Genomic DNA, 52,481 nt, shown 5'->3' on the forward strand with positions numbered 1-52,481 from the left:
GGACGGCGCCTTGCGTGGCGACATTGAACTCTTTATAAGTATTGTGAGATATCCCCATATCATTTGGCGTAGCAATATTGACCACCGGGACATTGCCCTGATTTTGGACCTGTGTTTGGGGGCTATCCGGTGTTATTCCCGCGGCAATCGCCGGGTGTAGTGGCTGGATTGCCGTCAGGTAAATTAAAAGATAACTCGTGGTTCTGACCACAGCGTCGTGGCGTTTACTCATTGCGTATCCCTTTCCTAATGTAAGTGTTACAAAGTGAGTGAAGCTGACCCATTAAATGCCCCGTTATCTGCGGTCAGGTTGCGGTGATAAAGGCGTCATTTTTCATAAATAATCTGAATAGCTTAATAGTGACGTCATTAAACTATTCTAATGGGTAATTAATTGACTGTCAGAATGGGTAGAGCAAAATGTGATCAGCAATCGTTTTTTAACCCTGACAATGGGGAATGAGATATATTAAATGCTGAAAAGTGGCGATAAGATTAGAGATACCATCTAAAGTCTTTACAACAACATCAACTCTTTTAGTTTCTGCGTAATGGTATTACGTCACCAACCAAGCAGATGTGTGGCATCCTGTTTATTTCCTTTTATACCCTTCATCCTTCAAGTTGCTGCTTTGTTGGCTGCTTTCACTTACCCCAGTCTCATCGTTATCTATGCTCTGGGGATGCATTCATTTGCCGCAGCGCTGTATTCACGATTTTAAAAGGTTATGCCAGATTCAATAAAGGTAAAATAAATGGAGGATAAATTATCGATAAAAAGAAACTTGTTTTATAAACCTAATGCTTTTTTCCTTTTCCTGTATTTGATTGAACCGTGATAATCAAGACGCCAAAAGCCCGCAATCTGAACCGGAGTCAAACTCCGGTTCTTGAGCAAAAACAAGTTATATGCTTTGTGAAAGCAAGGAGAAAACCTGCCGAGCATTCTTGCATTTAACTAAAAGTTGAGGCGTCAGAATAACACCAAATTTTTCAGTGAGACGCCGAGCGATTTCTTTGAGATGAGAAGGTCTTAATCCTAGCGCTAAAAACTCAGAATCTTCATTCAAACCAGATAACGGCTGCGCACCAATGGTATGCAAATAAATGCCGAGGATCGATTGGTAATATCCATCCTCTGCGCTGTTATTGACTCTTTGGCTCTCTGATACAACGGACTTCTTATCAACCAAATTATCCGACTTCAATTGCGTAAAGAACGCCCTAATTTGATGGCGATCTATTTTACCGTTTGCAGACAAAGGAAATGCCTGGATATGAGTAAAACGTGTTGGTATATGAGAGACAGGTAAAAGCTCATGAGAAAAATCCCGTAATTCGGAAGCAGGAATTTCCCGGTTATTTAGCGTCGTATACATAGCGCCTAACGTTGCATCACCATTTTGCTCATTTGGATAATCAACGACCACAATATTATTGATTTGTGGGTGCTTACATAGCTCACTTTCAATATCAGGCAGGGACACTCTAATCCCCCGAATTTTGACATAACCATTTACTCTGCTGGCAAAGATAATTGTGCCATCTTTTCGGTAATAACCCTGATCTCCTGTTCTAAATGCTCTTAACTGTTCACCCTTAGGCGAAGTGATAGTGACAAAATCCTTTTGCACAACAATACCATCTTCAAGATAGCCTAAGGCAAGATTGACGCCTGTCGTATAAATCCGACCCGTCACAAACGCCGGGCAATGTTCATTGATATCATTACAGATAAAATATTGAGTCGCAGGCAGTGGTTTACCATAGGGAATAAGGCTAACATCCTCTGAGGTAATTTCATGCCATATACTCCAAATTGTCGTTTCAGTTGGCCCTCCCAAAGAAAACAACCGGATATCAGGATAAGTTGTTCGAATTTCCGCAATGATCATAGGCTTAATATAATCACCGCCCTGCGCTATCAATCTAAGGGAAGAGAGAGAATCTCCGTTTTGGCATGCAATTAACATTTCTAAAATCGCCGGCACTGAACACCAAATAGAAACTTTGTGTTTCGACACCAGCCGATTCCAACGGATAGCATCTTTCTCTTCATGGGATTCAGGGATAACCAATGTCGCACCAATAGTTAGTGATGCAAAAAGGTCAAAAACAGACATATCATGATGTAATGGCGTGACGGAAATAAACACATCATTTTGTTTAACCTCCCATTTATTCATGGTTTGCCCGATAACATGAGATGTTGCTTTGTTATTGAGCACCACACATTTAGGCTTACCCGTTGTTCCAGAGGTATACAGATAATAAGCGGGTTCAATGCTATGACTCAGTGATGATAACGTTTCTAAGGGGAGTGAGACGTTTTCAGAAACCGAGATGAGTAGTGTCTCCAATGTGATGGCTTTATCACTATTCAACTGTTCGGCAGTGACAATAAGATCAGGATGGCAATTCGTTAGCAAATAATCCAGTCGTTCAGAGGGAGAATTAACATCAATAGGCACCCAGATAATCCCCAAAAGCGCACATGCGATTGTTACCATCACATGCTCAGGACTACGAGGTAAACAAATCGCGACAACACTCCCTTTGCGCAACCCATAATGATTCAGATTATTTACTATCTTTTGAACATCTTCCCCCAACTCAGAATAAGTAATTTGCCGATCCCCACAGATGATGGCAGATTTTTTTAATTTTGCCGTCAATAGGTTATCCGCGATACGCGTCAGGAAATTTGAACAAATAAAATCACTGTCATCACCGTTATCTTTGTAATGGTGATATTCAATCGCCTGAGAAAAATCCACCGCGAGGTTTCCCTGACGACAAATAAGCGTTATTGCCTGAGTGATTGTTTGTAAAATATCTTGCACGATATTTTTTTCCAGGGCTTTTTCTGCATAATCAATGGATAACACCAAGTTTTTATCCTGATCCAGGGAAAAACGAATATCCATTGCAACTTGTGGTGTCTGAGTTAATCCATCATAAAAAGAGACATCTCCAGATGCAGAGAGTGTTTTCCATGACAAGCCATTCGTTAATACAACCGGTAACGCTAAACCTATCTGGTATTGATTAAATATCAGCTTATTAATATCAACACCGGAAAAATCCAGATGTTCCAGAGACGCAAAAATATCATTTTGAAAAGCACTCGCTCTTTCCAAAAATGGCACCTGGTCTCTCTTAAAATAAGCCGCAATAAATGAAGACTCATTACTAAACTGCATTTTCTGACCGGGAATAGCAACCGGAACACCGATACATAACGTACTATCTTGTGTCCAAAATGACATTATCTCCAGAATAATCGTGGATAAAATCGTATTTTGAAACAGGCCATAAGATGAAGCTATTTTAGACAAATGATTCAACGTCGCGCTGGGAACAGTGACCTTCTCTCTTCTGTAACGAGAAGATTTAATCGATTCGGGTGGTTTCTTCCAAGGCAAAGTCGGGGGGCCAGGATATTCTTTCAGCTTTTCTGACCAATATTGAGCATCACTTTGCTTTTTCAAGCCAGAAGGCTGAGGAAGCAGGTGAGCGATATTTCTCGTTTGTATATCGCCTTTCTGGTCATTCTCATCCCCCTCAAACAATTTAAACAATATTAGAGAGATAGCTCTACCATCTAAAATCAGTGCATCAAAACTCACAAACACTATTGTCGCAAAATGGTCATTACTCTCATCTTCTGGCTCTGCCAATTTAATAACCCAAATATGCCAAGGAGAACGAGAAAGATCGTGGATTTTATGAGAATACGCCTGCCTCATCTCATCTATCCTTTGATAAGCCACTGAACGAGGAATACCCGTGAAATCAATTTCATCAAGATTCAGGGTAATGGCATCGGAAACATGTTGAACCAATGAATTTTCATCTATATGGGTACGTAACGCATCGTATTGCTGCACTAATCTGGTTAGCCGAGTCTTAATGACAGAAAACTCGATGTTACCTCTGAATTCCCTGAAATCATGCATGGCAACACCACCCAATGGTAACAGTTCACTCCGGCCTAGTAGGTATGCACATTGTAATGGTGTCAGTGCGGTATCCATGATATTTCCTCGATTTTTGATGATGAGAAAGAACAAAACCTACGTTAACGAACTTAAACATTTAGCATCCTTCAAAAAGAAAGATTACTTCGGCTTGCTAAGGATTTTCAGTAGTGCCTCAGCCGTCTTTTCAGCCGCTCCCTGCGATCTCACTGTCATCGTCTGCGCCAGTGCACTTAATGTTCGATGAGTCTTAATATCGTCAATGATCAGCCCTGCCTGTGGGATATATTTGTTAATAAATCCCGTTAATTCTTCCGCGATATCAGCGTCAATATCTAATGCAGAAAGAGAAGTATTAACGTTAATATTTTCTTCATTCGTAAGCCGAGACAGCAGAAGAATGAGCATTTTCTCAACACAAGAGGAAGTTACCTTTTCAGTCCCCACATCCTGATACAAAGCAGAATGAGATGAGAAAAAATAGTCCAAAGATTGGTTTATCAATTCAGGCGAACGAATGATCATTCGAATCAAAGAGAGATATATACCAAACATTCTGCGGATATACGGTTCAGGGAAAACATCCAGACGAACATCCCAATTAACTAAAATTCCTTCATAAGCAGGCACAACCTGAACATCCAAAGCAACCTGTGGGCCTTGCGAAATAACAAAAGTCATGTCACCGAAAGCACGGGTGACATTTTCGGAAAATAAATTATCGCCACTGATACCAAAACCGGATGTAAAAACGATGGGCGAAATTTGCATATTACCGTGGTATCTGGAGAGATCTCGCATAACACTGACTCCCGGATAAGTACAGTGAGAGAGGAGTAAAGCGATTTGATCAGCCAAACGACGGCATAATGTAATCATCGGTTCATAACGCTGTAATTCAACACTTAAAATAAATAAATCTGAAAAATCACCAACAATTTGCTCCACATCACTGAGGTAACGTTCTCGCTGGAACGTAGGCACATTTAATCTAAATTTGTCAGATTGTGTGCAAATCCCCACCGTACAAGCGAAAAGAGATAGAAATAATGTTGATAGCGTAATCTGATATTTTTTAGCTGTTGCCTTTAACGATTGCTTTTCTTCTTTAGTCAGTTGCACAGCTAATCGCTCACTACAATATTCGTCCTTTGGAAAATGGCTATGAATATGAGATAACTTAGGGGCTGGTGGAATTTGCGCAATACGCGTACTCCACCACTTTTTATCACGTTCACGTAGAGTCAATAAAAGTTTATCTGCCTGCATTCGCTCTAAATAGTGAAAATAAGTGCTTCCTCCATTTTTCAGTTGATGGTCAGGCTGGTGATAAAATCGGGCCAAATCTTCCATAAGGAGACGAAAACTTTGCGCATCACCGGCGATCATGTCCAGATCAACATGCAAACGAAAATCTCCATCCTTTAAAAGAGTGACACTCAAATCGATAGGCTGACCATGTTCAAGATTCAGTCTCTGGTGGGTTTTGCTTTTTCGTTTACTTTCCAGAAAATCAGCAATGCCTTTTTCGTCATATATGCTGACATCATCAATGTGCAATTTATTATTGGAAGACAGACTTTCTATAGTTTGCATGCCATCCGGTGTAACGCGTAGTCGTAACATCGGATGAATATCAAAGAGGTACTGTACAGCAATTTTCAGCCGCTCAAGATCAAGCCCAGTACCATCAAACTCGGCATACAAATGTGCGGTAACACCACCCAACGTCTGTTCATATTGCCGGCCAACCCAATAAGCGGCCTGCATGGTCGTTAGCTCTCTCATTTGGTTTCCATAAAGTTTATACCCGTCATCTTTCAAGTTGCCTCTTTGTTGGCTGCACTCACTCACCCCGGTCACATCGTTCTCTATAACATAGTTATCTATGCTCCCGGGGATTCGCTCCCTTGCCGCCGCGCTGCAATTTGAAATCTATTGGGTATAGATGATTAACTACAACAAAAATGCGATTACATGAGAATGATAATAAAAATTATTATTATCTGATAAATAAAGCAACATGAATATGAATTATCATGATGTTAATAATTAAAACCATATAAAAATATCTATACTTATTAAATAGATAAAACAACACAACGGATGAAAAACCTTATTCAATAGAACCATAACGGGGAACACACTATCAAAATTAGATATAAAAATTAATATATCCAATAAATCTGCGGTATTATTCCACCTGAATGTGAATTGAGAGCAAAGCAAGCTTTTAGTATTAGGGAGACGATGGATAGCAAACAGCCCAAAGGGGAGTCATTTTTCGAGGCGTTCCTGTTTTTCTATGCCTTCTTTTAGCATTTCTAACGATGCGCCGCCTGCGGTTATCAGGCAATACGCACGGAACGGGTGAGGATATCAATAACCCTTGCACAAGCAGCATGGATTGCAAGCTCGGTAGGAAAAATAGTTAACGATGTCAATAATGATGTGGCTAAAAAGCATATTGAAAAAAGTGAAATGACACATAACGCAAGAACTGATTTATTAACTCGAATTAAACAAATTAACAAAGAGAACAGGTAAAGAATAATATTTGGCAAAAATGAATATACCCGTCATCTTTCAAGTTGCTTCTTTGTTGGCTGCACCCACTCACCCCGGTCACATCGTTCTCTATAACATAGTTATCTCTGCTCCCGGGGATTCGCTCCCTTGCCGCCGCGATGCATCTTGAAATCCATAGGGTATAGTTCATATGAATCGCCATTCATAATTCATACGACGAAAATAAATACTCGGCTAATGCCTAGTCAGTTAAATAACCGGCTGGCCGTTTCAGAAATAGCATTCTGTCGCACAATAGAATTTCCTCAAAATAACCGATGCGTGTTGCAAAAAGCCCCCGCTATAATCGCGGCGGGAGCAAAAGTCACTCACAATACATCAACGGCATTTAATTCCTTGAAAGCCTGTTCCAGACGGGTAGTCATAGAAACCTGGCTTGCACGCAGCCATACGCGTGGATCATAGAATTTCTTATTTGGCTTGTCTGCGCCTTCTGGGTTACCCAACTGGCCCTGCAAGTAGCCTTCATTCTTTTTGTAGTAGCTCAGAATACCTTCCCAGGTTGCCCATTGAGTGTCAGTATCGATATTCATTTTAACAACACCGTAGCTAACCGCTTCTCGGATCTCTTCTGCTGTAGAGCCAGAACCGCCGTGAAAAACGAAATCCAAGCTATTGTGTGGCAAATTGAATTTCTCAGAGACATAGTCCTGAGAGTTACGCAGAATTTTTGGCGTCAGTTTAACGTTACCTGGCTTATAAACACCATGAACATTACCGAAAGAAGCAGCAATGGTGAAACGTGGGCTGATGGCGTTTAACTTCTCATAAGCGTAAGCAACGTCTTCTGGTTGAGTATATAGGGCAGAGCTGTCCATATGGCTGTTATCAACACCATCTTCCTCACCACCAGTACAACCCAATTCAATTTCCAGTGTCATATCAATTTTCGCCATGCGAGCCAGATACTTACTGCAAATCTCAATATTTTCTTCCAAGGATTCTTCTGACAAATCGATCATATGAGAAGAGAACAACGGCTTACCGGTCGCTGCATAATGTTTCTCACCCGCATCCAACAGACCATCAATCCATGGCAACAGTTTACGCGCACAGTGGTCAGTATGCAGGATCACAGGAACACCATAATGCTCAGCCATCTGATGAACATGGTGAGCCCCAGAAATTGAACCCAGAATAGCCGCTTGTTGACCTTCAGCTTTCAACCCTTTACCAGCGATAAAAGCAGCACCACCGTTAGAAAACTGAATAATAATTGGAGAACGAACTTTTGCGGCAGTTTCCAAAACTGCGTTGATTGAATCAGTACCTACACAGTTTACCGCTGGCAACGCAAAGTTGTTTTCTTTGGCTATTGCGAACACTTTTTGAACATCATCACCAGTGATGACACCCGGTTTTACGAAATCAAAAATTTTAGACATGTTACGTGGGTCCTGTTTAGAGCGGGCAGATAAAACTGCCCGTCATGACTTAATTACTGTTTTGCACGTTCTTCCAGCATCACAACCGCGGGCAGTTTTTTTCCTTCTACAAACTCAAGGAAAGCCCCACCACCGGTAGAGATGTAAGAAATTTTGTCAGCAATACCGAACAGATCGATCGCTGCCAGAGTATCGCCACCCCCTGCGATAGAGAATGCATCACTATCAGCAATTGCACGGGCTACAATTTCAGTTCCTTTACGGAAATTAGGGAATTCAAATACACCAACCGGGCCATTCCACAGAATAGTTTTGGCGTTTTTCAAGATTTCCGCCAGACGTTGAGCAGATTCATCCCCCAAGTCAAGGATTTGCTCATCATCTTTAATATCACTGGTAGATTTCAGGGTTGCTTCTGCGGTTTCAGAAAATTCGGTTGCTACACGAACATCAGTTGGCACCGGGATATCACAGCTTGTCAGCAGTTTTTTCGCTTCTGGGATCAGATCATCTTCATATAGGGAACGACCAACATTATGACCTTCAGCGGCAACAAAAGTATTAGCAATACCACCACCGACAATTAGTTGATCAGCAATTTTTGACAACGAGTCCAGAACAGTCAATTTGGTTGAAACTTTAGAGCCACCGACGATAGCAACCATTGGACGGGCTGGCTTATCCAGCGCTTTACCCAAGGCGTCAAGTTCTGCGAACAACAAAGGACCCGCACAGGCAACAGGAGCAAACTTAGCCACACCATGAGTAGAAGCCTGAGCACGATGAGCCGTACCGAATGCATCCATGACATAAATATCACATAAGGAAGCGTATTTTTTAGCCAGCACTTCGTCGTCTTTCTTCTCACCTTTATTAAAGCGAACGTTCTCCAGAACAACCAATTCCCCTTCTGCCATATCCACACCTTCCAGATACTCTTTTTCCAGACGAACTGGAGAAGACAGTTTCTCTTTCAGGTAGTCTACTACTGGTTTCAGCGAGAATTCTTCATTATATTCGCCTTCAGTAGGTCGTCCAAGGTGAGAAGTCACCATGACTTTGGCGCCCCGTTTTAATGCTGCTTCGATGGTCGGTAAGGAAGCACGGATACGCGCATCAGAGGTGACTTTGCCATCCTTTACCGGAACGTTCAGGTCAGCACGGATCAAAACTCGCTTACCCGCTAGCTCTAAATCGGTCATCTTAATTACAGACATGGTGAATCCTCTCATTGATTCTCTAAATTATTTAATCTTATGCCGTGTGAAAATCTATTATGCACTGTCTGTCAGCAACAGATCATTTGAAACCTGTAGCAGCCATCGCTAACGCTGTATCCAGCATTCGGTTAGCAAAGCCCCATTCATTATCACACCAGACTAATGTTTTAATCAGATGTTGCCCACTTACCCGCGTTTGTGTGCCATCAACAATCGCGCTGTGGGGGTCATGGTTAAAATCCGTTGAGACTAACGGCAATTCTGTATAATCAACTATACCACGAAATGAAGTCGCTGCTGACTCTTGCATTAGTTCATTGATTATTTTGACATTTACCGGAGATTTTACCGTAACGCTCAAATCGATAGCAGTAACGTTAATCGTTGGTACACGTACTGAAATAGCTTCAAAACGGTCACAGAATTTTGGAAAAATCCGGGTTATTCCCACCGCCAGTTTGGTATCCACCGGAATAATAGACTGGCTTGCCGCCCGGGTACGCCGTAAATCTTTATGATAAGCATCAATCACAGGCTGATCATTCATTGAGGCATGAATTGTTGTCACTGTGCCAGACTCAATCTCAAATGCATCATCCAACAATTTAATGATGGGAATAATACAGTTAGTGGTACAAGAGGCATTGGATACAATGCGATCTGCGGCTGTCAATAAGTGCTGATTCACACCATAAACCACCGTCGCGTCTAAATCATTTCCACCCGGATGAGAAAACAGCACTTTTTTTGCCCCACTGGCAAGGTGTGCCTCCCCATCAGCCTTACTGCCATAAATCCCACTACAATCAAGAACAATATCAATACCCAATTCCTGCCAAGGTAGCGCCGATACATCTGGTTGATGAAACAAGCGAATATTGTCATCACCAACCTGCAACAAATCATTGTTCAGACGCACATCCCAGGCAAAGCGACCATGACTGGAGTCATATTTCAGCAAGTGAGCAATCCCTTCAGCATCTGCCAACTCGTTAACAGCAATAACAGCGATCTCAGCCCGGCGACCCGATTCATAAAGAGCACGTAAAACACTGCGCCCTATCCTGCCAAAACCGTTTATTGCTACCTTGATTGTCATGTTACTCCCGAATAATAGTAATTATCACGCAACCGCTTAGAATAACCGACTCAATCATTAATGTACCGACTGTTTATCACAAAATTGTTAAAACAATGGCACCGAAAACGCCGTCAGACAACAAAACGAAACGATTCAGCTACTAGTAAGGAGATTACGGGAAAAGGAAATTGATCGCAATAGCAAAAAGTGATCAACTCACAAGTTGATAAAACTTACTACGGTAAGGTTATCTATACCCTTGTTTCATTGATATATAATTCAAGATAAATATGGGCGCTAATATTGAAATAATGAATCGCCAATGCGACATAGATCACCAAATATATCCAGATAATCTATTTTCAAATCAATTTTGTTAAATTTTCCAGAATCAACCTTCAATAATTGTATCGCTCAAAATAAGGAGCACATCCGCCCAAAATTTGATTCGGATGCGCTCGCTAACAAATTTACTAATTATTTCAGCAGAGCTTTAGCCTTAGCGACCACATTCTCTACAGTGAAACCAAACGCTTTAAACAGTTGATCAGCCGGCGCTGACTCACCAAATGTATTCATACCAATGATAGCGCCATTCATACCGACATATTTAAACCAGTAATCAGCAATACCCGCTTCGATCGCAACACGCGCAGAAACCATAGCAGGCAGAACGGCCTCACGGTACGCCGCATCCTGTTTATCAAAAGCATCAGTAGATGGCATAGAAACTACGCGCACCTTACGACCTTCCTGAGTCAGTTGATTGTAAGCCGCCACAGCCAGTTCAATTTCTGAACCCGTTGCGATCAGAATCAGCTCTGGCTGACCTTCACAATCTTTCAGAATGTAAGCGCCTTTCTCAATATTAGCCAATTGCTCAGCAGTACGCTCTTGCTGAGCCAAATTCTGGCGAGAGAAAATAAGTGCTGATGGACCCGTTTTACGTTCGATAGCGTATTTCCACGCCACCGCAGATTCAACCTGATCACACGGGCGCCATGTACTCAGATTTGGCGTTACACGCAAACTTGCAATTTGTTCTACTGGCTGGTGAGTTGGACCATCTTCACCTAAACCGATTGAGTCATGGGTATAAACAAAGATGCTGCGAATTTTCATCAGTGCTGCCATACGCACCGCGTTACGAGCATATTCAACGAACATCAGGAACGTGGCACCGTAAGGTACAAAGCCACCATGCAGAGCAATACCGTTCATAATGGCTGACATGCCAAATTCACGCACCCCATAATGGATATAGTTACCTGCCTGATCTTCGTTCAACGGCTTAGAACCTGACCACATCGTCAGGTTACTTGGTGCCAAATCAGCAGACCCCCCCATAAACTCAGGCAGCACTTTACCGAATGCCTCCAAAGCATTCTGAGATGCTTTACGGCTGGCAATATTGGCCGGATTATTTTGCAACTGTTCGATAAATGCTTTTGATTCGGCTTCCCAATTTGCAGGCAATTCACCACAGGTACGGCGTTTAAATTCAGCCGCTAATTCAGGGTACGCTTTTTCATAAGCAGCGAATTTTTCATTCCAGATTGTTTGTTTTGCTTTACCCGCTTCTTTTGCATCCCACTCTGAATAGATTTCCACCGGAATTTCAAATGCTGGATGATGCCAACCCAATGCTTCGCGAGTTGCTGCTATCTCTGCATCACCCAATGGAGCACCATGGGAATCGTGAGTACCTGCTTTGGTTGGTGCGCCAAAACCGATCACCGTTTTACACATCAACAGTGAAGGTTTATCAGAAACTTTACGGGCTTCTTCAATCGCTGCTTTGACCGAGTCTGCATTATGACCATCAACGCCGCGAACCACATGCCAGCCATAAGCCTCAAAACGGCTTGCTGTATCATCTGTAAACCAGCCTTCGACATGACCATCAATGGAAATACCATTGTCATCATAGAAAGCAACCAGTTTGCCCAGTTTTAACGTTCCCGCCAAAGAACACACTTCATGAGAAATGCCTTCCATCATGCAGCCGTCACCCATAAATACATAAGTGTTATGGCCAACAATATCATGACCGGGACGGTTAAATTGCTCAGCCAAGGTACGTTCAGCAATCGCGAAGCCTACCGCGTTGGCAATCCCCTGCCCTAAAGGACCCGTCGTAGTTTCTACGCCTGGAGCATAACCATACTCAGGATGGCCTGGGGTTTTGGAATGTAACTGACGGAAATTTTTCAAATCTTCAACTGAAACATCATAACCGGTGAGATGCAACAGGCTATAAATCAACATAGAACCATGACCGTTAGACAATACAAAGCGATCACGATCGGCCCAATGTGGGTCAGTTGGGTTATGATTCAAATAATCACGCCATAAAACTTCAGCGATATCAGCCATTCCCATAGGCGCACCAGGGTGCCCTGATTTTGCTTTCTGCACTGCATCCATACTCAGGAAGCGAATAGCATTGGCAAGGGTTTTACGAGTGGTCATTTTCTACTCCAAGTGGGATAAAAGCGTTTAGGGGGTAATTTTCTCAGCACAGCGTACAAACCGCAATCTTTAAAGCCCAAAAGGGAAACTATCTTAATTTCACCTGAACGGCAATTCTTTGATTTAGGTCGCTGATTTACATAAATTTCAGTGCTATCAGAGCAATAAATAAACGAACTATACCCTATGGATTTCAAGATGCATCGCGGCGGCAAGGGAGCGAATCCCTGGGAGCATAGATAACTCTGTGACCGGGGTGAGTAAGTGCAGCCAACAAAGAAGCAACTTGAAAGATGACAGGTATAATTGAGTAATACTAAAGAGATGAGTGAGTTAATTAAACATAACCATGAGCCGCAAATCAAGACATAAGATGGTAAAGCATAAAATACCCAATTAAATGAAAATACATCTTTAATTCATGGAAATTTACAAGCATCACATTAATTGTTTATATTGATCATATATACATATTAATGTCCTATCGGCATTGTGATTTACAATCATTACCGGAACATCAATAAACGAATCAAATAGTGCAAAATAAAATAATAATCATGGTTATATTTTCTTACATAATGAAATTTTTACACAAAATAATAAGCAATTTAATTAACAAATATAGAAAAAATAAAAAAATACTATTTTTTAACGAATTAATTATTGCAATCCATTATATGATCGAGTTATTTTAAATATAATAATTAAAATAACCACGCAGATAACTACTTAGAGCCTATCTCAATAGGCGTAATTGTTGCAGGCAGTTTGAACACGGACAGCGCGGAAAAACCGGAGCGTACACGTAGTACGTGAGGATTTTGAACACTGCCCAGGTTCAAAATGACAAATAAAATAGCCCTATTGGGATAGGCAGTTAATTAGTCATTAGGCGATTCTTATGTCATATATGAAAAACAGACCAAATAATATCACTCCGCAATTACTTCATATGTGGGAAAAAAGTGATGAGCCATGGGGAGCCAAAGATTGCCAGTCAAGATTTATATATGCAAATTCAGCTTTTTACCAGTTACTTAACCTGTCTGAAGATTTCGACATTGCAGGGCTTTCAGTAGGTGAATTACCCTCAACCATTGCAGAATATGAAGAAGAATTCAACCATCAAGATCAAAAAGTCATTCAAACTATGCAAAAAGTAACTTCATTTAAAACCCATTTGTTTGGGAACAATAAAGTTAAACAAACCTACCTCTGTGATAAATATCCACTTTGTGATGAACATGGTAACTGTATCGGTATCACTTTTCATCTACATGAAATGCAAGATTTTTCTGTTTCTTACTATTATGAAAGAACATCGCCAAAAGCGCTGAAATTCACACCGCCTAATGACACACTAACTCAAATTGAGTGGGAAGTTCTTTTTTTGGCCCTTCGCTCATTAGATGAAGAAAGCATCAGCGAAAAATTAATGATTAGTACAGAAGATACAATTAATCATATTCAGTCAATTTACCGAAAATTTAATCTACCGCTGCATATAGAACTAGAAGATTTTTGCAAAGAAAATAATTTTGACCTTTACATTCCTGAAAGGTTTGCCGCTATAAGCAGCAGAGATTTATAAAATTTCATTAACAACATGACTCAAATACGGCCAGAATTAAAACCAAAAATCGGATGTTTTTTGATAAAATAGGAATTACATTGTGCATTACAAAAAATTAGCGGTATCTCCTCAAATTATTAATATGATGGAAACCAGTGATGAACCATGGGGAATTAAAGATAGAGGTTCCCACTTTGTTTATGAAAACAGAGCGATGGCTATGCTGCGAGATCTTCCTCCTGGTTATAATGTCGAAGGGCGTCTTGACAATGATTTACCATGGGCAGGAGCAGAATTTGCCGAACAATTCCAGATACATGACAGAGCAGTCATGCAATCAGAACAAAGAATATGTTCATTAGAAACACATTTATATGGCAAAGAAAAATTACTTTCCTCGTATTTCTTCGAAAAGTTCCCATTGTATAATGAAAATAATGAATGTGTTGGTACCATTTTTCATGCCTGGAAAGCTGAAGTCTTTTCTGTGACCCGCTTTTTTTATGGTAAGCTCCCCGCTTCTATCATGTTTCAGCCCCCCTCTGAATTATTTACTCAACGGGAATGGGATGTCATTTTCCTATTTTTACAGAAACACACCAGTAAACAAATCGGACGAATATTGAATATTTCTTATCGCACAGTAGAAACGCATATATTTAGAATATATAAGAAAATCGGTATCAACTCTGGTCAACAATTGGAAGAGTATTGTCGCCTTAATGATTTCGATCTGTATGTTCCTGAAAGATTTTTAAAACCAGGAAGTAAAATGTTTATATAATATTAAAAGTAAAAAATATGAAAACTAAAAACAATATATCGGCACAGATAATAAACACAATGGAAAATAGTTATGATCCTTGGGGAATTAAGGATATAAATACTTGTTTTATTTACGAAAATAAAGCAATGGCTATGTTACAAAATATTCCTGTTGATTTTAATGTTGAGGGGCGTTTTGATAGTGAATTACCCTGGGCAGGTGCTACCTTTGAAGAACAATTTCAACGACATGATAGAACAGTAATGCATTTGGAAAAAAGTGTATATTCATTAGAAACACATATATTTGGTAAAGAAAGACTTATTTCCTCATATTTATTCGAGAAATTCCCTTTTTATAACGAAAATAATGAATGTATTGGCATAATTTTCCACGGGCAGAAAACAAAATCCTTTTCTTTAAAACAATTTTTTAATGGAAAACTGCCACCTTCCATTATGTTTTGCTCTCCATCAAAACAGCTTTCACCGCAAGAATGGGAAGTTATTTTTCTTTTCCTAAAGAAACACAGCAAGAGGAAAATTAGTCAAATACTTAACATTCCTTATCTATCTATAGAAAATCATATGGAAAGAGTATATAAGAAACTAGAAATTAATTCTTATTCTCAACTAGATGAATATTGCCGATTAAATAATTTTAATTTTTATATACCGGAAAGATTTTTATTTCCTTACATATAAATATTATCTTTATTATAAGTTACATCACATTATCAAGGTAAAATATCAATCCGTCAGAGAAGATAAAGAATTTCACTTTAATTACATTAATATAACTTTTATTAAAATCAATAAATTTTCTAAAAATTTTATTATTACGTTATATACCCAATAGATTTCAAGTTGCAGTGCGGCGGCAAGTGAACGCATCCCCAGGAGCATAGATAACTATGTGACTGGGGTAAGTGAACGCAGCCAACAAAGCAGCAGCTTGAAAGATGAAGGGTATATAGAGGTAATTAAATTAATCGCCTGTATCTATTATAATTTAGACAATTAACAACATGTCATTACAAAAAAAGCGGGTAATAATCTTTTACTCTGCCATAATATCAGCAATAGATTTATCACTAGTAAAACTAAAATTTCATATCATGTTGTAGAAAAATAGGATTAAAGTACCCATGTGAAACTATAAATCAATGCAGCTATTAAATTAATAATATTTCGCAAGAATAATGAATTTGACTTTTACATTCATAAAGAACACCATAAATATACAGACAATATCTTTATAAACAATCGGTTTCATTATTAAGTATTCTTTTCTATAGCCTGCTCAATTCACCCTAATTGATAATCTGTGCTTAATTACTATTAAACAGTAAAAATATCGATGATTTATTTGTTATCAATATTTCCTTATAATTAAAATCAGGAGATTATTCATGTATATCCAAGATTGGCATCCGGCAGATATTATTGCAGCTCTACGAAAACAAGGAACAAATCTTTCAGCGGTTTCCCGAAAAGCAGGTCTGGCGTCATCTACACTGAGTAATGCCTTACATCGTCCGTGGCCAAAAGGAGAAGCCTTGATCGCCATCGAATTAGGTTTACATCCATCCGATATTTGGCCATCACGTTATAAACCTGGCAAAGAAAATAAGTTCCTGATAAGCAGCATAGAGTGCTGGTAGCATTTCGATGCCTTATTTTAATGTCATTTCACGACTGTCCATAAAGAGATTATTACGCAGATGTAACGGAAACGAAAAAGCCCCGGGAGATTACCCAGGGCTTCGGAATTTTGGCGGTGCGGACGGGACTCGAACCCGCGACCCCCGGCGTGACAGGCCGGTATTCTAACCGACTGAACTACCGCACCGCGCAGCGTTCTGGTTGAGAACGTGGTGAATATTACGAACCCAAATTCATTCCGTCAATGTTTTTTATAACAAAAAGGCACACCTGATCAACTTTTCACCCCAAAAGGTAATTTATCTGAAATTTTATTTTAACTCTGTCCAGAATTCATACGCCACAGACAGCTTCCACCTTTCTTCTCAACTAAATCCAATCTGGATTCATGAGCCGCAAGTTCTTCATCTGTTGCGTAAATAACTTTTAACTCAGTTTTAGGACGGGTAATACGGTGCACTTCAGAAACATTAGCACCGCCAGATACTTCTCCTTCCATCGAAAACGCAAGAGCAGTCTGCCCGCCTGTCATTATCAGGTAGACATCAGCCAATATCTCCGCATCAAGTAATGCTCCGTGTAAGGTTCTCTTAGAGTTGTCTATATCATAACGATCACACAACGCATCAAGGTTGTTTCTTTTCCCCGGAAATAATGCTCTTGCAAGTTGTAAGCTATCAGTAATCTTACAGAAATCAGCCGTTGGCGGGATATCACGATTCAGTTTCCCAAACTCATAATCCATAAAGCCGATATCAAAGGGGGCGTTATGGATGATCAACTCAGCGCCACGAATAAATTCAATAAATTCATCGGCAATATCAGCAAACAGCGGCTTATCCTGCAAAAATTCATCACTTATTCCATGAACTTCGAATGCTTCAGGATCGACCAATCTGTCTGGTTTAATATAGATATGAAAATGGCGCCCAGTCAGACGGCGGTTAATAACCTCCACAGCCCCAATTTCAATAATTTTGTGCCCTTCATAGTGAACACCGAGTTTATTCATACCGGTGGTTTCGGTATCAAGGACAATTTGTCGTGTAATTGCAGTGCTCATAATGCCTTTTTATGTCAGACTAAGATTTTGGATTGAATAGGATGAGTCTACCAGAGATGAGCAAACAGGTAGAAATTTTCACCGATGGATCTTGTCTGGGCAATCCGGGGCCAGGTGGATACGGTGTTTTATTGCGCTATCAACAACACGAAAGAACCCTTAGTGAAGGTTTTCATCACACAACTAACAACAGAATGGAGCTGATGGCTGCTATTATTGGCCTGGAAACGCTAACACGCCCTTGCAAAATCATACTCACCACCGATAGCCAATATGTGCGTCAAGGTATCACCCAATGGATTCATAACTGGAAAAAACGCGGCTGGCGTAAAGCAGATAAATCCCCTGTCAGCAATGTAGATTTGTGGCAACGCCTTGACCAAGCAATTGCCCGCCATGATATTGACTGGAAATGGGTCAAAGGCCACGCAGGGCATAGTGAAAATGAACGCTGTGATGAGTTGGCTCGGACTGCGGCAAACTCACCGACAGAAACCGACACTGGATATATCGAAAATACAGATTAATTACGCTTTCGATAACATTTTGTTGCGCCAACTGCACCGCTTAATTTAGGCTTTAACAACGTTACTTTCATCTGGTTTAGAGTTAATGGTATTGTCCGTTTACGGGCAATAATCAGACTTATACAACCAAATACAGGCAAGTGCCGATTAAAAAAACCAGTTTCATTTCGCCAGGGTAATACTTGAAAATTCCCGCGATACAGCACTTCATAATTAAGCAGACTTAACCAATCAAGTTGGCGCATCAGGGAAAACATATGACTGCAATAGGGCTGACAGCGCCATAATCCGGGCACTAATTTTCCTAAGCCAAGCAAACTCAATGAATTGAAGCCACTAATAATAATCCAACCATCATCAATTATCACTCGGTCAACTTCCCGTAACAAACGATGAGGATCTTCACTGTAAGCCAGCATATGACTCAACAAACAAGCATCAACCGATTTTTCTTCAAACGGCAGATGGTAAGGATCGGTAATCACCTGCATATTCTGCCCTTCCTTACCAACATTAATCTGGTTGAAAATCGGGCACGCCTTGCTATCAATTTCGGCACTCAAATTACCGATTTTCAACAGATGGAAACCAAATATTTTCTGCCACCAGGGTTGTAATTGACGTTCCAAAGCGGCACGGTAATATTCCCCCCAAGGTAAATCAGCCCAAGAAGCCGGGGGGTTCATGTTCTGTATTGTACGTGCAGATTTCACGGCTTCTTTTCCTTAATAAACTGCTGTTAATAAGAGGTATACAATGAAGCTTATCAGCATTCCGGCCCTTTCAGATAATTACATTTGGTTACTCTGTGACGAAAATAGACACTCTGTCATCGTCGATCCGGCGGAATCACAACCTGTTCTTGATACCTTAAAATCGCATGGCTGGATACCCAATGCGATTCTACTTACCCATCACCATCACGATCATGTTGGTGGCGTTCCAGGCATTCTTGATCAATACCCCGAGCTACCAGTATACGGCCCAAAGGAAACACAGAGCAAAGGTGCCACAATGATAGTACGTGGCGGGAATAGCATCAATTTCGGTCATTTTTCTTTCCAAGTTATAGATGTTCCTGGTCATACTCTGGGACATATTGCTTTTTATCAGGCACCTTACCTCTTTTGTGGGGATACATTATTCTCCGGTGGCTGCGGGCGCCTCTTTGAAGGCACCGCTGAGCAAATGTATACATCTATAGGGAAAATAGCCGCGCTACCTGATGACACACTCATCTGTTGCGCTCATGAATACACCGTTTCTAATATGAAATTTGCGCATGCGATTCTACCTAATCAGGCCATCAGTGAATATCAGCAAAAAGTAACCCAAATGAGGGAAAACAATCAACCAACAGTACCAACCACGTTACAAATTGAGAAAAAAATTAACCTTTTCTTAAAGTGTGATGATGTTGATTTGCAAAGAAATATTGGAATTGAACCCAATACTCAACCGCTTTCCGTCGTTTTCCGTCAACTCAGAATGAATAAAGACCAATTCTGATTAAGATAGTTGCCATATCAAGATAAGATAAGTATTATTGCTCGTCTTTTAAGCAACTATAAAAATTAATCATGAAGACAAAAGCGATTCTGTTCGCATCTGTCTTGCTGGTTGGCTGTCAATCCGGGCCAGATTGGTCAACGACAGCCGGGCAACGGGCACAGAATTCGTCTTCAACGAGTCTGAAAACAGGCAAGGCAGCAGCAACTGATGATAGCGGCCAGTTTGCTGCCTACTGGAAGGATGGTGATCCTAGCACTCAACAAGAGCTATGGGGATACATTCGTGATGAGTTGAAGATGAAGATCCCTGACAATTACAGGGTTCGTGAACAACGAAATTACTACTTAAAACACAAGAGCTATCTCCACGATGTAACTTTACGGGCTGAACCGTATATGTACTGGATAGTCGGGCAGATTAAACAGCGCGATATGCCGATGGAACTGGTACTGGTACCCATAGTGGAGAGTGCTTTTAACCCGCATGCTACCTCACATGCTAAAGCAGCAGGTCTGTGGCAGATTATCCCAGATACTGGCCGCAACTACGGTCTTACTCAAGACAAATGGTACGATGCACGCCGAGATGTTGCCGCCTCAACAACTGCCGCATTGAACCTGTTGCAACGCCTCAACAAAATGTTTAATGGCGACTGGCTACTGACTATTGCTGCTTACAACAGTGGCGAAGGCCGTGTTATACGCGCCATGAAAGGAAATGAAGCAAAAGGCAAACCGACAAATTTCTGGTCATTATCACTGCCGAGAGAAACTGCGCTCTATGTGCCTAAAGTTCTGGCGCTTAGTGATGTCATCCGCAACAGCGATAAATATGGCGTAACGCTGCCAAAATCCAATAATCAACGGGCTCTTGCACAAGTTGATGTTGGGCAGCAAATCACGCTGTCTCAAGCCGCAGAAATGGCAGGCATGTCCCTAACTTCTATTAAGGCATACAACCCCGGATATAAGCGAGGAGTGACATCCCCTAATGGCCCACATTATATTATGCTGCCAAAGTCAAAAGTTGATCAGTTTAAAAATTCATTGACAGATGGAACCGTTTTAAACAATATTCGTCAGGAAGTTGCTAAAAATAACCTCCGCCTGAATAAACAAAGCCAATATAAAGTTCGTTCAGGTGATACATTATCCGTAATTGCAAAACGGTTTAATATTTCTATCCGTGAATTACAACGTATGAATAACCTAAGGACTGCCAATTTATTGAAAATCGGGCAGACATTGAGGGTAAATAACGACAACGCTATTATTTACCGCGTTCGTCAGGGTGATTCAGTGGCCAGCATTGCTAAACGTCACGGTATTAATATTAAAGACTTAATGAGCTGGAATGACGGCATAAAAATTACAGATGTCAAACCTGGAATTGAATTAACGCTTTATGTCAATGAATTTTCTGATGAAGCTTAAAATCCTTTCCCGGCGGTGTTTTAAGGACGACAATAATAGATGGCCCTCTTTTGGGGCCATTTCCTTTATATCCAGTGGGATAAAGCTGAAATTGTAATATTCATAGCAGCTTCATAATCAACATCCCAGGATATTAAACATGCTATTATTCAATATTATGATTCTACATTAGATAGCGTTATCACCCGATCTGCACAGGCAATCGTCGATGGTCTGTGGGCAATAATTATCCGAGTTATCGATAAAGCTGAAATCGCAGCATTAATAGAAGCTTCATTATCAATATCTAAGTGACTAGTCGCTTCATCCATGAATAAAATATTGGGGCGACGATAAAGAGCTCTGGCAATCAATAAACGCTGTTTCTGACCACCTGATAAGCTCCCCCCTAACTCACTTAACATTGTTTCATACTTCATGGGTAATTTAAGAATATCTTGATGGATATTGCTCAATATGGCACATTTCTCAACCCATATTTCGTCTCTATTATCATCGAAACCAGAAATATTTTCGGAAATGCTACCAGCAAAAAGTTTATCTTCCTGTAAAACACAGGCAATATGCTTACGATAATTATTTAGCCCAACATCCATAATATTGATATTATTAAAAAGAATCTCACCATGAGTGGGTTCTATTAAGCCAGCCATTAATTTCATCAATGTAGTTTTACCGATACCAGAAGGACCAACAATAGCAACACTCTCACCAGATTCAAAGCAAAGATTGAGATTATTAATAATTGGCTTACCATATTCATCATATCGAAAAGTTAAGTTCCTGACCTCCAAAGAGGATGCCTTTTCTGGTGCCACAATACGACGTGATTCTTTTTGCTCTTCTGTTTTAGATAACGCAATATCGGAAATACGCTCATTATGTAACGACAACATTCTGAATTGCAGAGCAATGTTAATTAGATTAGCTGTCCTATCCGCAAACAACCCCCTATATGCATTAAATGCCACAAACATTCCTACGGTCATACTCTCATTAATCACTTGATTAGTCGCTAATCCAAGAATAGTAATTTGTTCTAATGTGACGATTAACGCATTGACTTCAGCAAAAATCATATCAAATTTATTAAGACGAATTTGAGAGTTACTTGCTTCTATATTGAGATTTAGCCATTGTTGTGAACGATGTTTGATAAGACCTAATACTTTCAATGTAGTAATCCCATACAATGTCTCCATTAAATGAGAATTTGACCGCGCATTTTTTACAATTTGCTCATGGGAAGCTTGTTGATAATATTCATAAGTTATTACCCGAAGTAAGGTATAAATAAGTGTAAATCCTACCACAACCCATAATAGCCAGCCGCCATATAATAACATCATGATAAAAACACCCGTTACCATGATACTATCAATAACTCCTCTTACCAAGGTATCGGTAAACGTATCGCGAATAACATCTAATGAATTAAAACGCGATTGAATATCCCCAAGTTTTCGTTTTTCAAAATAGACTAAAGGCAACCCCATTAAGTGATTAAATAAGCCATTTTTCCACTGTATTTCGATCAAAGCCCCCATAACAATAGAAAGCCAAGATCGAATTAAACTAGCAAATGTCCGAAAAACTGTAAAAACAATCAGTCCAAGGCAAATAAGAACTAATAGATCTTTATCCTTTGATAAAATCACATGGTCCATGACCAATTGCGTTCCAATCGGTAAGAGTATATTAACCAGCTCGACAATGATAGATAAGCTAATTAATTTTACCAGAAATGCCTTAACTCCTTGGACATTATTAAATAATTCTATAAGTCTTACTGGGTTTTGTATAGTTTTAACCTTAACTTTAAACTCATTATTAGGCCATAACTCAAGAGCCACGCCAGTAAAATGAGAGGCAACCTCTTTTAACCCGATAACTCTACGACCAAATTCTGGATCATGAATAATAAATCGTCCAAATCGAATATGGACTAATACGACAAAATGATTCATATCCCAATGTAAGATACAAGGCAATTTTAGATTATGTAATTCATCCAGCTCTAAACTTAACGCTCGTGACTGCATCCCTAAATTATTAACTATTTCACCCAAACCTGAAATATTTTTCTCCATATTAGAGGAACCAAAACGCTGCCGCAAAGAAGACAGTTCCACTTTAATACCAAAAGCATGCCCTACCATCGCAATACATGTTAAACCGCTCTCAGAGGCTTCATTTTGAATAATTTGAGGAACCTTTTGTTTGAAACCTAAATCCAATTTTTTGTAGATGTCTTTTAACATATCTATTTCCCTATGTCCTGTTCCGTAAGACTTGATTTAATGCCATAGAAAGGCGTAAACATCCATTGGTACAAATAGCGTTTTTCCAAAAATACCGTAGTTTGCGCACGCATATTACTACTAATTTCCATGGAATTGCCTTGGTAGATAAAGCGATTTTCATCAAGTGTTGCAGTGACTTTATAGTAGGATTGATTAGTCATCGTATTGGATATAATAGGAGAATTACTGTAGCTTTTTAGTTCCTGATATGAAGCAGCCACATTAGAAATTGAAATAATATGTCCACCAAACTGACCAAATTTTTCATAAGGAAAAGCATCATAGCGTATATTGACTCGATCACCAATCTTAACATAGGGAATACTATTATTTGGCAGCCAGAATACTAAATAATAAAGTCGATCTTTTCCTGGACTGAGTTGTGCTAAACTATCACCTGTGTTAATCATTTGTCCCGGCGTTACACTTAAGGATTCCACCAATCCATCATAAGGAGCCGTGACTAACATAGCTTCATTTAGATCGATATTAGCCAGTTTTATTTCCAATTCTGAACGTTGATATTGATATTCAGATATTCTGTTATCAAATTCAACAGCCGTGGTAATCATATCACTCTTCAATTTTTCCACTTGAAGTTGCGCTTGTATTTTTTGACTATAAATATTTTGATATATACCTTGTTGCTGATAGAAAAGAGATTTTTGATTTGCTAATTGATCTTTATTAATAAGCCCTTTATGTAGATATTTTGTGTAGGAATTGGAATATTTTTCCATTGTAGCCAATCCCTCTTGGGCATCTCTAAGCAAATTTTCTACCGTAGAAATCACCCTAAGATACTCATCAATTTGTTGCTGAATATTCTTAAGTGTTTGGTTTTTATCTTCCTCTATTTTGGCAATAATTTGCTCAGTCAACATAATTTGACGATTTATCGATAAACGAGACTTTATGCTGACATTGCCTGAATCACTAATTTTGCTGGAATCAATTTTATAAAGCTTTGTTCCCCTCGATACAAAATCACCAGGCTTAATATATTGATCTGTAACTATTCCCTGTGTTGTGGAAAACAAAGTTATCGTTTTAGGCGAAGTAATCACCTCTCCTACTACGTTAATGCGCCGGGTATAACTACCGAAAAATATCAGAAAAATTATGGATAACGCGATAACGGTAGAGAAGAAAAATACTAATGGTGCAGGAATGACAGAAATAATGTGGGCTTGACCAAGCCATGAGTTTTTATGATTTCTAACGGAATAATTATAAGGAGTAATATTGTGTTTCATATAGTTAATCCATGTTAATCGGTTAGTCGTCAGTAATAGTCAAGATCCTCTGATGTTCAGCATATACCCGTCATCTTTCAAGTTGCCTCTTTGTTGTCTGCACTCGCTCACCCCGGTCACAGAGTTATCTGTTATCTATGCTCCCGGGGATTCACTCCCTTGCGGTCGCGACGCATCTTGAAATCCATAGGGTATAGTGCAATTACCCATACAAATATTATGTGTATTATTACTACACATTTTCATAAAAAAAATCAATCGCTTTTGGAATGGGTTTGCTATAACTGGAGCCGATCAGGAAAGTAGAGATAAAAATATGTTAAAGGCTAAACTATTTCATACTTTCCATCATCTCCCCAAATACAGTGAAATTTTGTGAGACAAAACACATTTTAAAAAATAACCATTGCATTCACAAAAAAAGCGCGTATTTATAATAACCACAATATTTATAAGGTTTATCCGGGTTTAGTACTAGATATTTTAGTCCTACAGTTTATATTTATATAGATATGCCCGTATGACTCCAGCAGTACGTCAAGAAATATAACATAGTCGAACGAGCATAAATGAACTGATGATATTCAGTACAATATCAACCCGAAAACCATCGCAAAGTGGAAAGAATATCTATACCCATGATGCACCGATGGGGCCATAACAATGTATATGTAGCCTGAGGGACAGATCATGAATTTCATCAATGTAATAAAGCCTACTCATGTTTGTAATTTATCTTGTACTTATTGCTACAATGAAGATATCCGCAAGCCAATTATGACAGAAGAGACTTTGTCCAGAGTCATTTTCGAAACTTTTTCTTACGCAAATCATTTAGGATGTTTTTCCGGTGTTGAATTTATATGGCATGGTGGCGAACCATTTATACCAGGCATAAAATTCTACGAAAACGTTTTACGGTTACAAGAAAAATATTCAAATGGAATCTCATATATCAATTCCATACAAACTAACGGAACACTTCTAACTAATAAATGGGTTAGTTTTCTTTCAAATAATGATTTTCTTGTTAGTCTTTCTATTGATGGCCCGAAAGCATTACATGACGCAAACAGAATAGATAAAAAGGGAAATGGCAGTTTTGATCGTGTGATGTCTGGAATAAGAAAATTAAACCAAGCAAACCAAAAGTTTGGTAGCGTACTTGTAATTAATAAACAAAACAAAGAACATGTTGAAAATATATATGATTTTATGGTATCAGAAAAAATAGCATTCAATGTTATACCAATGACAAAGTCCGGTAGTGCTGTATGCTCTTATGAAGATTTAGGTTTAGAAGCAGACGAATATTATGAACCTTGGATTAAGTTATACGATTTATGGTTTGATGCTGAAAATGATAGATATACTTATATCTCTGATTTCGTCAGGAAAACACAAGCTATAATGGCAGGAAGGGCAGCTGACTGCATTGGGATGTCACAGTGCGGTAATGCAAACTGTTCCACAGATCCCCTTGGTGATATTTACCCTTGTGCCAGCTTATCAGGTCATCCAAATCTTATATATGGCAATATCAATAAAAGCTCGCTTTTAGAAATAATGAATTCTGACGTTGCTAAAGAATACCGGACAAGAAAACCAACTAAATACTGTAACGCATGCAAATGGCAACATGTTTGCCATGGCGGATGTCAAGCAAGATCATATAAATTCTTTTCGGGTAATTATCATGAGAGAGATTATTATTGCCCTAGTTTATATAAAATATATGAACATATTGAGAAGAAACTTGCCACTAAAGGTATAAAGGCAAGAGAGCCCTATCCTAATCATATGGATGATGGATTAGGAGGGACACCTGCTTATATAGAATCATATATAAGCAATAAGCACCATCCTATAGAAATAACTTTATTGTAAATAGGAGAATAGAAATGAAAAAGCTTAACAAAGCTAGCCAAAATAAAACCTGGAACAAAGCGCTTATAGATTGTGTCGGAAAAAAATCAAACTCACTACAAGGAAAACCTATTCGTTCTAATAAAGTTGAAAAGCTTGTGCAATCAGCAACTATTCCTTCATGGAACAGCAATGTACACTCATATAGATTTTAATTCCCGGTAATATAACAAGAGCCTATTAAGCACAATAGGCTCTTTATGAATTTATTTAAAGATAGCCACTTCAGATATATATAACCATTCCAATTAGACATCATATTTTCAGCATGATTCATGCTCATTATTACTGGCATCAAATATACCTGTTATCTTTCAAGTTGCCTCTTTGTTGGCTGCACTCACTCACCCCAGTCACATAGTTATCTATGCTCCTAGGGATTCGCTCCTTTGCCGTCGCGATGCATCTTGAAATCTATTAGGTATAAATTAACTGTGCCTGAGGATTAAAACAGCACATCTTAGCAAAAACTCAATACCTCAGGCACTTTATTTTTAAACAAATCTTAGATCACAGTACAGTATCAATTACACATTGGATAAAAGGTTTTACCTCTTCACTTCTTTTCTTATCTAAAGGTTTTTTTGTTTCATCGGAAACATCAAACTTTCCTTTAAATTTTCCATCTGCATTCGCCGTTTTTTTATCTGACTTTCCAGCAATACTAATTGTGTATGAATGCCCTTTGGGCAGTAAATCCGTACATTTACTCAAGGCACCTTTTTCATTTGCATGAATTTCATTATTAACATTATTTACTGATGTTTCCGCAAAAGAAAACGGAATGTAAGCCAAACCAAGTAATAAAGCATATGATAGAAATTTCATCTCTTTTCCTTATTTACTAAATTAATCTAACAATTAACAGTACTAACTAACACTAACCAACTAATCTTTCTTAAACTCCAGTATATCTCCAGGTTGACACTCCAAATATTGACATATAGCATTTAAAGTAGAAAATCTAATTCCCTTAATCTTTCCTTTTTTTAGTAACGAAAGATTCTGTTCGGTAATTCCTATTGATAACGCGAGATCTTTAGATTTAACCTTCCTCTTTGCCATCATGACATCCAGAGTAATATGAATTGACACAGTGTACCCCTATATAATACTCTGATTCTCAGCGTATATATCACAGGCTTGATAAAGAATACGAGAAATTATAGCCAGACAAGCTGAAAGAAAAAAAGCAACAAAATGGCCGGTGGTTAGACTTATCGACATAAAATGATTTCCCGCCGACTCATTCATCGTTAACCATAACGTTAGCAAAGGCTCACATAGAATATCTAACACACTCCAACCAATCACTCCCCAACCAGCAAATCCTAAATACCTTGCTGTTTTCTTTGAAAAGTAATCCCTTTGACTATAACTTCTAAACAGTTGATGTAAAGCCCACAAGCTAAATATTAATGATGACAACGGGATACTTGTTATGAGAATTCCACCAATAAGCTGCCACCAACTGAAAGAGTACATATCAAAGTTAGGTAATATTCTCTCCGTGAGAGAAAATCCAAGTCCATACTTCTCTAGGATCAATTCTGGTTTCAACCAACTAAAAATGTTAATTATAATAGCCACCGTGATGATTAACAAAGAAAATTTAGATATCACTAAGCTAAGGTTAGTCACTCGATCCAATTTTGAAGAGTCTGTCATACTTACCCCCATCACCAAACATGTTCACACTATAACCAAAAATGACCACAAAACAACATTTTCTTATCGTAAAACGATAATAATTTCACACCTTGGATTAGGACAATTAAGTAACAGATTGTTTTTTAAGCATCTTTGGGAAAGTAAAAATGAACCGATAAAGTGGACGAACAATTTTTTCTTATAGGCAACGGGTATGTGGATTCATTATCTGGAATAAACGCCTATTAGGATAAAGACTAAATACATCCGCTATCAAAATATCAACTCACTAAATAATTCACATTGCCAGTGTTATTAATAACAACTATAAAAACAACCATATTTACCGCTAATAAAAATAGCGATAAAAAACAATTATTAAAACCTGGGTATAATGAATAAACGGATTAATACACTATAATAGACAAAGAGCAATATATTTAAAAAATTCTTCAAACCCAAAGATAAACAAAGTGGAGATACATTATGTTGAATACAACTTATCAGATTCCATTTCCAAACTTCTTTTATTTCGAACTGATAAGAATGGAAGATTGTATACCATTATGAATGGCTAACAAATCTAATCCAAGAATCGAAAATATTCACGAATAACACAAAAATCCTATCACTACGCCTAAGGAATACGACGATGAAAAACGCCTCAACAATGCGAGCGCCAGTGAAACTACCACCAATGCCATCTGAAAGCATAGCCTTAAAAACCTATAAATCGGTCAACATGGCACGATCCCATCTGGAAGGGGACGAACTCCTTTTTACTGACAATGATGGCTTCGAACGAGCCATTCGGCATGGTTTTTTCCTCCTGGAAGCGCCATCCTATATGAATTTTGAATACGGAGAGCGATTTGCATACCATTTCTTTGAGCCCGCCACAGAAGGGGAGCTTCGGCCTTATACGGGATTCAAATCGTGCACTTTTTCTAACAATTACGAAGGTTATTCCGACAAAAAACATGATCAATGGGAAAGTTTCCGCATCACGCGGAAACACTGGAACCTCATTCCAACCGAAGTCGCAACACTTGGCCGCCAGATGGCACACGTAGGTATATGCATATTACGCTCAGTGTTAAATTATGTTGGCATTCCTCGCAGTGATTGGGAATTAGTCACAGGCGGCTGTTCAGAAGGGCTGGGAAACCAGAATATGGGGTTTAATCACTACCGATCAGAGAAAGCCACCCGTGGCTCCAAGTTTCATCGAGATGTAGGATGGGTAACAGTCCTAAGAACAACTGAGCGGGGTCTTTTGGCCTATATAGATGGTGAGCTTTTGGCTATCGATCCAGTTCCTGGCTACCTAATTATTAACTTTGGTAGTTCAATCGAAGTGCTGACAGAAAATTTAATCAAGAATGTTCGGGCTAGTATACATGGCGTTGTTCGTACCGAACGAAACGGGCAACGCGATAGAGTGTCATATACAACGTCTTTAGTCAGCAATCTGACTGGTAATATCTACAAATATGGTCCCAAAGGCCCAATCAGCGTTCAATCTGTCAAAGAATTTGTTGCTCAGGAAGTCACCCGGGCATACGATGATGATGATGATACTTTGTAGATTGCTTCCTTAACGAAAGCACCAAATATGTTAAAACTATTTTCTGGCAACCTGTTTACAACAAATTTTTCTCTATCTAAAAATCTGAAACCGAGAAAATAGGAATAGTGTAAACAGGTTTTTCCACGTGCTTTTGATTAACATTCACTTTGGTAAAAAATATCAGCGAATACGTATATCATGAATAAATATGACAAAGCGTTATAAGATTGAAAGAATTTTCTAATAAAATTATATTGTTAACAATATTGCCTATTCATCTCTTTAAGTTACCCATCATCAGCAAATGATGAAATAGCAGCATATGTGAGCAAGATCCAATTCGTAATAGAATGAAAAAAAACAAATTATTCCTACAACACAGAATAATTATGAAAAAACAACCTCTAATTAATAGGTATTCAATCAATTAACATTCTAATCATAAAAATTCTATAAACTTTCTACTGCAAGAGATAATTATATTAATCTCTTACAACGCTTAAACTCAAAATCTGAGTCTGAATTTATATGCCTATGAAATAACCATTATTAAACAAGAGATTATATTAAACAGATCGTTCATTATCCTCCTCAATGCCGATAATTACAGTAGAACCAATTCCAATTCTGGGAAAATTTCACCTATAAATTATCATATTTACAAAAACATAACAAAATGATTTATAAGATTTTTATTAAAAATAAATCTTTAATAAAAAATACATCGTATTTTTATTGTAGGAATTTGCATTTTAATTCTTTCTATGCCATATATTAATCACATAGATAAGAAATATTAATTATGTAAATGCATATATGGCGAGATTGTCACTTATAGCTATGACAAATAATTATATATCATTTCTTTTCTAAAAAACGGGCAATGTCGAGTGAAGGTAATTTCATTTCTTTAACCTACAATTGGACCAAATGGGAGGCTTAATATTTCTATCAAAATGACAAAAATAGAATTTTGACACCAGTAAAACCACTCCTCAATTTTCAAAAGAAGAAGATTGAAGAAATTATTTACAAATTTCATCTAAATTAATAGTCCTTTTACTACATTATCATAGGACCATAACCATGAAAACCTCATCAACAATGCGATCTACAATTAAACTACCACCAATGCCATCTGAAATAATCGCTGCAAAAACTTATAAATCAGCAAACATAGTACGCTCCCATTTAGAAGGAGACGACCTTATTTTTACTGATGATGATGGCTTTAACCAGGCTATTCGACATGGTTTTTTCCTTCTGAAGGTTCCATCATATATGGATTTTGAACACGGTGATCGATTTGCATACCACTTCTTTGAACCCGCCACAGAAGGAGAACTTCGTCCCTATACAGGATTCAAATCATGTACTTTTTCCAACGGCTACGAAGGTTATTTCGATAGAAAACATGATCAATGGGAAAATTTCTATCTCAAACGACAACACTGGGACTTAATTCCATCCGAGGTCGCAAAACTTGGTCGCCAAATGGCACACATAGGTATATGTATATTACGCTCAGTGTTAAATCATGTTGGTATTCCCCGTAGTGACTGGGAATTAGTCACTTGTGGTCTTTCCGAAGGACTTGGACACCAGATGTTTGGGTTTAATCATTACCGCTCAGAGAAAGCTACCCGAGGCTCCAAATTTCATCGAGATCTAGGATGGATAACTATCCTAAGAACAACTGAACGTGGGCTGTTGGCTTATATAGATGATGAGCTTTTAGCAATCGATCCGGTTCCTGGTTACCTGATCATTAACTTTGGTAGTTCAATCGAAGTGCTTACAGGAGACTTAACGACAAAAGTTCGGGCTAATGTACATGGCGTTGTTCGTACAGAACGAAATGGACAGCGTGATAGAATGTCATATGTGATGCTTTTAGATAATGATGAGGCTGGCGATATCTACAAATATAGTTCAAAAGGCCCGATCAAAGTTCAATCCGTCAAAGACTTTGCCATCCAAGAAGTTAATCGGGCATACGATAATGATGATAGCGTTTTATAAATATTTTCAGCACAATAAATCTAAAATATTGCAGTTTGAATATATACCCAATAGATTTCAAGTTGCAGCGCGGCGGCAAGAAAACGCATCCCCAGGAGCATAGATAACTCTGTGACTGGGGTAAGTGAACGCAGCCAACAAAGCAGCAGCTTGAAAGATGAAGGGTATAAATGATAGATATAAATAGGAATCCAGCAAACTATAAAACAGCAAACTTCCGACGTTATTAATAGATTTAATTATATAGTAAAAGATGGTTTCTTCTGGCAATCAGAATAACCTGTTTGCAACAAACTATTCTCTATCTAAAACCTAGAGAACAGGAATAGTACAAACAGGTTTTTCCACGTACCCCCTTAATAAACATGAAAAATATTTAATTATTTAAATAGTCTTAAAAGAATTTTTAAATAAAATTATGGGTTGTCTTAGATAAATAATTTGATCTAGGACAACTCCAATCAATATATATTAGACACATACAGCTATGTCACTTACCACTCGCATGATATTACCTCCTTAGATATACACTTTTATTGTATATCCACTCACTGACCCTCAGTAAAACTGTGTCATGACGTGGATTTACGATTTATTAAAATAACCACAATAATGGTTGAAAAAATACCTATAAATGTTGCAAAGAAAACAATGCTTGCGGAAAAAAAATAAGATATTGTGGAACCTATCAAAGGGCCAATAAACATGGAAAAACCAACAGAAATTGACGTTAAACCAAATATTTTAGCCGAGTTATCATTAGTTGCAAATTTCTGCATATAAATGGTAACAATAATATTATTCATAGACGATCCTATTCCTATTATTACCATTGCTAAAAACATAAGAAATAAATTGATTTCATCAGGAAACGAATCGTTAAATTGATTTGTTATTCCTATTAAAAGATACCCCAACCCCCACAAAAAGAATGAAAACAACATAATATTTAAAGATATGTTAATCTTATATTTTCCAAATACCAAACCAATTAAAACACCTGAAACACCAGAAAGACACATGGCAAAACTATAATGGCTTCCATTGAATCCCTGCTCCATAAAGCTAAGAGCTATTAAGCTATCTGATAAATAGCCAAAACAAGTTAAAGTGGAAATAACAATAAATGAAAACAATATTTTATTATCTTTCATTATATTAAAGTAATTAATTAGCGATATTTTGTTTTTTTTGCGGTTAACATCAATCAAAGGTTCTGAAACAAAAACATATAAGACTGCTGAAATAAAATAAAGCATTGATATTAAAATAAGAATCTGTTTTGTTGAGTAGTAGATAAGAATAAAACCTAAAAATAACGGGGCTAACATTTTGTATATTTGAAATAAAACTTGCCAATAACTAAAGTTTTTTTCAAACTTTTTGGTTGATATGTTTTTTAATATTAAAAAATTAGAAGGTCCTAAAAATAAACGAAGGATGTTTTTAATAAAAGAATAAAGAATATATATATTAATGTCATCAATATTGTATTGAAAAGTGGTAATAACACCACAAAGTAACGAAATGATAATAATGTACTTTTTGGGTTTTATATTTTCATCTACAAATGACGAAACATAGGGCGTTAGAAATAGTAACGATACAGCATATGAAATTGTATATAAAGATGAGTATATCGCTCCACCGTTCCAGTGATATGTGATTAATGTGAATGATATTATCATCTCCAAATACAAGGTGAAAGAATTTCCTGAGGAGGCTAATATTAATTTGCAAAATTGTCTATCCATCATTTTTCTCCAACTAAAATAGCCTCATTAAATATAGAGATTACAGTAATTAAATTTTTTTTGGCATTTCCACTTGAATAATATCCACTATTAATTTAATTACTGCATCTTTAGTTAAGGTATCAGTATCAATAATTTTCCAAGTGTCATCATAAAATGTCTGGCATTGATTAAAAACGTGTTTTTGATATTCTATAAAATCATATTTTTCATTTATCTCTAACTTTCCAGACTCACTAGATTTTAATATTTTCTTCCTTTTTTCAGCAATATTTGGAGGAACATCAAGATATATCACCATGTCTGGTTTTGTGTTTATCGATAGAACCGACTTACTTAATTTTGCTAATTCCGTGGATTTCAGTAAGAATCTTGCTAAATATTTATAATACCAACTATCACATATAATAATTTTACCTTGCAATAAACAAGGTTGAATAATTAAACTATCTAAAACAGCAAACCATGATGCTATCAATAAAATCCAATGCCGGTCACCAAGTTCACCCAATGGAGCAGAAATATCATAATCCCAAAGGACATCTCGTATTTTTCCCATATGATACATACTATACCCAGATGGTAGTAAAGGATAATTCTTATCTAAAAAAACAATATTATTATAATCTAGAGACAAAATATCATAAACTTCGCGTGAAATTGTTGATTTACCTGCACCATCATTTCCTTCAAAAGCTATAAATAAACCGCGTTTAATCATTTCTTTTTTCCCCGTAATACGCTTCAGTATCAAGTGAATTTCTACCACTACCGATAATAAATGGTTTGAATCCATATTTTTGATATAATTTATGCATCTCAGCATACGTTTTATAAATATCTTCAAAAATAGGTCTAGGGTGATTTTGATATTCAGAACCATGATCGGGATGAAAGACCGCTATTGCTGGAACTATGCCATTTTTTGAAAAAAAACCCATTCCTTGTACTAAATCATTTAAAGGTTCTAATCCCGCTACAAACCCAACATAAACATTGCCTTCACCTAACTCTGAAACAGCAGTCAGGTATGCTTCTAATAGATTATCTCTCCCGTAGTCCTGTGATTTACCAGGACATATCTGATCAAATAATTTAGGATTAAATATTTCTAAACTAATAGCCCAGCTATCAACGAATTCAGAAATTCCCTTTATTTTATTTAGATCTTTAGGGGGCATTGATATTAGATGGCTGTTAAGGTTGTTTTTTTCACAAAAAGGTTTTAGCGAAATTAATAATTGTTTGTGCATTTCAAAACCAAGATCATAATTACGAGTTGTCCCACCATTGATGAGTATTCTTTTATATCTATTAATGTTGTTAGCTTCTATTATATTCATAACTTCAATTACTTTTGACGGTCTAATAGACTTTTTATGATCTGATAAACTATTTCTAGCTTCACCTAATGAACAAAATTTACACTGACGACCATCATTAAAATAATAACAATGCCCTGGCGAGAAAAAACCCAAAGTTGTATCAACGTACACCGTGACGTATTCTTCTACTCTACTGCCATCTAAAAGTTCTATACCATATATGTCTGGTTTTATGGGAAATATAACTTTAAATAAAATGTTGTGGGCTTTTATATAAAAATTCCCATTTTTATATATTAAATCATAATCAGAATTTTCATTATAGTTACAGGCAATAATTGTACCATCGTCTAAAATAACTTCTTGAGGTACAGAATATGTTGTTTCTAATTTAGAGCTATCACTTGTTCCATACGCCCTTCTTTTTGGAATAAAATTTCGTTTACTATATTCATATATCACGTTTTTATCATATTTTAATCCAGAACATAACACTCTAATTTTTAATTCTATAGTATTCATTTTTATATCCTCATTAATTCTAATATTGTATCTCCTGCACTTTTAGAAGAAACAGCTATGATTGCTTTTTTCTCAAAAAATAAAGAATCTGTAGGTGATAGAGTATTATAACTATTTCCATCACGAGTCATTATATATCCCCCTGATTCCTCAAGGATTAGTTTAGCGGCTGCTATATCGACACAACGTTCGTGACCCATAAGTGATAAATCGAAGAATGCATGTAAAACGCCACTAGCGATCAAGCATATATCTAAACTTGAACAAGATGAGATTCTTACTTTATTTGCCTCATTAATAATTTTATTCTGAACCTCTGTATACTGATTATTTCTCGCCCTATGAAATGATACTCTCAAATCGTTTAGTTGAAATGAGGGGCTTGTATATATTCGCTTGCTGGTATATATGCTTTGTATATAAGAACCTTCTCCCAATGATGCTTTATATATAATGTCTCTTGGAATATCATATACCCAGCCCATAATGTATCTATCATTCTTGTAAACAGCTATTGATGTAGTATAGGCAGGATAACCCATAAGCAAGTTATGAGTACCATCAATAGGATCAATTAGTAAGGAAACTTTATCTTTAATATTTACAGATTGTGATTCAGAATCGTCTTCTGAAATAATGGTGACCTTGAGTTCTGATTTATCCAAGTGCTCGTAAATTATATTATTTAAAATGATATCTATTTCTACCGTTTCGCCACAGTATTTGTTATCATATCCGATATGAATAGTGGAAAGCTTAGCAAGCCATATTCTACGAATCTCTTCTCTGAGTTTGTGAAAGTGTATTTCTAAATAATTACTAACTTCATTATTGAATATATACCTCATGTGACATGTTCTCCCAAATAAATGAGTTTTTTATGCCAATCCTCGGCTGTTAAATATATTATTGTCTTTTTTACATCAAATAATCTACCTGCATAAATTGCATAATCTGACGATGAAAATGCCCCTAATGTTTTTGGAGAAAATGATACTTTATATATTTTCGATTTGTACCCAACTAAATTTACAAGCATCTTGTAAGCTAATTGAATACTGCCTCCTGTGTAGGATTTATCAATTATCAGCCAACTTTCGTTTTCTTTTCCTTTAAATTTTGGGTATATTTCATTGAATAATTTTCTTTTATGCAGTAAACCACTATCATTTTCACGATGTATTTCGCAGAAATATATATTTTTGTCTAGTGTTTTTGCATGATAAGATAACGCAAGGGGGATTCCTCCCGAAATAATAAATAATTTGTTTTTAGCTATCGTAAAAACCTTATCCCACAGGTAATGATCTTGGTAAATGTTTTCTATGTTTAATGTAGGGCAAGTTTCCAATGAAAATAAATTAATACTTTTACTGTATTCGTAACGAAACTCATCATATAAATCAATTGTTTTTTGTGGGGCATCTTTTAATTTTACTGATTTATCAAGTCCTCTTGAGTATATTAATTCTAATTTGTTTGTTATTCCTTTATTTATTATTGTGGATAGGATGTTTTCTTTATTTATTTTTAACTCACATAGTTCAGTACCATATAAGGCTAATTCAGGATCTAAACCATATCCATCTACTAAGTTACCTATGTCAGAGGTAAGTTTATTTATATTTAAATAATCAACTAGTTCATCCCAAATATGTATTATTTCAGTACTTGATAATCTTGATATGGGTGATGACAAATTACTTAAGTCCATTAACATTTCTTCTGCATCGCGTAGATGAAATATTGTTTCTTGTAATTAGCATCCATTGTTTATTTGGTTCAAATATTCTTGAATATTATTAGTTTTAGTTCCCTTTAATGTTCTCCAGCAGTGGTGCTTACTTATAATCTTTATTCTTTCCATGGCATTCCCCATATGTACTATACCCTTCATCTTTCAAGTTGCTGCTTTGTTGGCTGCGTTCTCTTGCCGCCGCGCTGCAATTTGAAATCTATTGGGTATATTCATGTTAATGCCCCTAGTCTTTCGAATTCCGATATATAAAAATTAGCATTTGCATTAGTTATTCCAAGTTTTTTTAATTCTGAAACAACTTCAAACTCTGTTTTTTCATTATCTATTACTAACCAAACTTTATATGCATCCAAATTAATTTCACATAATGCTTTTTTTGCGAAAAGTATTAACTTCCCATCCTTGTACAAGACTCTGTACCATAAATTTTTTACTATTGGTTTATTATCTTCATCTGATAATGAAATGTCAGATGTATTAGCTATTCTTTTTTTTGCAAAAGATACATTGTAACTAAAAATATCTTTTCCTTGACAATAGTCTAAAGTTAATTGCCACATTTTAGCAACTGAATTTATGTAATCAATTGTTGAAACATCATTGATTACATTAAATTTCGAACAAACCATCAAGTATATAGATGTTATTGGATGGTCTTTTCCAAATACCTTCATTGCATTTTGATAGCGCCACTTTATTAAAGTGGATGTATTTTTACTCGAAGCCAAAATATAATCCATTGCTGAATTAACTGTTCGTTCAAAGTTGAATGCCGCTGATATCAGGTCATTATTTAAAATATTCCCAATCCCATCGGAAAAACACTTTTCTCCAAAGTTTTTTGCTTTGGTCTTAAGTATTTCACATAATTTAGTTTTATTTATACCTCCTTTTAACTTGTTAAAATTATTTGATTTTATAATCGATTCCCCTGTTAGTATCCTATGAGATAAATGTAATTTATACCAATCGGAATTTGAGCTTCCATTGTTGATTATCTTCATGATTTCTTTTATCTCTTTTAAAGAGATTATTGTCACTTCTAACATTCCTATATCGGATGGTATAAATATCTCTTCGCATTCTATTTCTCGTTCTCCCTCCAATATAACATAGACATCATAATCAGATTTTGGTGTTGAAAACCCTTCAATGACTGAGCCTGACAAGTAACAAGTATACAGATCAGTATCATTAAATTTTTTATTTATTATTACTGTTATTTCCCTTTTTACGTTAATAATGTCCATGTTTTATGTTTTACCTTATAAATGAAAGGACAAATAAAGGAATAAAGGTTATGACATACCTTTATTCCTTATTCTATTAATTAGGGGATGAGCTCATTAAACCATTATCATAATTTAATTTTTCATCATCAGTTAGCGGCCTAAATGCCTGTGCTATTATCACATTCATTATATGCTCCTATAGGATTTTTTTAAAAATATACCAAATCAAAATTTAATTCAGCATAGTAATAATAACAACTTTTTTTATTTCAGTTATGTAATAGTTAAATGTTTGTGAATTACATCACAACTAAAAATATAACCCATTGAAAAAACTTAAATTATTTATTGCTTTTTGCGATAAAAAGTGTATCAAGCTTGGTATGCTTTCCAATAGGTTAATTTGACGTAATCATCTGAATTTATTGTTATTATTTTTTCGGTCATGTATTCAATGCGGTGTTCATCATGTAAGATTCTGTCATTTATTAAAAGAATTCTTGATGGCCAAAATACACGTTTTTATTATCCTTTCAGGTCACCGTATTCTTCGTTGGCGTAACCGGAATTCATGCTGTCATCCACGCTTCCCCTCTTACAGTAACCGTCGAAACAACAGCATTTGCTACTCGGAACTTGAGCGGGTATACGATAATGATAGTGACGCTTTGTAGATATTTTCTGCACAATAAATTGGTGTTATAACGCAGATTTGAGCTGACAGATACCTTTATATCAGTGTCTGTCAGGTTAAATCGGCAGGTGAACCTCGATCCCTCTCGGGCTCACAAATCCTTAGATATACCTGTTATCTTTCAAGCTGCTGCTTTGTTGGCTGCATCACTCACCCCAGTCACATCGTTATCTATGCTCCCGGGGATTCGCTCCCTTGCCACCGCGCTGCAATTTGAAATCTATTGGGTATATGAGAATGGATTTTGAATAACCAAGCTGTCTTCCAACATCTGCCCGTGATTCATGTCTTCACTATAGAGCGCCCGACAACCTGCGATGACCGCGGCCGCCACAATACAAGAATCGTAGAATGACAAGTGATAACGCTCTGCAATAAACCTAGCTCGGTCATGAACTTCAACCGTAAGAGGCACGATTTTGCAAAAACTACGTACAATATCGAGGAACTCCGCTATCTCTTCCCAACTCATCTTAAGTTTACGCACACACACGTGCGCCACTTCATTGAGCACCTGCACACTGATGACCGGATTCGCCTTCAGCAACGCTTCGGCACTATCGGCCTTGAGCACATCTTGGGACAGCAGGTACAGCACCACATTGCTGTCGATGAAACCGCAAGACTTAGCCCCTGTCATTCGCTTCATCTCTGCTGAACTTGAAATCTGCCGGCAACTTACCGCGGAATGTCCGAAGACGCTCCAACAACACCTCAGATCCAGGCTTCTTGCATACCGCAAAGGTACGCGGATCATCCACTACAATCTCAATATCATCACCTTCACGCAATTCCAGAATTTCAACTAAGCTAGCCGGCAGACGTATGGCAAGGCTGTTACCCCATTTTGCTACTTGCATAATATTACCTCCTTAGATATACATTTTTATTGTATATCCATTCTTGCAAAATACAAGCTTACCAAATGTATCTCACCCGAATACGGGAAAGACTTTTACCAAATTTCCTGTGACTAAAAGAATGTATATACCCAATAGATTTCAAGTTGCAGCGCGGCGGCAAGGGAGCGAATCCCCGGGAGCATAGATAATTATGTGACCGGGGTGAGTGATGCAGCCAACAAAGCAGCAACTTGAAAGATGAAGGGTATAAATCTTTTTCCTCTGGCTTTTTTCCCCGCCAGCATATTGGGCGGGGTCGTTATGAGTTATCTTGTTCCGAAAAGCATTAATTAAACTTTCAGTTACAGCCAGAAGAACCAGGCAAATAGAGAAATGATCATGATACAAGCAATATTCAAAACTATCCCCACTCTTACCATTTCAGTCTGTTTGATATGACCAGAGCCAAAAACAATCGCATTAGGCGGTGTGGCAACCGGCAGCATAAAAGCACAAGACGCTCCAAAGCCGATAATCAGTGTCAACGTCACCACCGGCATACCCAATGCTTCCGCAACTGTTGCAAATACTGGCACCAACAAAGCTGCACTCGCTGTATTACTGGTAAATTCAGTCAGGAAGATAATAAACGCAGCCACCGCAACAATGATCACAAACCAATGGCTTGCACCGAAAGTAGCAGCCATACCATTCGCCATAATTTCACTGGCACCTGAGTTTTTCAGAATGGCACTTAAAGTCAGGCCACCACCGAACAACATCAATACGCCCCACTCGGTGTTATTCTGAATCTGAGACCAACTCGCAACACCGGTTACACCAATCAGAATAGCGGCACTGACAGCGATAATGGTATCCAGATCTTTCACCCCTCCCAGAGCGGAGCTAATCGCAGTACTAGAGATCCAGCAAAACACCGCAGACAGAAAAATCAGCATGGTCATCAAACGCTTGCCAGTCCAATCTAATTTCTCCAACTTCATGTCGAATTTATGATTCAAATTCGGGCGCAACATTAGATACATGACACCCACCATCATTGGCATCAAAATCACAACCAGAGGAACACCAAATTTCATCCAACTAAAAAAATCAATTCCCAGTTGAGCCGCCGCAATCGCGTTTGGTGGGCTACCGACCAGCGTACCTAAACCACCAATACTTGCACTATAAGCAACACCCAGCAATACAAACACAAAAGTATGACGTTCAGAGCGTGTATCTAAATTAGACAAAATCCCTAATACTAATGGCAACATCATGGCAGCTGTCGCTGTGTTACTGATCCACATGGAAAGGCCAGCGGTAACACCAAACAACAACATCACCGCTACAGACAAACGCCCACGAGCAATCATCAGCAGACGGTTGGCGATCAGTCTATCTAGTCCTTGTATATGAAGTGCCGTTGCCAGTGCAAAGCCACCAAAAAACAGAAAGATAATGGGATTAGCAAAAGATTTCAGTGCATCTCCCGTATTCATCAATCCCATGCCAACAGCCAGAATTGGAATACATAACGCAGTAATCGTGACGTGAATAGCTTCAGTCAGCCACAGCACACCAACAAATACCATCAATGCCAAACCCGCATTAGCTTTTTCACCAAACGGCAAAGTATTGAGCAAGATAAACAGTAATAAAATATCCGCAGCCAGAATAATTAAGCCTTTTTTATTAGAAAAATTTGGCTTCATGGCTGGAGTTAAAGATTCAGAAGCATCCATGGTGACTCCATTAGCGCCGGTGATATCTGATCCACCATTGCTACAATTGTTAAAAAAATACAAGGCGTGTGAATATAAGGAGTCTGCCCTAAGAAGAAAATGCAGTTTTTTGAATTTTGAGATCTAAAGCGTGGGAATGGGGTCAATTAAATCATAACAGATGTTATTTCATACAAATTTTTGTTGTTATATCACATTATTACATCTTTATAGGTATAGGAAATATTTACGTTTTATGCAGGTTTTCTGAGTACAAAATCCGATGCGTTTTACCTTTACTAATTACCTATTAAATCGTAAAAGTGATAAACTCACATAAAAATTATTATAGTTAACAGTTTAATATGATGGGTGAAATTATGAATGATAAAAGTATGAGTTTCTCTGTAAACAAGGATCTGGATGTTCATTCAAAAAGTTTTGATGCCTTCATATCATATATGGAAAACAGCAACGATCTTTGGGTTATAAAAGACAACGAATCCCGATTCGTCTATGTTAATGATGCTACGCTTTATTACAGTGGCCTGCCTAAGGGGTTTAACATAGAAGGTAAGCTTGATAGTGAATGTCCAGCACCGTGGGCTGAGTTTGCAGATATTATACAAGCTAATGATAAAAACGTAATGACTAGTTTAAAAACCATTCCGGTACTAAATACCTTAACTTATGGCGGGAAGCAAAAAATAATCCAACCATTTTTAGCCAATGTCACACCGCTAATGAAGGATGGAAAATGTATTGGGGTTGTTGGTCACGGTAAAAAACTAGAAATTTATTCCATGTATCATTTTGAAAATAATAGACATCCTGATTCATTAACTCTTGGCACACCAACTGATTTATTTACTGATAGAGAGTTCGATATCGTATTTTTTGCGTTGCAATCACTCAGCGCCAAAGATATAGCTAGAAAATTAGGCATTTCATATAGAACGGTACAAAGTCGGTTACAATTAATTTATCAAAAAATAGGGATAAATTCATTAAGCCAGTTAAAAGAATTTTGCCGGGGTAAGGGGTATAATAACTATGCGCCTACCCGATTTATTAATCCTAACCCCTATATACCTCTGGCATAATAATGCACAACATCGTTGTCTTCACTATGCCATTAGGATTCTGTTTTTAGCAGAATCCTATCCCTCATTAATTTAACCCTATCTTTTATACAGAAGATTTTATCTCGCTATATTCGTGTTTTTGAAATCTGGCATTAATTAGGGCGATTTTTTAACCCTAACAAATAGTTTTTCCAGAGATTATTGTTTGAAACCCATAAACATAATTACCTATTGCGTCGTAAAAATGATACTCTCACATGGAAGTTATTACTGTTTTATAGTTTTATAATTTTATAATTTTATAATTTTATAATTTTATAATTAAATCATTACGGATAAAATTATGAAAGATAACACGATGAGTTTCTCTGTAAACAAAGATCTAGATGTTCATTCAAAAAGCTTTGATGCCTTCATATCATATATGGAGAACTGTAATGAATTTTGGTATATAAAAGATAAGGAGTCGAGATTTATCTATATGAATGATTATGGACTTCATCATAGCGGACTACCCACAGGGTTTAATGTTGAAGGTAAACTGGATAGTGAGTGTCCGGTTTATTGGTCTGAGGTTGCTGATATCATTCAATCTAATGACCGTAGAGTGATGGAGGAAAAAAAAGTCATTCCTACTTTGATTACATTTATGTATGGAGGTAGGGATAAAATTATTCAACCATTTATGGCAGATGTCACGCCTTTAATAAAAGATGGAGAATCGATTGGCGTAGTAGGCAGAGCTAGAAAGCTAGAAGTTTTTTCAATGTATCATATGGAAATTAATAAACCTCCTGAATCATTATCATTTGGCAACCCAACTGATTTATTTACTGATAGAGAATTCGATATCGTATTTTTTGCGTTGCAATCACTCAGCGCCAAAGATATAGCTAAAAAATTAGGTATTTCATATAGAACGGTACAAAGTCGGTTACAATTAATTTATCAAAAAATAGGGATAAACTCATTAAGCCAGTTAAAAGAATATTGCCGGGGTAAGGGGTATAATAACTATGCGCCTACCCGATTTATTAATCCTAACCCCTATATACCTCTGGCATAATAATGCACAACATCGTTGTCTTCACTATGCCATTAGGATTCTGCTTTTAGCAGAATCCTATCCCTCATTAATTTAACCCTATCTTTTATATAGAAGATTTTATCTCGCTATATTCGTGCTTTTGAAATCTGGCATTAATTAGGGCGATTTTTTAACCCTAAAAAATAGTTTTTCCAGAGATTATTGTTTGAAGTCCATAAACATAATTATCTATTGAGTCGTAAAAGTGATACTCTCATATGAAAGTTATTATTGTTTTATAATTTTATCATAACGGGTGGAAATTATGAAAGATAACACGATGAGTTTTTCTGTAAACAAAGATCTGGATGTTCATTCAAAAAGTTTTGATGCCTTCATATCATATATGGAAAACAGCAACGATTTTTGGGTTATAAAAGACAACGAATCTCGATTCGCCTATGCAAATGATGTTGCGTTTTATTACAGCGGCCTGCCTAAGGGGTTTAATATAGAAGGGAGGCTTGATGGTGAATGTCCAGCACCGTGGGCCGAGTTTGAGGATATTATACAAGCCAATGATAGATATGTAATGACTAATCAAAAAACCATTCCAGTACTAGATACCTTCACCTATGGGGGAAAAGAGAAAAGAATCCAGCAGTTTCTAGTCGATGTTACACCGCTAATGAAGGATGGAAAATGCATTGGGATTGTAGCGCACGGAAGAAAACTTCAAATTTATTCCATGTATCATTTTGAAAACAACAGGCATCCTGACCCATTATCATTTGGCAACCCAACTGATTTATTTACTGATAGAGAATTCGATATCGTATTTTTTGCGTTGCAATCACTCAGCGCCAAAGATATAGCTAAAAAATTAGGTATTTCATATAGAACGGTACAAAGCAGGCTACAATTTATTTATCAGAAAATAGGGATAAACTCATTAAGTCAGTTAAAAGAATATTGCCGGGGTAAAGGGTATGATAACTATGCGCCTACCCGATTTATTAATCCTGATCCCTATATACCTCTGGTATAACAATGCACAACATCACTATCGTCACTATATGCTACTGGGTTCTGGCTAAGCAGAACCCCCTACGTCCCGAAGCGTAGAAGCACCTGTACACCTCATGTCAGCGATTTTCTCACCTTAATAAATAAGGCATTTGGGATTCTTATCACTTCATTATTAAACTTTCCATTTCAAACCCAGCTCTTCGACATGCCTTTAATAATCTGTCGAATTGCTCATGGATTAGATATATACCCTTCATCTTTCAAGCTGCTGCTTTGTTGGCTGCGTTCACTTGCCTCCGCCCTGCAATTTGAAATTTATTGGGTATATATTATTACAGCTTTTTCCCTGAGTCCGCACTGATGCGGAATACTAAAAAATAGCTGTACTAAGACGTTAAACCCCGCTAAGTACAGCCAAATATTTTCCGAATGGAAAAACGACTAAAAGGTCATACATGAACTTTAATTGTTCAGCAATGCTCTTTTATAGATATTAGAATATTCAGAAAGTTTAGTTATTTCTGGAAATATTGGAAGTCGCATTAAGTACGTTAACGAACGTCTTAAAAAAATATTTGTTAAAGCATTTAAGGAGGGTTTTACCCCTCCTATACCCTTCATCTTTCAAGTTGCTGCTTTGTTGGCTGCTTTCTCACCCCAGTCACATCGTTATCTATGCTCCTGGGGATGCGTTCTCTTTCCGCCGCGCTGCAAATTGAAATCTATTGGGTATATACTTAATTACCGATTCGATTAAGCCTGACCTTTTACTTCTTTCAGGCCCCTGAAAGGAGCACGGTTACCCAGCGCTTCTTCAATACGGATCAATTGGTTGTATTTAGCAACGCGATCAGAACGGCTCATAGAACCTGTTTTGATTTGACCAGCAGCGGTACCTACTGCCAGATCAGCAATAGTAGCATCTTCTGTTTCACCGGAACGGTGAGAGATCACTGCGGTATAACCCGCTTCTTTTGCCATTTTGATAGCAGCCAGAGTTTCTGTCAAAGAACCAATCTGGTTGAATTTGATCAAAATGGAGTTAGCAATGCCTTTCTCGATGCCTTCTTTCAGGATCTTTGTGTTGGTAACGAATAAGTCATCACCAACCAACTGGATTTTTTCACCCAACACTTTGGTTTGGTAAGCGAAACCATCCCAGTCAGATTCATTCAGGCCATCTTCGATGGAAACGATTGGATACTCTCTGGTCAAATCTTCCAGATAATGCGTAAATTCCTGAGAATTGAAAGTTTTTCCTTCACCTTTCAATTCATAGTTACCTGTTGCTGAGTTGTAGAATTCAGAAGCTGCGCAATCCATAGCCAATGTGATATCTTTGCCCAGAACATAACCTGCTTGTTCTACCGCTTCTTTGATGGCCGCCAGAGCAGCAGCATTAGACTCCAGGTTAGGTGCATAACCCCCTTCGTCACCCACAGCAGTACTCATGCCTTTTGCTTTCAGGACCTTAGCTAGGTTGTGGAACACTTCAGAACCGATACGAACCGCTTCTTTCAGCGTTTTTGCACTAATCGGCTGAATCATGAATTCTTGGATATCAACGTTGTTATCCGCATGCTCACCACCGTTGATGATGTTCATCATCGGCAACGGCATAGAGAATTTACCCGGAGTACCATTCAGTTCAGCAATATGTTCGTACAATGGCATCCCTTTCGCAGCAGCTGCCGCTTTTGCGTTAGCCAGAGAAACCGCCAGAATCGCGTTAGCACCGAATTTAGATTTGTTTTCGGTACCGTCCAGATCGATCATGATTCTGTCGATGTTAGCCTGATCTTTTGCATCCTGGCCGATAACTGCCTGTGCAATCAGTCCATTTACTGCATCAACAGCTTTCAGTACACCTTTACCCATAAAACGGGATTTGTCACCATCACGCAGTTCCAATGCTTCGCGGGAACCGGTAGATGCACCAGATGGTGCCGCCGCTAAACCAACAAAGCCCCCTTCCAGATGTACTTCTGCTTCTACGGTTGGATTACCACGGGAGTCGATGATTTCACGAGCGATCACTTTAACGATTTTGGACATTAGGTTTTCCTCAGTACAAGTTATATTTCAAGTAAGTGGCAGAACATCTGATACCGCCACTTACTGCACATCTTATTTGAGCTGGCTTTTCTGATAGTTACCGGCAGCTTTTACAAAACCGGCAAACAACGGATGGCCGTCACGAGGAGTAGAAGTAAATTCTGGGTGGAACTGACAAGCCACGAACCAAGGATGGTCGGGTATCTCAATAATTTCCACTAATTTATTGTCTACTGAACGGCCGGCTACCCTCAGACCAGCATCTTCAATGCGTTTCAGCAGCAAGTTATTAACCTCATAACGATGACGATGGCGTTCAATGATAGTCTCTGCACCATACAAGGTACGAACCAAACTATCTTTGGTCAGGTGACATGGCTGCCCCCCCACACGCATCGTTCCACCGAGATCACTCTCTTCGCTACGCACTTCTAAATTACCATCCTCATCACGCCATTCGGTGATAAGGCCAACAACCGGGAATCGGCAATCAGGTTCGAATTCTGTTGAGCTGGCTTTTTCCATACCTGCGACATGGCGTGAGAACTCAATTAATGCGACTTGCATTCCGAGACAAATTCCCAAATAAGGAATTTTGTTCTCACGGGCATAACGGGCTGTCATGATTTTGCCTTCCACACCACGACCACCGAAACCACCTGGAACCAGAATCGCATCCAAACCCTTTAGTAATTCAACACCACGGGTTTCAACATCCTGCGAATCAATCAGCTTGATGTTAACAGTCAGACGATTTTTTAATCCACCGTGCTTCAACGCTTCAATCACGGACTTATAAGCATCAGGCAGTTCAACATATTTACCAACCATCCCGATAGTCACTTCACCGGAAGAATTCGCTTCTTCGTAAATGACCTGCTCCCATTCAGACAGATTTGCTTCCGGGTAATCGAGGCTGAATCGTTTACAAATATAATCATCTAATCCTTGAGATTTCAATAGCCCTGGGATTTTATAAATGGAATCAACGTCTTTCAGAGAGATAACGGCTTTCTCCGGTACATTACAGAAAAGCGCAATTTTTGCACGCTCGTTAGCAGGAATGACACGATCTGAACGGCAGATCAGAATATCTGGCTGAATACCGATAGAAAGCAGCTCTTTTACAGAATGTTGAGTTGGCTTGGTTTTTACTTCGCCAGCCGCTGCCAGATAAGGAACAAGGGTCAGGTGCAAATATAAAGTATGTTCACGACCCACTTCTACCGCCATCTGACGAATCGCTTCAAGGAATGGCAAGGATTCTATATCACCGACCGTACCACCAACTTCCACCAATACCACATCATGACCTTCACCGCCACTGATAATACGATCTTTGATTTCATTGGTGATGTGAGGAATAACCTGAACGGTCGCTCCCAAATAATCGCCACGGCGCTCTTTACGCAGAACTTCGGAATAAACTCGGCCAGTAGTGAAGTTATTACGACGCGTCATTTTGGTGCGAATGAAACGCTCGTAGTGACCTAAATCGAGATCAGTTTCAGCGCCGTCTTCAGTAACGAAAACTTCCCCATGCTGGATTGGGCTCATTGTCCCCGGATCAACGTTGATGTACGGGTCCAGTTTCATAATAGTGACATTGAGTCCACGGGCTTCAAGTATAGCGGCCAAAGAGGCTGCGGCAATGCCTTTACCCAGAGAGGATACGACCCCGCCGGTCACAAAAATATAATTAGTTTTCATGCTGAACCTGAAAGTTTAGGTTTAAAGATGATGGATATAACAGGACGGGAAAGCAGTATACCCTAACCTTAAATGCGCTACAAATAATCTGCGCATAAATATACCCGTTATCTTTCAAGTTGCTGCTTTGTTGGCTGCACTCACCCCAGTCACAGAGTTATCTATGCTCCTGGGGATTCGCTCCCTTACCGTCGCGATCCATCTTGAAATTCACTGGGTATAAGATTATTTTCCCCTTCACAGCATGTCCAATGTAGACATGAGTACATACAAAAACTTCATTTTTCATGAAGCTAATCGTTATTAGCACTTCTCAACGTCGAATGATTTTATTGCTTTAATTGATTAAAAAACAGTATGATTGCTTCCGTCGCAATCATTTCGGCTGAATTGCACACAGATAAAAGACCCAGTATAGGTAATAGTAGCTTATGAGTTAAGGGGTGATGCCATGATTATACTGACTCAGGAACAATTCGATAAAATTATTGATATAGAGGACAATACTTATATTGAAAAAATCAGGCAATGCATTTTGTCAGAACATGCCGATTTGGTTGCGCATGAGGATGAGAAAAATTTGCATAAGCGACTTAAAGAAGCCTATCGGTATTTAATCGAAGACCTAGGCTTTAAAGATAAAAAGCTGATTAAATCATACCTTTATTTAACAGCATTTAATCGTGACTTCCATGGTGTACCAGAAATCAAAAATGCCCTTGAAGCAGGGGAAAACCCGGAACAACAATACAAAGATATCTTGAGAATAATAGATAACTTGCTGAAAAGGAGCAATTAACATGCCTTTACCTTTGGTAGTTCCGGTCGCTCTGACTGCGGCTGAATATGCAGCATCAGCCCTTACGGGCATATTGGTTGGCGTTGGTGTTGGCCTCGGCGTTACGGAAATGACAAAAGATAAGGATGATGAAAAAGAGCAAGCGGAAGCCCGAACGGATGTGATCAGTACAACAAGGGAAGAATGCAAGGCTTGCCCAGCCATTGAGAAAGTGAGTCCTAGTTGGGAAAGTACCAGTTCATATTCACAGGTTACCCTTGATTATCAACTCCAGATAGCCAAAACCGTTTACAAACCGGACGCAAAACTCATACAGGTATGGGAATGTCTGGGAGTCAGTTTTGATGGCTGGCGACCAAAAGCATGCCTGTTTCTGGAATCCAAAGCTAAATATGATCAGTTTTTTAAGAATGGAGAACCGATGGGATGGTGGACGGGAGATGAACCCATGAAAGATCAAGGAAAGCGACAGCAAGACGTATGTACCTCATTGAACAACATTCCACGCTCTCACTGGCATTTTATGGGGCCTGTGAGCGCGGCTTACTATTCAAAAAGATTTTCTAGATATCCCAATATTAAGGTATTTCATACCCCTTTACTTAGATAGTTCGAGGCAATAAATGACTATTTTATCACTAGAAATAGAGTTGTATTTTGACTGGAAAGAATCGTTGACTCCCCAGATAGCACTCACTGACTTGTATGAGATAACACAACAGATTGATCAACTCTTCGGGCGCCCAAAAACCTGGTATTTGACAGGTCATACCCGTAAGGAAGCATTGGAACACCTTGTTTTTGAAGAAGGCCACCCGACAGAAAAAGCGGTTCAAGAGTTTGAAAAAAGCTATAGAAAAAATTTCCCTTTTTTAGGAAAGAAAATCTGGGATGGTGAAGTTGATGACCTTATCTGTTCCTTATTTTATGAGAACTACCGTAGAGACAAGTTAGGACAAACTAATATAACAATAAGACTCAATATTGACGAAAAAGAGTTTCAGTTTTCACGGCTGATTAATTTTATTACCTTTTTAGTTCTCAGCCGTAATGCTCCCTACATTATGGTAGAAACTAACGGTTATACCTTGAAGCAAAATCAGGTATTCCCCGACAGATTAAGTGCAGGGTGGATGATTTATTTACCCTTTGTTATAGACCCCGCATTATTACCAATGGCAGATGAAATCTTGCCTATTACCAATGATAAAGAACAATTGGGGACATTAATTATCACCAAACAAGGTATTTTTGACGGCGAAAATCAGGATGATATTGATAAAGCCAATGATATTGAAATTCAGTTGTTGAATTTAGGATTACTGCCATTAATTACTGAGGTTTAATCGCTGCCCTTATCAGGGCAGTACTTTACACCCCTTTATTTGGATAGTACGAGGTAATGCATGGCTATTTTATCGACAAAAATAAAGTTGTATTTTGACCTACAAGAACCTCTGACTCCCGAAATAGTATTAGCTGATTTGTATCGAATTACTCAACAAATCGATCACTTTTTTGGCCGTCATAAAACCTGGTATTTGACTGGACACACTCGTAAGGAAGCATTAGAGCATCCTGTTTTTGAAGGGGGCCACCCGACAGAAAAAGCGGTTCAGGTGTTTGAAGAAAGTTACAAAGAAGATTTTCCTTTTATAGGAAAACAAATCTGGGATGGTGAAGTTGATGACCTTGCCTGTTCCCTATTTTATGAGAACTATCGTATTGATAAACTGGGGAAAATTAAGCTAACAATAAAGCTTAAGATTGACGAAAAAGATTTTCAGTTTTCACGGTTGATTGATTTTATTACCTTTTTAGTTCTCAGCCGTAATGCTCCCTACATTATGGTAGAAACTAACGGTTATACCTTGAAGAAAAATCAGGTATTCCCCGACAGGTTAAGTGCAGGGTGGATGATTTATTTACCCTTCGTTATAGATCCCGCATTATTACCAATGGCAGATGAAATCTTGCCTATTACCAATGATAAAGAGCAATTGGGGACATTAATTATCACCAAACAAGGCATTTTTGACGGCGAAAATCAGGATGATATTGATAAAGCCAATGATATTGAAATTCAGTTGTTGAATTTGGGATTACTGCCATTAATTACTGAGGTTTAATCGCTGCCCTTCTCAGGGCGGTATTTCACACCCCTTTACTCAGATAATGCGAGACAACAAATGACTATTTTATCACCAGAAATAAAGCTATATTTCGACCGGCAAGAACCGTTGACTCCCCAAATAGTATTGACTGATTTATATCGAATTACTCAGCAAATCGATCACTTTTTTGGCCGTCACAAGACTTGGTATTTGACAGGTCATACTCGTAAGGAAGCATTGGAACACCTTGTTTTTGAAGAGGGCTACCCGACGGAAAAAGCAGTTCAGGTATTCGAAAAAAGTTACAAAGAAGATTTTCCTTTTATAGGAAAAAAAATCTGGGATGGCGAAAATGATGAACTTGGCTGTTCCCTATTTTATGAAAACTATCGTAGTGACAGGTTAGGACAAACCAAAATAAGAATAAATCTTAATATTGACGAAAAAGAGTTTCAGTTTTCACGGTTGATTGATTTTATTACTTTTTTAGTTCTCAGTCGTAATGCTCCCTACATTATGGTAGAAACTAACGGTTATACCTTGAAGAAAAATCAGGTATTCCCCGACAGGTTAAGTGCAGGGTGGATGATTTATTTACCCTTTGTTATAGACCCCACATTATTACCAATGGCCGCTGAAATCTTGCCTATTGCCAATGATAAAGCGCAATTGGGGACATTAATTATTACCAAACAAGGCATTTTTGACGGCGAAAATCAGGATGATATTGATAAAGCCAATGATATTGAAATTCAGTTGTTGAATTTGGGATTACTGCCATTAATTACTGAGGTTTAATATCTGCCCTTATCAGT

The 52,481-nt window shown here is 37.9% G+C and carries 44 protein-coding genes and 1 tRNA gene; 19 read left to right on the forward strand and 26 right to left on the reverse strand.

Annotated elements, in window-relative coordinates:
* The 7 genes from EAE89_RS14420 to tkt all read right to left on the reverse strand — a co-directional run.
* Window positions 1-232, reverse strand: a 232-nt coding sequence (locus EAE89_RS14420) for a hypothetical protein (RefSeq protein WP_214086108.1), incomplete at its 3' end; no start/stop codon positions are given.
* Window positions 233-905: 673 nt separating this feature from the next.
* A complete protein-coding gene (locus tag EAE89_RS14425) occupies window positions 906-4,037 on the reverse strand; it encodes an amino acid adenylation domain-containing protein (RefSeq protein WP_214086109.1) in 3,132 nt (1,043 codons plus the stop codon).
* Window positions 4,038-4,121: 84 nt separating this feature from the next.
* The gene (locus EAE89_RS14430) at window positions 4,122-5,768 is read right to left on the reverse strand and encodes a condensation domain-containing protein (protein WP_214086110.1); all 1,647 of its coding nucleotides are present in this window, start codon (window positions 5,766-5,768) and stop codon (window positions 4,122-4,124) included.
* A gap of 1,109 nt (window positions 5,769-6,877) precedes the next feature.
* Entirely contained in the window at window positions 6,878-7,954 is a 1,077-nt protein-coding gene (gene fbaA, locus EAE89_RS14435) for a class II fructose-bisphosphate aldolase (RefSeq protein ID WP_054480967.1), read from the reverse strand.
* 53 nt (window positions 7,955-8,007) lie between these two features.
* Window positions 8,008-9,171 carry a phosphoglycerate kinase gene (pgk, locus tag EAE89_RS14440; RefSeq protein ID WP_054480965.1) on the reverse strand — a complete coding sequence of 388 codons (1,164 nt, stop codon included), beginning with the start codon at window positions 9,169-9,171 and terminating at the stop codon, window positions 8,008-8,010.
* Window positions 9,172-9,253: 82 nt separating this feature from the next.
* Entirely contained in the window at window positions 9,254-10,273 is a 1,020-nt protein-coding gene (gene epd, locus EAE89_RS14445; RefSeq protein WP_054480962.1) for an erythrose-4-phosphate dehydrogenase, read from the reverse strand.
* Window positions 10,274-10,732: 459 nt separating this feature from the next.
* The gene (gene tkt / locus EAE89_RS14450) at window positions 10,733-12,727 is read right to left on the reverse strand and encodes a transketolase (protein ID WP_054480960.1); all 1,995 of its coding nucleotides are present in this window, start codon (window positions 12,725-12,727) and stop codon (window positions 10,733-10,735) included.
* A 901-nt stretch (window positions 12,728-13,628) separates the two neighbouring features.
* Here tkt and EAE89_RS14455 point away from each other — a divergent pair.
* From EAE89_RS14455 to EAE89_RS14470, 4 genes are all read left to right on the forward strand, one after another.
* Window positions 13,629-14,318 carry a PAS domain-containing protein gene (locus EAE89_RS14455; protein WP_054480957.1) on the forward strand — a complete coding sequence of 230 codons (690 nt, stop codon included), beginning with the start codon at window positions 13,629-13,631 and terminating at the stop codon, window positions 14,316-14,318.
* Between the two features lie 82 nt (window positions 14,319-14,400).
* Complete coding sequence (locus EAE89_RS14460) at window positions 14,401-15,084, forward strand: helix-turn-helix transcriptional regulator (RefSeq protein WP_083451957.1); 684 nt, start codon at window positions 14,401-14,403, stop codon at window positions 15,082-15,084.
* Between the two features lie 17 nt (window positions 15,085-15,101).
* Window positions 15,102-15,770: a helix-turn-helix transcriptional regulator gene (locus tag EAE89_RS14465; RefSeq protein WP_054480954.1), complete on the forward strand. Its 669-nt coding sequence runs from the start codon at window positions 15,102-15,104 to the stop codon at window positions 15,768-15,770.
* Between the two features lie 707 nt (window positions 15,771-16,477).
* A complete protein-coding gene (locus EAE89_RS14470; RefSeq protein ID WP_054481289.1) occupies window positions 16,478-16,729 on the forward strand; it encodes a helix-turn-helix domain-containing protein in 252 nt (83 codons plus the stop codon).
* 111 nt (window positions 16,730-16,840) lie between these two features.
* Here EAE89_RS14470 and EAE89_RS14475 read toward each other — a convergent pair.
* Window positions 16,841-16,917 (reverse strand) — tRNA-Asp (locus EAE89_RS14475).
* Between the two features lie 129 nt (window positions 16,918-17,046).
* Window positions 17,047-17,793, reverse strand: a complete 747-nt coding sequence (dnaQ, locus tag EAE89_RS14480; protein WP_054481287.1) for a DNA polymerase III subunit epsilon — start codon at window positions 17,791-17,793, stop codon at window positions 17,047-17,049.
* 56 nt (window positions 17,794-17,849) lie between these two features.
* Here dnaQ and rnhA point away from each other — a divergent pair, with 56 nt between their 5' ends.
* Window positions 17,850-18,320 (forward strand): ribonuclease HI, encoded by a 471-nt coding sequence (rnhA, locus tag EAE89_RS14485; RefSeq protein ID WP_054481293.1) that lies wholly within the window; start codon window positions 17,850-17,852, stop codon window positions 18,318-18,320.
* Here rnhA and EAE89_RS14490 read toward each other — a convergent pair.
* Entirely contained in the window at window positions 18,317-19,033 is a 717-nt protein-coding gene (locus tag EAE89_RS14490) for a class I SAM-dependent methyltransferase (RefSeq protein ID WP_054481285.1), read from the reverse strand. The genes rnhA and EAE89_RS14490 overlap by 4 nt on opposite strands.
* A 43-nt stretch (window positions 19,034-19,076) precedes the next feature.
* Here EAE89_RS14490 and gloB point away from each other — a divergent pair, with 43 nt between their 5' ends.
* Window positions 19,077-19,829: a hydroxyacylglutathione hydrolase gene (gene gloB / locus EAE89_RS14495; RefSeq protein WP_149617343.1), complete on the forward strand. Its 753-nt coding sequence runs from the start codon at window positions 19,077-19,079 to the stop codon at window positions 19,827-19,829.
* A 71-nt stretch (window positions 19,830-19,900) separates the two neighbouring features.
* The gene (gene mltD / locus EAE89_RS14500; RefSeq protein ID WP_214086111.1) at window positions 19,901-21,265 is read left to right on the forward strand and encodes a murein transglycosylase D; all 1,365 of its coding nucleotides are present in this window, start codon (window positions 19,901-19,903) and stop codon (window positions 21,263-21,265) included.
* A 155-nt stretch (window positions 21,266-21,420) separates the two neighbouring features.
* Here the strand turns inward: mltD and EAE89_RS14505 are convergent, their stop codons facing one another.
* Entirely contained in the window at window positions 21,421-23,526 is a 2,106-nt protein-coding gene (locus EAE89_RS14505) for a peptidase domain-containing ABC transporter (protein ID WP_214086112.1), read from the reverse strand.
* 2 nt (window positions 23,527-23,528) lie between these two features.
* Window positions 23,529-24,824, reverse strand: coding sequence for an HlyD family secretion protein (locus EAE89_RS14510; RefSeq protein WP_149617346.1), 1,296 nt, complete (start codon window positions 24,822-24,824; stop codon window positions 23,529-23,531).
* Between the two features lie 690 nt (window positions 24,825-25,514).
* Between EAE89_RS14510 and dynA the strand changes: the two genes are divergently transcribed.
* Window positions 25,515-26,711, forward strand: coding sequence for a dynobactin maturation radical SAM/SPASM protein DynA (gene dynA, locus EAE89_RS14515; RefSeq protein ID WP_149617347.1), 1,197 nt, complete (start codon window positions 25,515-25,517; stop codon window positions 26,709-26,711).
* A 14-nt stretch (window positions 26,712-26,725) separates the two neighbouring features.
* A complete protein-coding gene (gene dynB / locus EAE89_RS14520; RefSeq protein ID WP_054479957.1) occupies window positions 26,726-26,905 on the forward strand; it encodes a dynobactin A family peptide antibiotic in 180 nt (59 codons plus the stop codon).
* Window positions 26,906-27,260: 355 nt separating this feature from the next.
* On the opposite strand, the gene EAE89_RS23650 is transcribed toward dynB, so the two are convergent.
* The 3 genes from EAE89_RS23650 to EAE89_RS14535 are packed head-to-tail and all read right to left on the reverse strand — an operon-like array spanning window position 27,261 to window position 28,418.
* Window positions 27,261-27,578: a hypothetical protein gene (locus EAE89_RS23650; RefSeq protein WP_235525485.1), complete on the reverse strand. Its 318-nt coding sequence runs from the start codon at window positions 27,576-27,578 to the stop codon at window positions 27,261-27,263.
* A 60-nt stretch (window positions 27,579-27,638) separates the two neighbouring features.
* A complete protein-coding gene (locus EAE89_RS14530; protein WP_054479956.1) occupies window positions 27,639-27,845 on the reverse strand; it encodes a helix-turn-helix domain-containing protein in 207 nt (68 codons plus the stop codon).
* A 9-nt stretch (window positions 27,846-27,854) separates the two neighbouring features.
* Window positions 27,855-28,418 carry a DUF2975 domain-containing protein gene (locus EAE89_RS14535; protein ID WP_054479955.1) on the reverse strand — a complete coding sequence of 188 codons (564 nt, stop codon included), beginning with the start codon at window positions 28,416-28,418 and terminating at the stop codon, window positions 27,855-27,857.
* A gap of 724 nt (window positions 28,419-29,142) precedes the next feature.
* Between EAE89_RS14535 and EAE89_RS14540 the strand changes: the two genes are divergently transcribed.
* On the forward strand, window positions 29,143-29,988 hold the full coding sequence (locus EAE89_RS14540; protein ID WP_244866470.1) for a 2OG-Fe(II) oxygenase family protein: 846 nt from the start codon (window positions 29,143-29,145) through the stop codon (window positions 29,986-29,988).
* Window positions 29,989-31,056: 1,068 nt separating this feature from the next.
* Window positions 31,057-31,992, forward strand: coding sequence for a 2OG-Fe(II) oxygenase family protein (locus EAE89_RS14545; RefSeq protein WP_054479953.1), 936 nt, complete (start codon window positions 31,057-31,059; stop codon window positions 31,990-31,992).
* Window positions 31,993-32,564: 572 nt separating this feature from the next.
* Here EAE89_RS14545 and EAE89_RS14550 read toward each other — a convergent pair.
* The 9 genes from EAE89_RS14550 to EAE89_RS14590 all read right to left on the reverse strand — a co-directional run bounded on the left by EAE89_RS14550 (window position 32,565) and on the right by EAE89_RS14590 (window position 41,868).
* Window positions 32,565-33,746, reverse strand: coding sequence for an MFS transporter (locus tag EAE89_RS14550; protein WP_235525483.1), 1,182 nt, complete (start codon window positions 33,744-33,746; stop codon window positions 32,565-32,567).
* A 49-nt stretch (window positions 33,747-33,795) separates the two neighbouring features.
* Window positions 33,796-34,467 carry a dTMP kinase gene (locus EAE89_RS14555; protein ID WP_214086114.1) on the reverse strand — a complete coding sequence of 224 codons (672 nt, stop codon included), beginning with the start codon at window positions 34,465-34,467 and terminating at the stop codon, window positions 33,796-33,798.
* On the reverse strand, window positions 34,460-35,593 hold the full coding sequence (locus tag EAE89_RS14560; protein ID WP_214086115.1) for a radical SAM protein: 1,134 nt from the start codon (window positions 35,591-35,593) through the stop codon (window positions 34,460-34,462). The genes EAE89_RS14555 and EAE89_RS14560 overlap by 8 nt, the downstream gene beginning before the upstream one ends.
* 2 nt (window positions 35,594-35,595) lie before the next feature.
* Entirely contained in the window at window positions 35,596-36,441 is an 846-nt protein-coding gene (locus tag EAE89_RS14565; RefSeq protein ID WP_214086116.1) for an inositol monophosphatase family protein, read from the reverse strand.
* On the reverse strand, window positions 36,438-37,307 hold the full coding sequence (locus EAE89_RS14570; protein ID WP_214086117.1) for a hypothetical protein: 870 nt from the start codon (window positions 37,305-37,307) through the stop codon (window positions 36,438-36,440). The genes EAE89_RS14565 and EAE89_RS14570 overlap by 4 nt, the downstream gene beginning before the upstream one ends.
* A 254-nt stretch (window positions 37,308-37,561) precedes the next feature.
* A complete protein-coding gene (locus EAE89_RS14575; protein ID WP_214086118.1) occupies window positions 37,562-38,602 on the reverse strand; it encodes a hypothetical protein in 1,041 nt (346 codons plus the stop codon).
* An 896-nt stretch (window positions 38,603-39,498) separates the two neighbouring features.
* On the reverse strand, window positions 39,499-39,918 hold the full coding sequence (locus EAE89_RS14580) for a PIN domain-containing protein (protein ID WP_214086119.1): 420 nt from the start codon (window positions 39,916-39,918) through the stop codon (window positions 39,499-39,501).
* Window positions 39,905-40,138, reverse strand: coding sequence for an AbrB/MazE/SpoVT family DNA-binding domain-containing protein (locus EAE89_RS14585; RefSeq protein ID WP_065822274.1), 234 nt, complete (start codon window positions 40,136-40,138; stop codon window positions 39,905-39,907). The genes EAE89_RS14580 and EAE89_RS14585 overlap by 14 nt, the downstream gene beginning before the upstream one ends.
* A gap of 344 nt (window positions 40,139-40,482) precedes the next feature.
* Window positions 40,483-41,868: a DASS family sodium-coupled anion symporter gene (locus EAE89_RS14590; protein WP_149617574.1), complete on the reverse strand. Its 1,386-nt coding sequence runs from the start codon at window positions 41,866-41,868 to the stop codon at window positions 40,483-40,485.
* A 359-nt stretch (window positions 41,869-42,227) separates the two neighbouring features.
* On the opposite strand from EAE89_RS14590, the gene EAE89_RS14595 reads away from it, so the two are divergent.
* The 3 genes from EAE89_RS14595 to EAE89_RS14605 all read left to right on the forward strand — a co-directional run bounded on the left by EAE89_RS14595 (window position 42,228) and on the right by EAE89_RS14605 (window position 45,007).
* Complete coding sequence (locus tag EAE89_RS14595; RefSeq protein ID WP_214086120.1) at window positions 42,228-42,950, forward strand: helix-turn-helix transcriptional regulator; 723 nt, start codon at window positions 42,228-42,230, stop codon at window positions 42,948-42,950.
* 325 nt (window positions 42,951-43,275) lie between these two features.
* The gene (locus EAE89_RS14600; protein WP_214086121.1) at window positions 43,276-43,998 is read left to right on the forward strand and encodes a helix-turn-helix transcriptional regulator; all 723 of its coding nucleotides are present in this window, start codon (window positions 43,276-43,278) and stop codon (window positions 43,996-43,998) included.
* Between the two features lie 286 nt (window positions 43,999-44,284).
* The gene (locus EAE89_RS14605) at window positions 44,285-45,007 is read left to right on the forward strand and encodes a helix-turn-helix transcriptional regulator (protein ID WP_054479945.1); all 723 of its coding nucleotides are present in this window, start codon (window positions 44,285-44,287) and stop codon (window positions 45,005-45,007) included.
* 734 nt (window positions 45,008-45,741) lie between these two features.
* Here EAE89_RS14605 and eno read toward each other — a convergent pair.
* Complete coding sequence (gene eno, locus EAE89_RS14610; protein ID WP_214086122.1) at window positions 45,742-47,043, reverse strand: phosphopyruvate hydratase; 1,302 nt, start codon at window positions 47,041-47,043, stop codon at window positions 45,742-45,744.
* 72 nt (window positions 47,044-47,115) lie between these two features.
* On the reverse strand, window positions 47,116-48,753 hold the full coding sequence (gene pyrG / locus EAE89_RS14615; RefSeq protein ID WP_054479943.1) for a glutamine hydrolyzing CTP synthase: 1,638 nt from the start codon (window positions 48,751-48,753) through the stop codon (window positions 47,116-47,118).
* Between the two features lie 451 nt (window positions 48,754-49,204).
* On the opposite strand from pyrG, the gene EAE89_RS14620 reads away from it, so the two are divergent.
* Genes EAE89_RS14620 through EAE89_RS14640 form a run of 5 tightly spaced genes read left to right on the forward strand, consistent with a single transcriptional unit; the run spans window position 49,205 to window position 52,464 of the window.
* Window positions 49,205-49,552, forward strand: coding sequence for a hypothetical protein (locus EAE89_RS14620; protein WP_054479942.1), 348 nt, complete (start codon window positions 49,205-49,207; stop codon window positions 49,550-49,552).
* A 1-nt stretch (window position 49,553) separates the two neighbouring features.
* Window positions 49,554-50,162 carry a restriction endonuclease fold toxin 5 domain-containing protein gene (locus tag EAE89_RS14625; protein WP_214086123.1) on the forward strand — a complete coding sequence of 203 codons (609 nt, stop codon included), beginning with the start codon at window positions 49,554-49,556 and terminating at the stop codon, window positions 50,160-50,162.
* Between the two features lie 13 nt (window positions 50,163-50,175).
* Window positions 50,176-50,898 carry an Imm52 family immunity protein gene (locus EAE89_RS14630; RefSeq protein ID WP_214086124.1) on the forward strand — a complete coding sequence of 241 codons (723 nt, stop codon included), beginning with the start codon at window positions 50,176-50,178 and terminating at the stop codon, window positions 50,896-50,898.
* Window positions 50,899-50,958: 60 nt separating this feature from the next.
* Window positions 50,959-51,681, forward strand: coding sequence for an Imm52 family immunity protein (locus tag EAE89_RS14635; RefSeq protein WP_214086125.1), 723 nt, complete (start codon window positions 50,959-50,961; stop codon window positions 51,679-51,681).
* A gap of 60 nt (window positions 51,682-51,741) precedes the next feature.
* The gene (locus tag EAE89_RS14640) at window positions 51,742-52,464 is read left to right on the forward strand and encodes an Imm52 family immunity protein (protein ID WP_214086126.1); all 723 of its coding nucleotides are present in this window, start codon (window positions 51,742-51,744) and stop codon (window positions 52,462-52,464) included.
* Window positions 52,465-52,481: the final 17 nt, after the last annotated feature.

Origin of the sequence: Photorhabdus heterorhabditis, from assembly GCF_018448905.1 — a bacterium.
In the GTDB taxonomy this organism is placed as follows: domain Bacteria; phylum Pseudomonadota; class Gammaproteobacteria; order Enterobacterales; family Enterobacteriaceae; genus Photorhabdus; species Photorhabdus heterorhabditis.

What these genes read in the sequence shown, in the direction of transcription:
- EAE89_RS14425 (WP_214086109.1), bottom strand. Translation starts at nt 4,037, where the DNA reads ATGGATACCGCACTGACACCATTACAATGTGCATACCTACTAGGCCGG.
- EAE89_RS14430 (WP_214086110.1), bottom strand. Translation starts at nt 5,768, where the DNA reads ATGAGAGAGCTAACGACCATGCAGGCCGCTTATTGGGTTGGCCGGCAA.
- fbaA (WP_054480967.1), bottom strand. Translation starts at nt 7,954, where the DNA reads ATGTCTAAAATTTTTGATTTCGTAAAACCGGGTGTCATCACTGGTGAT.
- pgk (WP_054480965.1), bottom strand. Translation starts at nt 9,171, where the DNA reads ATGTCTGTAATTAAGATGACCGATTTAGAGCTAGCGGGTAAGCGAGTT.
- epd (WP_054480962.1), bottom strand. Translation starts at nt 10,273, where the DNA reads ATGACAATCAAGGTAGCAATAAACGGTTTTGGCAGGATAGGGCGCAGT.
- tkt (WP_054480960.1), bottom strand. Translation starts at nt 12,727, where the DNA reads ATGACCACTCGTAAAACCCTTGCCAATGCTATTCGCTTCCTGAGTATG.
- EAE89_RS14455 (WP_054480957.1), top strand. Translation starts at nt 13,629, where the DNA reads ATGTCATATATGAAAAACAGACCAAATAATATCACTCCGCAATTACTT.
- EAE89_RS14465 (WP_054480954.1), top strand. Translation starts at nt 15,102, where the DNA reads ATGAAAACTAAAAACAATATATCGGCACAGATAATAAACACAATGGAA.
- EAE89_RS14470 (WP_054481289.1), top strand. Translation starts at nt 16,478, where the DNA reads ATGTATATCCAAGATTGGCATCCGGCAGATATTATTGCAGCTCTACGA.
- dnaQ (WP_054481287.1), bottom strand. Translation starts at nt 17,793, where the DNA reads ATGAGCACTGCAATTACACGACAAATTGTCCTTGATACCGAAACCACC.
- rnhA (WP_054481293.1), top strand. Translation starts at nt 17,850, where the DNA reads ATGAGCAAACAGGTAGAAATTTTCACCGATGGATCTTGTCTGGGCAAT.
- gloB (WP_149617343.1), top strand. Translation starts at nt 19,077, where the DNA reads ATGAAGCTTATCAGCATTCCGGCCCTTTCAGATAATTACATTTGGTTA.
- mltD (WP_214086111.1), top strand. Translation starts at nt 19,901, where the DNA reads ATGAAGACAAAAGCGATTCTGTTCGCATCTGTCTTGCTGGTTGGCTGT.
- EAE89_RS14505 (WP_214086112.1), bottom strand. Translation starts at nt 23,526, where the DNA reads ATGTTAAAAGACATCTACAAAAAATTGGATTTAGGTTTCAAACAAAAG.
- EAE89_RS14510 (WP_149617346.1), bottom strand. Translation starts at nt 24,824, where the DNA reads ATGAAACACAATATTACTCCTTATAATTATTCCGTTAGAAATCATAAA.
- dynA (WP_149617347.1), top strand. Translation starts at nt 25,515, where the DNA reads ATGAATTTCATCAATGTAATAAAGCCTACTCATGTTTGTAATTTATCT.
- dynB (WP_054479957.1), top strand. Translation starts at nt 26,726, where the DNA reads ATGAAAAAGCTTAACAAAGCTAGCCAAAATAAAACCTGGAACAAAGCG.
- EAE89_RS23650 (WP_235525485.1), bottom strand. Translation starts at nt 27,578, where the DNA reads ATGAAATTTCTATCATATGCTTTATTACTTGGTTTGGCTTACATTCCG.
- EAE89_RS14535 (WP_054479955.1), bottom strand. Translation starts at nt 28,418, where the DNA reads ATGACAGACTCTTCAAAATTGGATCGAGTGACTAACCTTAGCTTAGTG.
- EAE89_RS14540 (WP_244866470.1), top strand. Translation starts at nt 29,143, where the DNA reads ATGGCACGATCCCATCTGGAAGGGGACGAACTCCTTTTTACTGACAAT.
- EAE89_RS14545 (WP_054479953.1), top strand. Translation starts at nt 31,057, where the DNA reads ATGAAAACCTCATCAACAATGCGATCTACAATTAAACTACCACCAATG.
- EAE89_RS14550 (WP_235525483.1), bottom strand. Translation starts at nt 33,746, where the DNA reads ATGGATAGACAATTTTGCAAATTAATATTAGCCTCCTCAGGAAATTCT.
- EAE89_RS14555 (WP_214086114.1), bottom strand. Translation starts at nt 34,467, where the DNA reads ATGATTAAACGCGGTTTATTTATAGCTTTTGAAGGAAATGATGGTGCA.
- EAE89_RS14560 (WP_214086115.1), bottom strand. Translation starts at nt 35,593, where the DNA reads ATGAATACTATAGAATTAAAAATTAGAGTGTTATGTTCTGGATTAAAA.
- EAE89_RS14565 (WP_214086116.1), bottom strand. Translation starts at nt 36,441, where the DNA reads ATGAGGTATATATTCAATAATGAAGTTAGTAATTATTTAGAAATACAC.
- EAE89_RS14570 (WP_214086117.1), bottom strand. Translation starts at nt 37,307, where the DNA reads ATGGACTTAAGTAATTTGTCATCACCCATATCAAGATTATCAAGTACT.
- EAE89_RS14575 (WP_214086118.1), bottom strand. Translation starts at nt 38,602, where the DNA reads ATGGACATTATTAACGTAAAAAGGGAAATAACAGTAATAATAAATAAA.
- EAE89_RS14580 (WP_214086119.1), bottom strand. Translation starts at nt 39,918, where the DNA reads ATGACAGGGGCTAAGTCTTGCGGTTTCATCGACAGCAATGTGGTGCTG.
- EAE89_RS14585 (WP_065822274.1), bottom strand. Translation starts at nt 40,138, where the DNA reads ATGCAAGTAGCAAAATGGGGTAACAGCCTTGCCATACGTCTGCCGGCT.
- EAE89_RS14590 (WP_149617574.1), bottom strand. Translation starts at nt 41,868, where the DNA reads ATGGATGCTTCTGAATCTTTAACTCCAGCCATGAAGCCAAATTTTTCT.
- EAE89_RS14595 (WP_214086120.1), top strand. Translation starts at nt 42,228, where the DNA reads ATGAATGATAAAAGTATGAGTTTCTCTGTAAACAAGGATCTGGATGTT.
- EAE89_RS14600 (WP_214086121.1), top strand. Translation starts at nt 43,276, where the DNA reads ATGAAAGATAACACGATGAGTTTCTCTGTAAACAAAGATCTAGATGTT.
- EAE89_RS14605 (WP_054479945.1), top strand. Translation starts at nt 44,285, where the DNA reads ATGAAAGATAACACGATGAGTTTTTCTGTAAACAAAGATCTGGATGTT.
- eno (WP_214086122.1), bottom strand. Translation starts at nt 47,043, where the DNA reads ATGTCCAAAATCGTTAAAGTGATCGCTCGTGAAATCATCGACTCCCGT.
- pyrG (WP_054479943.1), bottom strand. Translation starts at nt 48,753, where the DNA reads ATGAAAACTAATTATATTTTTGTGACCGGCGGGGTCGTATCCTCTCTG.
- EAE89_RS14620 (WP_054479942.1), top strand. Translation starts at nt 49,205, where the DNA reads ATGATTATACTGACTCAGGAACAATTCGATAAAATTATTGATATAGAG.
- EAE89_RS14625 (WP_214086123.1), top strand. Translation starts at nt 49,554, where the DNA reads ATGCCTTTACCTTTGGTAGTTCCGGTCGCTCTGACTGCGGCTGAATAT.
- EAE89_RS14630 (WP_214086124.1), top strand. Translation starts at nt 50,176, where the DNA reads ATGACTATTTTATCACTAGAAATAGAGTTGTATTTTGACTGGAAAGAA.
- EAE89_RS14635 (WP_214086125.1), top strand. Translation starts at nt 50,959, where the DNA reads ATGGCTATTTTATCGACAAAAATAAAGTTGTATTTTGACCTACAAGAA.
- EAE89_RS14640 (WP_214086126.1), top strand. Translation starts at nt 51,742, where the DNA reads ATGACTATTTTATCACCAGAAATAAAGCTATATTTCGACCGGCAAGAA.